The organism is Streptomyces cyaneofuscatus (assembly GCF_000718135.1).
In the GTDB taxonomy this organism is placed as follows: domain Bacteria; phylum Actinomycetota; class Actinomycetes; order Streptomycetales; family Streptomycetaceae; genus Streptomyces; species Streptomyces cyaneofuscatus.
In genome coordinates this window covers 55,216-110,573 of the sequence record NZ_JOEM01000004.1, presented here as the reverse complement: position 1 = coordinate 110,573, position 55,358 = coordinate 55,216, and the positions used below count along the sequence as shown (strand labels likewise).

62 protein-coding genes and 1 pseudogene (2 of these 63 only partly in view) are annotated in these 55,358 nt (G+C 70.1%); 34 read left to right on the top strand and 29 right to left on the bottom strand.

What is annotated here, in order from left to right; genetic code table 11:
* The 3 genes from IF17_RS0107760 to IF17_RS1000000137070 all read right to left on the bottom strand — a co-directional run.
* Nucleotides 1-820, bottom strand: the 5' portion of a protein-coding gene (locus tag IF17_RS0107760; protein ID WP_342342158.1) for a phage portal protein. 719 nt of this gene lie to the left of the window's left edge; the window shows 820 of its 1,539 coding nt (coding positions 1-820); it begins with the start codon at nt 818-820; its stop codon lies beyond the left edge, outside the window.
* Entirely contained in the window at nt 732-2,000 is a 1,269-nt protein-coding gene (locus IF17_RS01000000136200) for a PBSX family phage terminase large subunit (protein ID WP_342342154.1), read from the bottom strand. The genes IF17_RS0107760 and IF17_RS01000000136200 overlap by 89 nt, the downstream gene beginning before the upstream one ends.
* A 130-nt stretch (nt 2,001-2,130) precedes the next feature.
* A complete protein-coding gene (locus tag IF17_RS1000000137070; RefSeq protein WP_051883918.1) occupies nt 2,131-2,649 on the bottom strand; it encodes a hypothetical protein in 519 nt (172 codons plus the stop codon).
* A 97-nt stretch (nt 2,650-2,746) separates the two neighbouring features.
* Here IF17_RS1000000137070 and IF17_RS1000000137065 point away from each other — a divergent pair, with 97 nt between their 5' ends.
* Nucleotides 2,747-3,400 carry a TRADD-N-associated membrane domain-containing protein gene (locus IF17_RS1000000137065; RefSeq protein WP_051883917.1) on the top strand — a complete coding sequence of 218 codons (654 nt, stop codon included), beginning with the start codon at nt 2,747-2,749 and terminating at the stop codon, nt 3,398-3,400.
* On the opposite strand, the gene IF17_RS0107740 is transcribed toward IF17_RS1000000137065, so the two are convergent.
* The 15 genes from IF17_RS0107740 to IF17_RS0107665 form a co-directional block, all read right to left on the bottom strand.
* Nucleotides 3,389-3,604 (bottom strand): helix-turn-helix domain-containing protein, encoded by a 216-nt coding sequence (locus IF17_RS0107740; protein ID WP_030563508.1) that lies wholly within the window; start codon nt 3,602-3,604, stop codon nt 3,389-3,391. The genes IF17_RS1000000137065 and IF17_RS0107740 overlap by 12 nt on opposite strands.
* Before the next feature lie 135 nt (nt 3,605-3,739).
* Complete coding sequence (locus tag IF17_RS0107735; RefSeq protein WP_244890436.1) at nt 3,740-4,348, bottom strand: hypothetical protein; 609 nt, start codon at nt 4,346-4,348, stop codon at nt 3,740-3,742.
* 73 nt (nt 4,349-4,421) lie between these two features.
* Entirely contained in the window at nt 4,422-5,096 is a 675-nt protein-coding gene (locus IF17_RS0107730; RefSeq protein ID WP_030563504.1) for a hypothetical protein, read from the bottom strand.
* Nucleotides 5,097-5,157: 61 nt separating this feature from the next.
* A complete protein-coding gene (locus IF17_RS0107725; protein ID WP_157851134.1) occupies nt 5,158-5,697 on the bottom strand; it encodes a hypothetical protein in 540 nt (179 codons plus the stop codon).
* Between the two features lie 161 nt (nt 5,698-5,858).
* A complete protein-coding gene (locus IF17_RS0107720) occupies nt 5,859-6,533 on the bottom strand; it encodes a hypothetical protein (protein ID WP_030563500.1) in 675 nt (224 codons plus the stop codon).
* A complete protein-coding gene (locus IF17_RS0107715) occupies nt 6,533-7,081 on the bottom strand; it encodes a hypothetical protein (protein WP_030563498.1) in 549 nt (182 codons plus the stop codon). Before IF17_RS0107715 ends, IF17_RS0107720 begins: the two co-directional genes overlap by 1 nt.
* The gene (locus tag IF17_RS0107710; RefSeq protein WP_030563496.1) at nt 7,078-7,476 is read right to left on the bottom strand and encodes a hypothetical protein; all 399 of its coding nucleotides are present in this window, start codon (nt 7,474-7,476) and stop codon (nt 7,078-7,080) included. Before IF17_RS0107710 ends, IF17_RS0107715 begins: the two co-directional genes overlap by 4 nt.
* Before the next feature lie 77 nt (nt 7,477-7,553).
* Nucleotides 7,554-8,324, bottom strand: a complete 771-nt coding sequence (locus IF17_RS01000000136195; protein ID WP_063830220.1) for a DUF2637 domain-containing protein — start codon at nt 8,322-8,324, stop codon at nt 7,554-7,556.
* A gap of 168 nt (nt 8,325-8,492) precedes the next feature.
* Nucleotides 8,493-9,152, bottom strand: a complete 660-nt coding sequence (locus tag IF17_RS0107700; protein WP_030563492.1) for a hypothetical protein — start codon at nt 9,150-9,152, stop codon at nt 8,493-8,495.
* Nucleotides 9,149-9,340, bottom strand: coding sequence for a hypothetical protein (locus IF17_RS0107695; protein ID WP_030563490.1), 192 nt, complete (start codon nt 9,338-9,340; stop codon nt 9,149-9,151). Before IF17_RS0107695 ends, IF17_RS0107700 begins: the two co-directional genes overlap by 4 nt.
* Nucleotides 9,328-10,821 carry a DNA cytosine methyltransferase gene (locus tag IF17_RS0107690; RefSeq protein WP_032771793.1) on the bottom strand — a complete coding sequence of 498 codons (1,494 nt, stop codon included), beginning with the start codon at nt 10,819-10,821 and terminating at the stop codon, nt 9,328-9,330. The genes IF17_RS0107695 and IF17_RS0107690 overlap by 13 nt, the downstream gene beginning before the upstream one ends.
* Nucleotides 10,822-10,909: 88 nt before the next feature.
* Entirely contained in the window at nt 10,910-11,302 is a 393-nt protein-coding gene (locus tag IF17_RS0107680) for a hypothetical protein (RefSeq protein WP_030563486.1), read from the bottom strand.
* Complete coding sequence (locus IF17_RS0107675) at nt 11,299-11,529, bottom strand: hypothetical protein (RefSeq protein WP_030563484.1); 231 nt, start codon at nt 11,527-11,529, stop codon at nt 11,299-11,301. The genes IF17_RS0107680 and IF17_RS0107675 overlap by 4 nt, the downstream gene beginning before the upstream one ends.
* Complete coding sequence (locus tag IF17_RS0107670; RefSeq protein ID WP_030563481.1) at nt 11,520-11,762, bottom strand: sugar-binding transcriptional regulator; 243 nt, start codon at nt 11,760-11,762, stop codon at nt 11,520-11,522. The genes IF17_RS0107675 and IF17_RS0107670 overlap by 10 nt, the downstream gene beginning before the upstream one ends.
* On the bottom strand, nt 11,759-12,634 hold the full coding sequence (locus IF17_RS0107665; RefSeq protein ID WP_030563479.1) for a BRO family protein: 876 nt from the start codon (nt 12,632-12,634) through the stop codon (nt 11,759-11,761). The genes IF17_RS0107670 and IF17_RS0107665 overlap by 4 nt, the downstream gene beginning before the upstream one ends.
* A gap of 423 nt (nt 12,635-13,057) precedes the next feature.
* Here IF17_RS0107665 and IF17_RS0107660 point away from each other — a divergent pair, with 423 nt between their 5' ends.
* The 9 genes from IF17_RS0107660 (at nt 13,058) to IF17_RS0107620 (ending at nt 17,820) form a co-directional block, all read left to right on the top strand.
* Nucleotides 13,058-14,248, top strand: a complete 1,191-nt coding sequence (locus tag IF17_RS0107660) for a hypothetical protein (RefSeq protein WP_157851133.1) — start codon at nt 13,058-13,060, stop codon at nt 14,246-14,248.
* A 40-nt stretch (nt 14,249-14,288) separates the two neighbouring features.
* Nucleotides 14,289-14,627 (top strand): DUF6221 family protein, encoded by a 339-nt coding sequence (locus IF17_RS0107655; RefSeq protein WP_051883915.1) that lies wholly within the window; start codon nt 14,289-14,291, stop codon nt 14,625-14,627.
* Nucleotides 14,628-14,671: 44 nt separating this feature from the next.
* Nucleotides 14,672-14,917: a hypothetical protein gene (locus IF17_RS0107650; RefSeq protein WP_030563473.1), complete on the top strand. Its 246-nt coding sequence runs from the start codon at nt 14,672-14,674 to the stop codon at nt 14,915-14,917.
* Nucleotides 14,918-15,069: 152 nt separating this feature from the next.
* Nucleotides 15,070-15,219: a hypothetical protein gene (locus IF17_RS1000000138910; RefSeq protein ID WP_157851132.1), complete on the top strand. Its 150-nt coding sequence runs from the start codon at nt 15,070-15,072 to the stop codon at nt 15,217-15,219.
* Nucleotides 15,219-15,458 carry a hypothetical protein gene (locus tag IF17_RS0107640; protein WP_030563471.1) on the top strand — a complete coding sequence of 80 codons (240 nt, stop codon included), beginning with the start codon at nt 15,219-15,221 and terminating at the stop codon, nt 15,456-15,458. The genes IF17_RS1000000138910 and IF17_RS0107640 overlap by 1 nt, the downstream gene beginning before the upstream one ends.
* Entirely contained in the window at nt 15,458-15,631 is a 174-nt protein-coding gene (locus IF17_RS1000000138905; RefSeq protein WP_157851131.1) for a hypothetical protein, read from the top strand. The genes IF17_RS0107640 and IF17_RS1000000138905 overlap by 1 nt, the downstream gene beginning before the upstream one ends.
* Nucleotides 15,628-15,903 (top strand): hypothetical protein, encoded by a 276-nt coding sequence (locus tag IF17_RS0107630; protein ID WP_030563469.1) that lies wholly within the window; start codon nt 15,628-15,630, stop codon nt 15,901-15,903. The genes IF17_RS1000000138905 and IF17_RS0107630 overlap by 4 nt, the downstream gene beginning before the upstream one ends.
* 61 nt (nt 15,904-15,964) lie before the next feature.
* Complete coding sequence (locus IF17_RS0107625; protein ID WP_030563467.1) at nt 15,965-16,846, top strand: abortive infection family protein; 882 nt, start codon at nt 15,965-15,967, stop codon at nt 16,844-16,846.
* Nucleotides 16,847-16,848: 2 nt separating this feature from the next.
* Nucleotides 16,849-17,820, top strand: a complete 972-nt coding sequence (locus IF17_RS0107620; RefSeq protein ID WP_157851130.1) for a DUF4238 domain-containing protein — start codon at nt 16,849-16,851, stop codon at nt 17,818-17,820.
* Here the strand turns inward: IF17_RS0107620 and IF17_RS1000000137060 are convergent, their stop codons facing one another.
* Nucleotides 17,821-19,323, bottom strand: coding sequence for a recombinase family protein (locus IF17_RS1000000137060; protein ID WP_051883914.1), 1,503 nt, complete (start codon nt 19,321-19,323; stop codon nt 17,821-17,823).
* A 35-nt stretch (nt 19,324-19,358) separates the two neighbouring features.
* On the opposite strand from IF17_RS1000000137060, the pseudogene IF17_RS0107610 reads away from it, so the two are divergent.
* A pseudogene (locus IF17_RS0107610) lies at nt 19,359-19,598 on the top strand (ComEC/Rec2 family competence protein); the annotation flags it as partial.
* Here IF17_RS0107610 and IF17_RS0107605 read toward each other — a convergent pair.
* The gene (locus IF17_RS0107605; protein WP_051883913.1) at nt 19,581-20,081 is read right to left on the bottom strand and encodes a pyridoxamine 5'-phosphate oxidase family protein; all 501 of its coding nucleotides are present in this window, start codon (nt 20,079-20,081) and stop codon (nt 19,581-19,583) included. The pseudogene IF17_RS0107610 and the gene IF17_RS0107605 sit on opposite strands and share 18 nt — an antisense overlap.
* An 81-nt stretch (nt 20,082-20,162) precedes the next feature.
* Nucleotides 20,163-20,408 (bottom strand): hypothetical protein, encoded by a 246-nt coding sequence (locus IF17_RS0107600; protein WP_030563456.1) that lies wholly within the window; start codon nt 20,406-20,408, stop codon nt 20,163-20,165.
* A gap of 83 nt (nt 20,409-20,491) precedes the next feature.
* On the opposite strand from IF17_RS0107600, the gene holA reads away from it, so the two are divergent.
* The gene (gene holA / locus IF17_RS0107595) at nt 20,492-21,478 is read left to right on the top strand and encodes a DNA polymerase III subunit delta (protein WP_018511533.1); all 987 of its coding nucleotides are present in this window, start codon (nt 20,492-20,494) and stop codon (nt 21,476-21,478) included.
* 338 nt (nt 21,479-21,816) lie between these two features.
* Here holA and rpsT read toward each other — a convergent pair whose 3' ends face one another.
* Nucleotides 21,817-22,083: a 30S ribosomal protein S20 gene (rpsT, locus tag IF17_RS0107590; protein ID WP_003969243.1), complete on the bottom strand. Its 267-nt coding sequence runs from the start codon at nt 22,081-22,083 to the stop codon at nt 21,817-21,819.
* 228 nt (nt 22,084-22,311) lie between these two features.
* Between rpsT and lepA the strand changes: the two genes are divergently transcribed.
* Together lepA and IF17_RS0107580 are read left to right on the top strand one after the other, a co-directional pair.
* Nucleotides 22,312-24,186, top strand: a complete 1,875-nt coding sequence (lepA, locus tag IF17_RS0107585; RefSeq protein ID WP_030563454.1) for a translation elongation factor 4 — start codon at nt 22,312-22,314, stop codon at nt 24,184-24,186.
* A 304-nt stretch (nt 24,187-24,490) separates the two neighbouring features.
* Nucleotides 24,491-26,380: an AMP-dependent synthetase/ligase gene (locus IF17_RS0107580; RefSeq protein WP_030563452.1), complete on the top strand. Its 1,890-nt coding sequence runs from the start codon at nt 24,491-24,493 to the stop codon at nt 26,378-26,380.
* A 107-nt stretch (nt 26,381-26,487) separates the two neighbouring features.
* Here the strand turns inward: IF17_RS0107580 and IF17_RS0107575 are convergent, their stop codons facing one another.
* The gene (locus tag IF17_RS0107575) at nt 26,488-27,126 is read right to left on the bottom strand and encodes a dihydrofolate reductase family protein (RefSeq protein WP_030563450.1); all 639 of its coding nucleotides are present in this window, start codon (nt 27,124-27,126) and stop codon (nt 26,488-26,490) included.
* A 418-nt stretch (nt 27,127-27,544) separates the two neighbouring features.
* Here IF17_RS0107575 and IF17_RS0107570 point away from each other — a divergent pair, with 418 nt between their 5' ends.
* Complete coding sequence (locus IF17_RS0107570; protein ID WP_030563448.1) at nt 27,545-29,527, top strand: ATP-binding SpoIIE family protein phosphatase; 1,983 nt, start codon at nt 27,545-27,547, stop codon at nt 29,525-29,527.
* A gap of 33 nt (nt 29,528-29,560) precedes the next feature.
* Nucleotides 29,561-30,802, top strand: a complete 1,242-nt coding sequence (gene hemW, locus IF17_RS0107565) for a radical SAM family heme chaperone HemW (protein ID WP_030563446.1) — start codon at nt 29,561-29,563, stop codon at nt 30,800-30,802.
* A gap of 15 nt (nt 30,803-30,817) precedes the next feature.
* Here the strand turns inward: hemW and IF17_RS0107560 are convergent, their stop codons facing one another.
* Complete coding sequence (locus tag IF17_RS0107560; RefSeq protein ID WP_030563444.1) at nt 30,818-31,639, bottom strand: DUF3097 domain-containing protein; 822 nt, start codon at nt 31,637-31,639, stop codon at nt 30,818-30,820.
* Nucleotides 31,640-31,655: 16 nt separating this feature from the next.
* Complete coding sequence (locus tag IF17_RS0107555; RefSeq protein WP_030563442.1) at nt 31,656-32,387, bottom strand: MBL fold metallo-hydrolase; 732 nt, start codon at nt 32,385-32,387, stop codon at nt 31,656-31,658.
* A gap of 178 nt (nt 32,388-32,565) precedes the next feature.
* Between IF17_RS0107555 and hrcA the strand changes: the two genes are divergently transcribed.
* The 7 genes from hrcA (at nt 32,566) to IF17_RS0107520 (ending at nt 39,075) form a co-directional block, all read left to right on the top strand.
* Complete coding sequence (hrcA, locus tag IF17_RS0107550; protein WP_030563440.1) at nt 32,566-33,582, top strand: heat-inducible transcriptional repressor HrcA; 1,017 nt, start codon at nt 32,566-32,568, stop codon at nt 33,580-33,582.
* Entirely contained in the window at nt 33,583-34,722 is a 1,140-nt protein-coding gene (gene dnaJ, locus IF17_RS0107545) for a molecular chaperone DnaJ (RefSeq protein ID WP_030563438.1), read from the top strand. It begins immediately after the preceding gene.
* A 132-nt stretch (nt 34,723-34,854) separates the two neighbouring features.
* Nucleotides 34,855-35,928 (top strand): nitronate monooxygenase, encoded by a 1,074-nt coding sequence (locus tag IF17_RS0107540; RefSeq protein ID WP_030563436.1) that lies wholly within the window; start codon nt 34,855-34,857, stop codon nt 35,926-35,928.
* Complete coding sequence (locus IF17_RS0107535; RefSeq protein WP_030563434.1) at nt 35,925-36,671, top strand: 16S rRNA (uracil(1498)-N(3))-methyltransferase; 747 nt, start codon at nt 35,925-35,927, stop codon at nt 36,669-36,671. Before IF17_RS0107540 ends, IF17_RS0107535 begins: the two co-directional genes overlap by 4 nt.
* 69 nt (nt 36,672-36,740) lie before the next feature.
* Nucleotides 36,741-37,100 carry a histidine triad nucleotide-binding protein gene (locus IF17_RS0107530; RefSeq protein ID WP_030563432.1) on the top strand — a complete coding sequence of 120 codons (360 nt, stop codon included), beginning with the start codon at nt 36,741-36,743 and terminating at the stop codon, nt 37,098-37,100.
* A gap of 37 nt (nt 37,101-37,137) precedes the next feature.
* Nucleotides 37,138-38,052, top strand: coding sequence for a ribonuclease Z (locus tag IF17_RS0107525; RefSeq protein ID WP_030563430.1), 915 nt, complete (start codon nt 37,138-37,140; stop codon nt 38,050-38,052).
* A gap of 30 nt (nt 38,053-38,082) precedes the next feature.
* On the top strand, nt 38,083-39,075 hold the full coding sequence (locus tag IF17_RS0107520; protein WP_030563427.1) for an adenosine deaminase: 993 nt from the start codon (nt 38,083-38,085) through the stop codon (nt 39,073-39,075).
* Here the strand turns inward: IF17_RS0107520 and IF17_RS0107515 are convergent.
* A complete protein-coding gene (locus tag IF17_RS0107515) occupies nt 39,039-40,388 on the bottom strand; it encodes an MFS transporter (protein ID WP_030563425.1) in 1,350 nt (449 codons plus the stop codon). The two genes, IF17_RS0107520 and IF17_RS0107515, sit on opposite strands and share 37 nt — an antisense overlap.
* A 415-nt stretch (nt 40,389-40,803) precedes the next feature.
* Between IF17_RS0107515 and IF17_RS0107510 the strand changes: the two genes are divergently transcribed.
* The 5 genes from IF17_RS0107510 (at nt 40,804) to IF17_RS0107490 (ending at nt 46,390) form a co-directional block, all read left to right on the top strand.
* Nucleotides 40,804-41,949: a carbohydrate kinase family protein gene (locus IF17_RS0107510; RefSeq protein WP_030563424.1), complete on the top strand. Its 1,146-nt coding sequence runs from the start codon at nt 40,804-40,806 to the stop codon at nt 41,947-41,949.
* Between the two features lie 141 nt (nt 41,950-42,090).
* Nucleotides 42,091-44,235, top strand: coding sequence for a PhoH family protein (locus IF17_RS0107505; protein WP_030563422.1), 2,145 nt, complete (start codon nt 42,091-42,093; stop codon nt 44,233-44,235).
* 12 nt (nt 44,236-44,247) lie between these two features.
* Nucleotides 44,248-44,745, top strand: coding sequence for an rRNA maturation RNase YbeY (ybeY, locus tag IF17_RS0107500; RefSeq protein WP_030563420.1), 498 nt, complete (start codon nt 44,248-44,250; stop codon nt 44,743-44,745).
* Nucleotides 44,742-46,037, top strand: coding sequence for a hemolysin family protein (locus tag IF17_RS0107495; RefSeq protein ID WP_018511553.1), 1,296 nt, complete (start codon nt 44,742-44,744; stop codon nt 46,035-46,037). The genes ybeY and IF17_RS0107495 overlap by 4 nt, the downstream gene beginning before the upstream one ends.
* A complete protein-coding gene (locus IF17_RS0107490) occupies nt 46,034-46,390 on the top strand; it encodes an MmcQ/YjbR family DNA-binding protein (protein WP_030563417.1) in 357 nt (118 codons plus the stop codon). Before IF17_RS0107495 ends, IF17_RS0107490 begins: the two co-directional genes overlap by 4 nt.
* A gap of 74 nt (nt 46,391-46,464) precedes the next feature.
* Here IF17_RS0107490 and IF17_RS0107485 read toward each other — a convergent pair whose 3' ends face one another.
* Nucleotides 46,465-47,868: an MFS transporter gene (locus IF17_RS0107485; protein WP_030563416.1), complete on the bottom strand. Its 1,404-nt coding sequence runs from the start codon at nt 47,866-47,868 to the stop codon at nt 46,465-46,467.
* A 115-nt stretch (nt 47,869-47,983) separates the two neighbouring features.
* On the opposite strand from IF17_RS0107485, the gene IF17_RS0107480 reads away from it, so the two are divergent.
* The 3 genes from IF17_RS0107480 (at nt 47,984) to era (ending at nt 50,344) form a co-directional block, all read left to right on the top strand.
* On the top strand, nt 47,984-48,883 hold the full coding sequence (locus IF17_RS0107480; RefSeq protein WP_030563414.1) for a helix-turn-helix transcriptional regulator: 900 nt from the start codon (nt 47,984-47,986) through the stop codon (nt 48,881-48,883).
* 38 nt (nt 48,884-48,921) lie between these two features.
* Nucleotides 48,922-49,284, top strand: a complete 363-nt coding sequence (locus tag IF17_RS0107475; RefSeq protein WP_030563412.1) for a cytidine deaminase — start codon at nt 48,922-48,924, stop codon at nt 49,282-49,284.
* A gap of 85 nt (nt 49,285-49,369) precedes the next feature.
* A complete protein-coding gene (gene era / locus IF17_RS0107470) occupies nt 49,370-50,344 on the top strand; it encodes a GTPase Era (RefSeq protein WP_030563410.1) in 975 nt (324 codons plus the stop codon).
* Nucleotides 50,345-50,387: 43 nt separating this feature from the next.
* Here the strand turns inward: era and IF17_RS0107465 are convergent, their stop codons facing one another.
* Nucleotides 50,388-50,690: a protealysin inhibitor emfourin gene (locus IF17_RS0107465; protein ID WP_030563408.1), complete on the bottom strand. Its 303-nt coding sequence runs from the start codon at nt 50,688-50,690 to the stop codon at nt 50,388-50,390.
* An 83-nt stretch (nt 50,691-50,773) separates the two neighbouring features.
* Complete coding sequence (locus IF17_RS0107460) at nt 50,774-51,853, bottom strand: M4 family metallopeptidase (RefSeq protein ID WP_030563406.1); 1,080 nt, start codon at nt 51,851-51,853, stop codon at nt 50,774-50,776.
* A 293-nt stretch (nt 51,854-52,146) separates the two neighbouring features.
* Here IF17_RS0107460 and leuA point away from each other — a divergent pair, with 293 nt between their 5' ends.
* The 3 genes from leuA to recO all read left to right on the top strand — a co-directional run.
* Nucleotides 52,147-53,943: a 2-isopropylmalate synthase gene (gene leuA / locus IF17_RS0107455; protein ID WP_030563403.1), complete on the top strand. Its 1,797-nt coding sequence runs from the start codon at nt 52,147-52,149 to the stop codon at nt 53,941-53,943.
* Between the two features lie 247 nt (nt 53,944-54,190).
* Nucleotides 54,191-54,895: a TerB family tellurite resistance protein gene (locus tag IF17_RS0107450; protein WP_030563401.1), complete on the top strand. Its 705-nt coding sequence runs from the start codon at nt 54,191-54,193 to the stop codon at nt 54,893-54,895.
* Between the two features lie 84 nt (nt 54,896-54,979).
* Nucleotides 54,980-55,358 carry the 5' portion of a DNA repair protein RecO gene (recO, locus tag IF17_RS0107445; protein WP_026241394.1) on the top strand. Its footprint extends 368 nt past the window's final position, so the window shows 379 of its 747 coding nt (coding positions 1-379); it begins with the start codon at nt 54,980-54,982; its stop codon lies off the right edge, out of view.

Below are 55,358 nucleotides of genomic sequence, written 5' to 3'. Positions count from 1 at the left end.
CGAGGGCGTCCATGAGGCCCTCGATGCCCTGGAAGTCGCTCTGCCCCCAGTACGCCGCGCTTGGGATGTGCCTCCAGGCCCGCGCCGGGCGCACGTTAGGCACATACGCGGCGGTGAGGTGGTCAGGGGCGCCCGTGTCGAGCCCGCCCTCCGCATCGACCTCGGCGGCGAGCGGGGCGGTCTGAGGATGGTCAGCGAGCGGCCGTACGGCCCCGAGGCTCGTCGCCGAGCCCTCGTACAAGCCGTGATAGATCCGGCCCTTCTCGTGGCGTTCCAGGTGCCGGAACACCCGGTTGTCGCTCCGGCCTTCGGTCTCCAGAACGGTCCAGAAGGTGACGGCGACGAGCCGGCCGTACCGGAACTCGGGGACGGCACGGTCGGCCGCCACGGTGTCGATCCAAGGGCGGTCGGACGCGTCGTCGTCCCAGACGACCCGGAGGTACGCGCCACCGAGCGCGGCGCAGATCTCTCCGGCCTCCAGGAGCGTGGGCTGAAGGCCGTTCTCCATGAGGCTGTCGAGGGCCCTCTGAGTTGCATCGCTCGCGCCTTCGGCGGCGAGGAGCTTGGGGGGCTCGGCGAAGAGCAGCTCCGAGGACGTGCGGGCGATGTCCCCGGCGAGGGGGACGTGGAGCTTGTCGCGCTTCTCGCCCTCAGGAGTGGGGTTGCCCCAGAACCAGCGGGCGACCTTCCCCATGACCCCGCCGCGGTACTGCGACGGTCGGTCGATCGCTTCACGGTAGCCACGGCCGGTGTAGCTGGCTTCGAGGCGGTCGGGGTCGCTGGAGTACCAGGCGTCCCAGTCGGCCAGGGCCGTCTGCACGCACGGGTCGGTGGGCGGCCAGACGATGTTGTTCTGCGGCAGTGGCATCAGGCCACCTCCTCGATCCGGTAGCGCCACAAGGACTCGGTGGTCTGGAGCGCGTACCGCAGGGCGTCCACGCCGTGGTCGTTGAGCTTGAGGGGCTTGTCCTCGCCAGCAGGGCGGCCTTGGAGTCCCAGGCGTAGCTCTGGATCTCTTTGATCAGTTCGGTGCACGAGCGGTGGATCAGGAGCCGTCCTGTGGCCAGCAGGGAGCTGACCGTGCGGATGCCGTCCAGGACGCTGTTGTCGGCCGGGTGAGGCGTAAGCCGGTCTCGGTGGAGCTGTTGGATGAAGCTCGCGGCGCTGGGGTCCACCACGACGAACGCCGGATGTACACCGGTCGTCAAAGCTCCCGGGGGCCTCAGCGTGGAGAGCCATCCTCGGATCTGCTCGGAGTATTCGGCGTCCGTGAGCTGGTGCATCGATGCCCGGCCGTCGTACCGCCACTCGCTCGTGACGTAGAGCCGGCCGTCTGTCCCCAGGCCCACGAGGACCGCATGCAGAGGATTTGCCGTGCCGTAGTCGACGCCCAGCGTGATCCACCGCTCGATCGCCGGGACGATGTCCACGACATGGCGGTTCGGGTCGAACATGCTGTAGACCGCGCCCTCGGCCACGCACCACTCGCCGAGGATGAACCGCCTGTAGAACAGGCCGGAGTACATCCGCTTCGTCTCTTCGACGTAGTCCGCCGTCAGGTGGATGTTGTCGTCCAGCTCGAAGGAGAAGACCTTCATCGACCGCCGGACTTCCGGGTCGTCGATGAACTTCTCCCGTAGCCAGTGGGTCGGGGCATCAGGGTTCGTCGTGGCGAAGATGCGGGCTCCGGGGGCCCTCATGCGGGTCCGGAGCATGTCCCAGAAGGTCTCGGGGAGGAGCGTGGCCTCATCAACGTATGCGCCGACGCAAGTCATTCCCCGGATCTTGTTCTCGCTCTTGACGTCGTTCGCACCGATCACGTGCACCAGGCGTCCAAAGATTCGGGCGGTGGGCGCTCCCGGGTTGTAGTCGACCTGGAGGGAGAGGTCCTCGAAGATCTCGTAGTTCATGAGCGGCTGGAGGGCGTTGCGGTACACCGCGTCCCTTGTCTTACCGATCATGACCAGCTCGCCGGAGGTGGAGGCGCGCTCCACGAACATCAGCCAGGCCCACAGGGAGGCGATGGTCTTCCCCGAGGAGACCGCGCCCTCCCAGAGGTTGATCCTCCGGTTGGCGAACGTGATGCTCAGGATCTGCTTGGGGGAGAAGCGCTCCAGCAGGAATCCGGTGCTACGAGCCGTACTCGTCGGCATCGTTGACCCCCAGGTCCCGGGCGGCTGCCGTCATGGCATCGCCCAAGGTCTGCAAGAGCCCCCGGGCGTTCTCACGGCCCTCGCTTCCCGCGTCGACCTGTGCGAGCTTCAGCGCGCTCGTGAGGGCGCTGGAGGCGGCCAGGGTGAGGTCCTTGGTCTCCTTGGCCGGAGGCTCTCGGAGGATCTCCGCCACGATCTCGCCGGTGTGACTGAAGCCCGTCAGCGTGTACGCGCTCTGGGCCCTGCCGATGGTCCGCTCCGCGAGGTCCAGAAGCTGTTCCTGGATGCGCTGGCGCCTGTCCTTCAGGTCGACCTGACGGGCGTCACTGGCGGCCCTGACGCCCTCGCGGTCGAAGGAGAGGCCGAGGTGCTGCGCGTGGTTCGTGATGGTGCCGACGGACCAGCCCATCTGACGGGCGATCCCGTTACGGCTGACGCCGTCGGCGTGGAGCTGACGCAGGGTCTCTGCGTCCTCTGCGGAGAAGGTCCGGGCCACGGCCGGCTCACCCCCTCACGTACGCGCGGTGACGGGTGACTGGTCAGGATTCGAGAACGGCTGACGTTGCCCCGGCTTCACTGGCAGCATCAGCGCCATGCAGATCGTTCAACTCCTGTTGGCCGCCGTGAGCGCCATGGGCGTTTCAGGTATCTCGTCGTGGCTCGTCGACCGTTCGATCAAGAAGGAGGTCGATCAGCTGGACATGGAGCCGGAGACGGAGTCGGATCCTTCGAGCGGAGACTCGCGTACACGGACGCTCGAAAAAGACTTCACGAAGATGCTGCGCAAGTACTACGCACACGGGCTCTCGCAGGCGCGCATCAATCAGGTGACCAGTGTCAGCTTCTCGGTCCTAGGCGGTCTTGTGCTGCTGGGAGGTGTTGGCCTTGCGATCTGGAAGGCTGAATCTACCGGCGAGTTCTACGCCGCGATCGTCACCGGCGTGGCAGGTCTCGTGATGTCCGTAGTAGCGACGCTCTTTCATCGTCGAGCCGACAAAGCGCTGGAGCATCTGACGGACCAGACCAGGAATCTCCGGGCGGACATGGCGACTGAGCGTGATGCGCGGCAAGCCGTTGCGCTCCTTGACGACGTCCAGCACCCGGCACTCAAAGCTCAGCTTCAGGCTGCACTCATTCTGAAGTTCGCGCAGGCAGAGATTCCGGCCCTGAGCGGTGTCAGCCTCAACGGTGCGACGGCGGCCACCGGGTCGGAAACGGCTGTTCCGTCGCCGACTTCACTGAACTAGAGGGCCCTGGACGAGGCGCTTGGTCCTGATCCGGGTTGTAAGTTCGGCCCTGGCCACGTCCAGGTGACGGAAGACCTTCTGGCCCCGGTGGTCGAGCCCCGTGACCGCCAGGTGGCCTCGGCGAATCCAGGAGTAGACCGTCTGAACGCTGACGCCCGTGAAGAGCGCCGCTTCCTTGACCGTCATCCAGACCTCGTCCTCCACTGACGGCCTCCCTGGGAACGCGAAAAGGCCCCGTACCTCAAGAGGAGTCGGGGCCTGCACGAGGACGCAGTGGTCCTGCTGATCGCGATTATGCGGAACGTTGTTCCGGAAAGCAAGCGTCGGTACTGACGGGCGTCACGACGCCGGACCGTCGTCGGCGTTTTCCTCACGCGGGTCGATGTTGACGGGGTCGGGGTCCTGCATCAGCTCGAAGCGTCGCCGCTGGGCCAACTCGTGCTGGATGGCCCGCTGCTGCTTCGACTCTGTCCGCTCGGAAAGGGACGGGAGAGGGTCGGAACGGATGTAGGCCGACAGGAGTTCGGTCAGCTCGTCCGTCAGCTCCGACAGCCAGCTCACCGCGAAGAAGTGCCGTACACCGGCGGCCCTGTACTTCCGCATGACGGTCAGGAGATCCCGCACGTGCGTGCGGAGTTCCCGGTCCGGGATGCGAGCCACGGCCCTCTGGATCCTCTCCATGTGACCGAACACGGTGTCCAGGTATTCCGCGCTCTCGTCGGTGCGCATCGTGGCGACTTCGCCCCTGACGGACTCCAGGAACTCTCCGAGCGTGATCAGCTCGTTCAGTGCCCTGTCCGCCGCTTCCTGGCCGATCTCCGCGAGGCGGGCCTCCCGGGCCAGCTTCCTCTGGTGGGACAGGGTGAGCCACACGCCCCCGAAGGACGCCGCACCACCCACGAGGGCACCGCCGAAACCGATCAGACCGGAGAGCACTTCAGGTTGCATGATGGTCATCATGCCGACGGGATCAACCTCATGGTGCTGATCCCGTCAACTTCTCATCAGGTCCTGACAGGCGTCACGAAGGGGTGTTCTGGGCACCATCTGCCGGGCTCGACGGGTGGGGAAGCCCCAGAAACTCCTTCAGCTCGTTGGCCCGTTCCATATCCTCGTAGTCCAGCCCGGATCGCTCGGCCTCGCTCTCCAGGGACTCCAGCTCACGGCGGGCCTCCTGGCGCTTGTAGTGCTCGATCTCCTTGGCGATGACGCTGGTCATATCCCGCTTCTCCGGGACCTTTGAGCCCCGGAAGAACAGCCCAAGGAACTTCAGCGCTTCGGACAACAGGAGGCTGGTCTCCAACTTGTACTCCGGCCAAACGGGCAGTCCCTCCCAGCGCTTGATCATGCGGACCAGCATCAAGGCCTGTCCGCGCGTCTCTTTGCACTTGTCCGGCAGCAGCATGATCGCGCTGCTGGCCTTGGTGGTCAGGGTGTCGCGCTCTCGGTTCCAGGCCGCCCGGGTCTCCCCGCTGCCGGTGCCCTGGAAGGTCTGGGCCTCCAGATGCATTTTGAGCTCGGTCAGGGTGTCGAAGCCGCGCTGGACGTTTGCTTTGGCCGCTGCCAGTGCTGCCGCCTTGTTGCTACTCCGAGTCTGGAGCCACGACCCGAAGAGGGCGAAGAGACCGCCGGCCAGGGCACCCAACAGCGCGGCGCCGAACTCCACCGACCAAAGTTTTCCAAGGAAGTCGTTCATGTCGACATCATGACGACAGCACCGACCCCTTGGGGCTGATCCCGTCAAGCCCAGAGGGCTCCTAGGGACTCTCGCGCATCTCGCGCTCCAGCATCGCGCGCTCCTCGCGAAGAGTGCGTTCGGGGAGTTCCGGATCACCACGCATGTAGGCCGAGAGCAGCTCGATGCAGTGGTCGACGGCGAACTCGCCCCGGTGCGCCTGGTGATCATCGTCCGCGTCCTCGGAGAGCAAGTCCCGAGCCACACTGAGAGCGTCTCGAAGGCGCACCCGCAGGATGTCCGCTTGCGGTATCAGCGCCGCGTTCAGTTCGGCCTCGTCGGCCTTTGCGTGGGCGGTCTCCACCCACTCTTGGCGCTCCTGCTCCGACATCCCCACCTTCCAATCCAAGGCCTGTCTTCGCAGGTCGTACAACTCCGAGAGGGCGCTGCGCGCCACCTCCCTGCCACGGGAACCTGCCTCGCTCGAACGGGTCTCTGCGCGTGCCTGCTGTGCCGTCCTCTCCTGAGAGCGCTGCTGGATCCACCCGGCCAACAGGGTGCCGCCGACACCCACGACAGTTCCCCCGAGGCCGAACAAGCCCGCCAGAGTCTCTGGTCTCATGCCACTCATCATGCCGAGGGGCGAGCCCGGATGGGGCTGATCCCGTCAAGTCCTGCTCCTTGAACTACTGGTGAGGGCAGGCATCTACCCACCAGCCGCAGCTTCCGCAGTAGGCGGGCGCGAAGCGGACGAGGAAGTTCTTCAGGCGTTTCATGGCGTGCTCAGCCCTCGATGGGCCCGATGACCTTGACGTGGGTCCGGGCGGGGTTCGTCGGGTCGGGGACCGAGATGATCCGGGCCCCGCTCGGGAAGCGGGTCACGGACAGCTCGGTGTCGTTGTTGTTGGCGTGACCAGGGACAACAACAGGTCCCAGGCCCTCGGGGGAGGGGCTGGGAGAGGGGCTCGGAAGGGGCATGTCGGCGGCCTTCACGCCCGTGCTCACGCCCCGGCCCTTCATCCGCACGTCGGAGATGGGGACTCCGGCCCTCGTAAGGACCTCCCGGACGTGGGCGGTGTCGGTGCCCAGCGCCTGGGCCACGGCGGAGAGGTGGGCGTGGGGCTCGGCGACCTTCCGGAGCGTGGCGAGGACCTCGGGGGAGTCGTCTTTCGGCTGGGCCGGCTCCGAGGATTCCTGGGGCGAAGGCACCGCGGCCTTCTCCTCGGGCTTGCCCTTCCGGTACGCGGCGACGACCCACCAGCCGGTGAGGCCGAACATCAGGAAGGGGGCGCTCTGAACGAGGCCCCAGACGAGCGCGAGGCCGCCCAGGAGGAAGACCAGGCGGATCAGGAAGTCCACCGGGGCGGAGCCCTCCTTGAGCCACCCGGCGGTCCCCCGGGCCATGTTCCAGGCGAGGGCTTTGCTCCCCCGGTACACCCGGTCGAAGAAGGTCCGCATCACATGACCCCCGTGACCTTGTCGCCGAGGGCGTTGAAGACGCTGACGACGGCAGCGGCGGCGATCCCGGAGAAGCCCGCGCTCAAGCCGAGCATGACGCCGCACGTGACGCCGCTCGTCACCTTGCCGTGGAAGACCTTCCCGCCGCTTTTCCAGATGGCGGCCAGCACGACGCCGTAGATCACCAAGGCCGCGCACCCGCCGGGGCTCAGGACCTTCTGGCCGGACCTCGTGACGCCTGGCGTAGCAGTGCCCGTGACGGCCGTCAGGGACCAGTTCCCCAGGGTGTTCCCGGCGTCCAGGAGCATGACGGCTCCGGTGCCCAGGAGACCCCCGGCGGCCGTGACGCAGAGCATCCCGAGGGCCACTGACGCAAGGAACGGAACCAAGATCTTCGGGTCTCGTCCGCCTCCTCCGCCCCCTCCGGGCGGGCCCGCCTTCGGTCCGCCTCCCCCGGTCTTCCACCAGCGGGCGAGGTGCCACGCCAGGATGCTCAGGCCGATCGTGACGGCTCCCAGGGAGACCGTGGCGGTCGTGGCAGTGTTCATCGGCCGCCACCCGTCATGACGTCCACGACGGCGGTGAAGACGGGCAGGGCGAGGAACAGCCCGAGCACGCCCGTCCAGACCAGGAAGCGGTTGAAGAACCCCTGGCGCTGGACGAGGCGGATCACGGCCACGGCCAGGACGAAGCCGCCCATGGCCCAGGCTCCGGAGGCGCTCTGCTCGCGTTGGACGTCATGGAGGGTCGCGGCCCAGATGTTCGCCGGGATCCAGGCGCACGCGATGGCGCCGAGGTTCTTGCCGACCTGGAGCCAGGAGAGGTCCCAGCGGCTGGCCGGCTCGCTCTCGGGAGTGAAGTGGAGGTGGATCTCGGGCTCGGTCCAGGCCGGACCAGAGCCGTACGGTAGGTAGTTCGGGGGGTCGGGGATCTTCTCGGACATGGCGTCCTCCGGGCATGGAGGCACGCGTGCTCCAGCCGTCGGCGAGCACAGCGCACCCGTGGGTGTGTGGGCTCGCGTCAGGCGGCGAGAGCGGAGGGCAGCGTCTTGAGGTGAGGCTCGGCGGCCTCCACCCTCTTCCGTGCCGTCCTGGCGGTGGCGTCGGACGAGGGGAGTTCGGCCTTCTCCAGTGCGTCAGTCATGAGCGCCGTCGTGGGGCGACGCTGGCCAAGGGAGTCGTACAGGCCCCGGATCACCGCGTCGATCTGCTGCGGCTGCGTCAGGGGCTCCGGGTTCTTCTCCGGCTCCTTGACGGGCTCCGGCTCCTCCGTCACGACGGGCTCCTCCACGGGGGCCTCGTCGGCCGGGACTTCCGGCTCCACCGGGGCCGTCACGGGCGGCGCTGACGGCACTGGCGGGGCCGTCAGGACCTGCTGACGCGAGGCGAGGTACTCGTGGACCTGGCGCATCAGGACGCCGAAGGCGAGCAGAGCGGCGACGGGCGGCACGGCGGCCACGACGTAGTCCAGGAAGACGGTCTTCTCACCGCTGACGGACGCGATGTTCAGGACGATCGAGCCGATCGAGCCCGCCGCCGTGAGCACGATGGCCCAGGGGTCGACGCGTCGGAGCAGCGACGCCCGGAGGATGAGGAGTTCACCGATCACGATGAACAGATCGACGGTGGCGGGCCAGGCCCAGGCCCTCTCGCCCTTCAGGCGGTGGGCGACGGCCAGATCGTGGAGCGCCTCGAACGAGAGCCAGAAGCTCACGGCGGTGAGGGCTGTCGTCAGGACGGCCGCGCTCACGGTCAGCCCGAGCTGGGCATCCGGTCGGGGACGTACAGGCATCTGCCCTGCCAGCCCAGGGGGCAGCAGGGTAAGTTCTGCGTTGGACATGGGGAGGTTAGCTCTCCTCGTGTCTGGGGCCCCCGGTTCAGATGTGAGAGTCGGGTCCGGGGGCCCACTGGACGGTCTTCGATTGTGGGAGTCACAGTACCGGCAACCCCCGTCAAGTCGTCAGGACTTGACGCTCTCCCCAGCTCGCCGCGCCTGGTCCTTCACGAGACCCTCATAGTCCCGTTCGTCGAGCCGCACGCTGGGGCACAGAGCGCACTCGGCAGCCCAGTCCCCGGGAAAGTGCCGGACCATCGTCAGACCGTCGCATGACGGGCACGTCACGCCCCTGAGCAACTCCCGTCGGGGCTGCGTCATCGTGATCCGCTGGACCTCGTGGACCAGCTCCCTCAGCTCCCCGGCGAAGTCGCCCACGAAGGGCTGTTCGCAGATCCAGGGCAGGTGGGCCGTCAGCCGGGCCGTCAGGGTCGTCACGTGCTTCTTGACGGGCGTCAGGTTGCGCTCCTCGGTCACGACCTCGGTCCAGCCGGAGAGGACCTCCAGGAAGGGCACGGAGCCCACCTGGTCCTCCGCGTCGGTGACGCCCTGACGGCTTGCCGGACCCAGGAGGTTCAGGACGTCGCCCCGACCCGGGAGAGGGGCGTGGAGACGCTTCCCGGACCGTCCGTCACTGCCCCCGCCTTGGACCCGCTGACGCGACATCGTCAGGTGGACGTACAACTCCGGGAGCCCGAGGAGGTCACCGCGGATTCCGGCACGACACCGGTCGCACGTCTTGGACTCCTGCGGGTCACCGCAGACGAAGCACTCGTAGATGTTCACGGGGTCACTCCCATCAGGTTCAGGCGGAGCAGGGCGGCGTACTCGCCCCGGGTTGCTCCTTCGGGGATCGCAGGGGTCTTGGCCAAGACGGCCGGCTCACCAGCCGTGAGGCCGAGTAGCACCCCGAGGGCCATCGGCTCCTCGGGGCACTCGTTCAGGGCGTCAGCGAGGAGAGTCAGGCCGCGCACGGTTCGAGGTCCTCGCCCGTGATGGCTTCGGTGAGCGCGCTCACGAGGACCTCGGCGGCGTTGGGGGTGACGGCGTTGCCGAGCATCCGGGTCTGCTCTCGCTTCGTGCCGAGGACCGTGTGGTCCGGCTCGAAGCTCATGGCCCTGCCGATCTCCGAGGGCTGGAGCATCCGGAAGAGGCAGTCCTCGACCTCGATCTGGGCCTGGACGAGGGCATACCGGTCGACGGTCGTCAGGGTTCCGACGGGCTCCCCGGTCGTCCGCGTACGGCTCTGGCCGTAGTACGGGACCAAGAGGCCCTCGTTCTCCCGGGTCGTCCGGGCCCGCATCGGCTCCGTGAGGGGCTTGGCGGTCTCGTTCCACGTGCCGCCCGAGGGGACGAGCATCGCGGGGAGGACCAGACCGTGATGGTTCCCCGAGGCGCACACGGTGGCCAGCGGGTCCTTCAGGTCCCGGTGCTTGGAGTTCCCGCCCCGCAGCTCGGCGATGAAGCCGGAGGGGATCAGGACGCCCGTCTCGCGCCGGGTCGTCTGGGTCCTGCCGGGCTCGTCGACCGGGCGGGCCTCCTTGCCGTCCCTGCCCTCCACGGGGACCATCAACGGCCGTGCGTACCGGGTGAGGCCGTCCTCGATCCGGGCCATGGTCTTGGCCGCCAGAGGACGCTTCCGGTCACCGATGCGCTGCCCCTCCAGGGACCAGTCGATCGCCTCGGACGCCGGGAGGGCGACGGGCTCCGTCACCAGGGCACAGCCCGGCTCGGGGCACAGGTACGTGTACTGGGCCCGGTAGCGGCCCCAGGGCTCCCCGGCCTTCTTGAAGAACTGCCGGGCCCTCACCAGGCCGTGCTGGACGCACCGGGCGAAGGGGCGGAGCCACTTCTCCCAGTTCGGCTTCCGGCCCACGGACTTGTGGATGAAGCCCACGTACATCCGGTCCCGGCTCTGCGGGGCCCACAGGGACCTCCGGCTGTGCGCGTGGGCCGAGTTGAGGAACGCGACGTGCAGGACGTAGCCGAGGGACTCCACGGTCTTCTTCCACGCCGGGAAGAGGACCCACTTCGCGAAGTCCACGACGTTCTCCACGACCCCGCCGAGGACGGGCTTGCCCCGGCGGATCATCTCCTCCAGGTACCGGGGAACGTCCCAGGCTGTGGCCCTGGAGCGGGCTCCGGCCTCCAGCGGGAGGACGTTGCCCTCCCAGTCGGGGATCTGGTCCTCCTGGTTCTTCTTGCGGCCCTGGGCGATGGAGTGGTTCGTGCACTCCGGGGAGGCCCAGAGGAGGTCCACGCGGGGGTACCGGCGGAAGTCCACCTGGGACAAGTCGGCGCACTCGTGGAGGGCGTCCGGGAAGTGGAGCTGGTGGGTCTCCACCGCCAGGCTCCAGTGGTTCGCGGCGAGACGCAGCTCAACCCCGGGGACCTTGGTCATCCCCGAGGAGGAGCCGCCACCACCGGCGAAGAAGTCGGCAGCGAGGAGGGTCAACGGGTGCTCCGCTTCCAGCGGCGAACCACCGCGATGATCAGGCCGAGCGTGATGAGCAGGGCCAGGACGTGCAGGGCGAGGGTGTGGTTCAGGTGGTCCATGTCAGCCGCGCCTTCCGGACCTGCTCGAACTCCCGGGTCACGTCGGTGAGGTGGAAGAGGGCCGTCTCCTCCAGGCCCTCGGCGGTCAGCTCACGGACCCACACGGGCTCGTGGGCGGGCTTCTCCAGGGCGAAGTCCCAGGAGCGCCCCACGACCACCAGGGCGGCCTGCTCGGTGGTCAAGAGCGGCTGGCCGCAGAGGCCGAAGCCGTGGTCCACCTCGCAGCGCCACCGCTCCATGACGGCGACCTCCCCGGGCTGGATCATGCGGCCGTTGTCCCCGGTGATGCGGAGGACGCTGTGGTCCTTCCAGACGTCCTCGGCGATCTCGGAGAGCTGGGTGGCGATCAGGTCGTTCAGGGTCACGGTGGGCGTGCTCACTTCGGGTTCTCCTGCTGGTTGAAGCGCTCGACATCGGCCCAGAAGGCGTTCAGAGCTGCGGTCTTGGCCTCGCCGAACAGCTCCTCCAGGGAGCCGTCGGGGCGCTTGTCGTAGACCCGGATCGGGCGGACGGTGACCGTCTCGATGACGGCCGGCTCGCCGGGTGCGCCCTGGTGGACGGTGACGTCCTGGAACTGCTCGGGCCCGTAGCCGACGATCAGGTCCATGACGGTCGCCGCCCCGTCTCCGGCCGCCAGACGCCGTTGTGCCTGCGGACCAGGCCAAGGCCCCGGAGGGCGCCGACGGACCGGGAGACGGTCGCCCGGCTGAAGCCCAGCTCCTCCACCAGGGAGTTGCTGTTCTGCGGCTCGGCGGCGGTGTTCAGGTGGACCCAGATCAGCCGGGCGTAGGGGGAGAGTTCGGTGTCCGTGACGACCTCACGGAGCTGCTCGGCGTTCACGCGGTCACGCCCTGACCGGCACGGCGGGCCCGCTGGGTGCGCATCTCGGCACCGAAGTCCAGGGCCGCGCCCTTGATGTCGTCCAGCGTCATCAGGCCGTCGGAGTGGCGCAGGGCCAGCAGGGACGTGATGTACAGGACACCGTCGTCCAGGGTCTTGAGCTGCTCCTTCGTCAGGAAGTCCTTGGCGGACTTCGACGGCCGCAGCTCCCCGGCCTTCTTGCCCCGGAAGTCCCGCTTGTAGCGCTCCCCGCTGACCTGCGGCTGACGCTCCCGGACGGTCTGGGCCGTCATGCCGAACAGCCCCAGGTAGATCATGTTCTGGACGTCCGCGAAGTCCCGGTCATACCCACCGGCGTCACGGACCGCCCGGATGATCGTGCGGTAGTCCTTGCGCTCCTGGAGGCGGGCCTCCAGCAGCTCGTCGATCGTCTCCTGGGCCCGGACCTTCATGGTCTGGAGCTGCTCGACCGGGGCGCTCGCGTTGACCACGAAGCCCTCGCGCTCGACCTGCTCCACGAGGTCGAAGACCTTGTCCCGGTACTCGGCGGCCTTCGGGAGGTCCGAGCGCATCAGGAGGTGGAAGACGCCCCGCTTGTACAGGACGGTCATGCGCTGAGGGCCACCGGCGGTGGGGACCAGCTCCTCGCCGAGGTACAGAGGGGTACCACCCTGAGTGGTACCCCTTCCCTGCGCCTCACGGAGACCATCCACGAACCGCTGGGTGGTCGCCTTGTAGCCGAGCCCCTGGCGGAGGTCGGCCGCCGCGATGAACGCGGTCTTGTGCTCGGTGCTGAAGCCGGTGCGGAGGACGGTGTCCGGGAAGATTTCCTGGACCGCCCGGAAGATGCTGGGGAAGTGGATCGCGCTCACGTAGCGCTCCTCGATGACTCAACACGCACGGAGGGAATCCCCGTGCGGGGAACCTCCGGTGGAGTCATGTTGTCGCCGGTGGCGACAGAAGAAATGTATCACCGAGAAGCGGCGATAAACAACTCTGAGGCGTTATGGATTCTCTGCTGAATTACTCCAACAATGCTAGGTGCCAAGGATTGTTGGGGTAATTCGGAGGTTCGCCAATGTGGTATCCGCGTGCTTATCCTGTGTCCAGACACGACGAAGCCCCCGGCGGGAACCGGGGGCAGCGTCAGAGGAATTTAAATTCCTGGTTGGTCTGGAAGGGGTCAAGACCTTCGAGACCGGCACTCCGTCACCACCAAGAGACCGGAGCACCACGTGAGCTTGTCCCCGAATTCTAGCGGTCCGGGCCCCTCGGGTCACGTCGACCTTGACGCAGTGAACCCCGCGCACCTCGTAGAGATGGCCGCCCGCTCGGTGGGCCACTCCGAGGCGCTCATGGAACTCGCCCTCGCCTGGACCGTCACCACCCGCCCGTACGTCAGCGGCACTCGTGGTCTCGCCCGGTGGTCCGGAATGGGGGACCAGGCTGTCCGTCACACCGTCGGTGCTGAGCGGGAGCTGTCGGAGTTCAAGTTCCTCTGGACCAAGACCCGTGGGGTCTCTTCGCCCACCGCCGAGGAGCGCGACTCCATGGAGATCCGGTTCCGCTCGAATACCGGCGGTCGTCACCGCAGTACCCCACCTAACTACCTCTCCTCCCCCCCTGGGGGCCTGGCCCTGAAGGAGGGAAGGGAGGAGCTTCCGGAGGGTAATGCGGTGACCACCGCCGCAATCAGCGAGAGGGCTCGGAAGGTCCTGGGCAGGGGGCTGGAGACCCTCTCGACCCTGGACACGCTGAACGGCACGAAGCAGACGGCCACCGTGCTGCGGGCCCTGGACCCCTCGCTGGACGTCTGGGCCGAAGTCCACGGTGAGGGGCCCGGCTTCGCCCTGGGCCGCAGAGCCTGGCACCTCGCGATCCTCTCCGGGCTGGAGGACGTGGTCCTCTCGTCTCAGGACATCGCCGAGCTGCTGGGCGTGGCCCAGAAGAGCGTCCGGGACCTCCTGGCCCGCATGGCCAAGGTGAACTGCCTCCTGGTCCACAAGGTCCGCCAGGGCCGCTCGTTCGTGTACGAGATCCGCTGGGCCTCGGTGGTCCGCCCGGACGGTGAGTACTGGGACGACCGCTTCACCCGGCACCAGATCCGCGACCAGAGGGCCGCTCGGGACCGGGAGGTGCAGGCGACCTCGGCCCGCCGTGGCACCCCGGCCGGATACCTCGCGCATCGCCTCTCCTCGGCCTCCCCGAAGCGGGACGCGTACCTGGAGGCCAACCCGCTCCCGGCGGACGCTGACGGGGTCTGGAGGGCCCTCGTGGAGGCCGGGGACGAGATGGCCCTGTACGAGCACCTGAAGGCGCAGGAGGCGGAGGTCGGACCGGTGCCGAGCACCCCGAAGGTCTTGGTCGCCCAGGTTGCCGAGGCCGACAATCTGAGGCGGCCGGCTCAGGAATCCTTGGAGACCGCGGTGGCCTCCAAGGAGACTCTGGCGGAGATGCGGAAGCGCGTCATCGCGTGGTCCCGCTGATGGATGATGACCTCTCAGAGTCTGGTGGCAAGGGGGAGAGATGGGGACAGTCGACGACGCCATGGTGGTGTTCCTGCGAGCCCGGTTTCGGGAGGATGAAAGAGCCGCCCTCGCGTTGAAGTCCAGCAAGAACGAAGACGTGATCCGCGTGCGAGATCGTGCTCTCGCCGACGTGGAGACGAAGCGCAGGCTCCTGGACTGGGTGCTGACGGTTCCGTGGGACATCGAGGACAAGCCCCGCCCCTTGTTGGAGAGGGCGCTCGTGGGCAGCATCAACGGCATTCCATTGACGCTGCGTAGTCCCGTGGCGTTCACACTCCTCGCGTCGTACGTCGATCACCCCGACTTCCCACCCGAGTGGAAGCGGATTGCGAGCTAGGCCGAGCCTGTGACCAGCAACCGTTCTAAGGAGTCCAAGGTCCGATGACCTGGGAAGCCCGGCAGGGGGCCCTGGAACGTCACGGGTTGGTGGAGTCGGGCGACGGCTTCACCGTGACCCTGAAGGGCTTCCAGAAGGCCGCTGAGAGGGCTCGGGGCCTCCGGGCCCAGGGCAGCAAGGAGGCGGCCCGGATGCTCGCCCTCGGCACTACCGATCCGGTCCGCTGGGAGTACGCGAAGGGCCTTCAGATCGAGACGTTCTCCAGGGAGGCGCACGAGTCGGGATTTTAAATTCCTGACCCTCTCCGGGAATCCTTGGAGAATCCCTGCTCTATCAAGAAACCCTGTAGTGTTGACCCCCGCAAGGCCCGCTCTGGACTCATCTCCGGAGCGGGCCTCGCGTCGTTTCTGGCGGTACGAGATTTTAAATTCTTGGGGGCCTCATGGCTGACTGCATCGCGTGCGAAGACGGGCGGTACGCCTGCCCCAACCCGTGCCCGTTCATCCCGCCCGGCTCGATGGCGGAGCAGGCCATGGCGGACCTCGCGGTGGAATACGAGCCGGACGTCTCCGACGTGGACGGGAGGCTCTGATGGAGTGGGAATGCAAGGCCCAGTTCCAGGCCGGAGGCGGTGACCGGGTCGGTCTCCTCGCGCTCGACAGCGGCCACTGGGGAGTCGTCTGGGCGTACGCGCCGACGCAGGGGATGCAGCTCGTCTCCTACGACCCGGAGCGGGCCCAGGAGGTCTTCCAGGCCACCCGGGACCGGTACGAGGGCCGAGAGGGCCTGAGCTTCGACAGCCGCACCGCGTGGCAGGGCGGGAGCGTCTGATGGCCGAGACGCTGTACACGGTCCACGCCTTCTCCAACGAGCAGGAGTACACCCCGAGTCGGGGAGGCGTGTACATCGTCGCGGACCTCACCCAGGCCCAGGTGGAGGACCTGAAGGCCCGAGAGGCCGAGCAGCACCCGGACCGCTGGCTGAAGGTGGAGGAGCAGTCGTGACGGGCCGGCTGCGGCTGATCGACCCGGAGGCCCCCGGCGGCTTCCGGAAGGTCTCGTACGGGCCCGTCGTCAACGGCCGCCCCCTGCGTTCTCCCGCGATGCGGAAGCTCGTCGGCAACCTGGTGACTCACCAGCTCCGTTGGGCTGAGAGGGACGCCAAGGAGGCCGCCTGGATGGAGCGGCAGATGGCCACCGCACCCCCGCTGACCATGCTCCAGACCCAGATGCTCCGCCGGGTGAAGGCGGACCTTACCCGGGCCGCACAGTGCTGAGTTGAGAACCTTTGTCGCAAAAGGCCATGACGATGTCAGGAGCTGCTCGTATCTTCAGACCATGACCGTCACCGCACGCCGGGAGCTGGTGAGTCCAGCAGTCCGCAACGCCATCCGCTCACTCGCTACGAGCCTGACCCTCCGGATCGTGTCCGAGCTGTGGGAGGACCACGGGTTCGCACCCATCCCGCCGGATGAGCTGAAGTACCAGGATTCCGGCCAGCGGCGATCCGAGTTCATGCTCTACGCGGAGGGCGTGGACTGGTCCGACCCAAACCATATTCGGCGAGTGCTTCTGGTCTTCGAGGACTTCATTCGGAAGTACGACGAGGTCACGTACGAGTGGAGGAAGGAGTCCTCCGCAACGCCTGATAAGTGGCTGGAGGACATCCGAGTGCGCTTGGAGCGCGACGGGTTCGCGCTCGACAAAGAGGGGCGGATCTCGTGGTCCAACCCGCCTGTCCTGGCCCGAGACCTCAGCAAACTGAGCGACGCCTCCGGCATCACGATCGAGCTGGAACGTATCCGGCGCGACCTGACGACCGACCCCCAGGGGGCCATCGGCGCAGCCAAGCAGCTCATCGAGGCGACGGCAAAGACGGCCCTCCAGGAGCTGAGCATCGAGGTCGACAAGAACGCGGCACTACCCGCCCTGATCAGCACCGTCCAGAAGGCGCTGAAGCTCGACGCCGCATCCGCTCCCGAAGGGCCGGACGGGAGCAAGGCCGTGAAGAAGATCCTCTCCGGCTCGGTCAACATCGCCGTGGGCGTCGCGGAGCTGCGCAACCAGGGCTTCGGAAGTGGTCACGGGCAGGTGAGTGCTCCGTCAGGGTTGGGGGTTCGTCACGCCCGCCTGACCGTCAATGCAGCCGTGACCTGGTGTGAGCTGATCCTCGACACTCTGGCCGACCCGGCCGCGCCGTGGCGCAAGGCTCCGGCGTGATCATGGGAAGCACCAAGAAGGGCCTCAAGCGGAACAATCACACCGTGCCCAGGTCCTACCTAGAACGTTTCGCCGGGGAGCACATGCAGGTGTCCCGTCTTCGGCTTGAGGACGGCGTCTGTAAGCGCGAGCCCATCAAACGGTCCACCGTGATCCGGGACTTCTACTTGATGGAAACCGCGGCCGGCCAGTGGTCGGATGCTGCGGAAGATGCGTTCGGGCTGATCGAAAACGATGGTATCCAGGCGATCCGGGAAGTCGCCGACGAGGGCCGCTGGCCCTTGCCCTCTGAGCATCGCGCCGCTCTCGCGGCGTGGGTGGCGCTTCAGTACGTAAGGGTTCCGGCCATTCGGCAGGGCGGTGACGAGGTCGCGGACTTCATGCTCAAGCTGAGTGTGGCGGTCAATGGCAAACCGCGCATCCGCCAAGTGCTCACGGAGCGGCTGGGGAGACCTCCGACCGCAGAGGAGGTCGACGAGAGCTGGGCGAGGCTCACGGACTTCGACTCGTACAAGGTAAAGCAGCACCCGAACAGGCACTTGAAGCTCATCAGCGATCTGGGCCCTAAAGCGGCTGGCCACTTCTACGCCTGCGCTTGGTGGATCTGCCGAATTCAGGATCAAGCACTGCTCACGGCGGACTGCCCTGTGGTGCTAGTCCCGAGAGCTGGATCCGAGGACGACGGTGTCGGTCTCGCGACAGCTCAGATGTTTCTGGTTCCTCTGGACCGCCGTGTGGGACTCGTGATTCAGAACGTTCCTGGGCCAGACCGTGAGCTTACGGCGAGTGCCGAGATTGCCCAGACGTTCAACCAGCAGCTCGTGTTGAACGCCCACCGCAGCGTGTTCCACCACCCGGACGACCAGCCGCTTGAAGGGCTTCACATCCCTGGAGTCAGGGTCAACGAGATCTCTGTCGGAGGTGATCCCAGAGACTTCCTTTCGCCTGATGGGTGGCGGGGCGGCCAGTCGTGATCATTTCCAGAAGACCTCGACCCGGTCCGGGCTCCAGACGTTGAAGGGCCGGGTCGCGGGGTGGATCAGGATCTCCCTGATCAGGCCCCGGTACGTCGACTGCTTCCGGGCGACGGAGTAGTCCTTCCACGCCTCCCGCAGCTCGGCCGCGCTGATCTCGTGGAGGTTGGCCTTCACCGCGTACTGGGCGATCTCCTGACGGGCCCAGGCCATCCGGCCGTTCAGGGTGTCGATCGCCTCCCGGATCTCCCTGGCCGGGCGGTCGCCGTCCAGGAGTTCGTCCCCCAGCTCCTTCTTCCGCTTCTCCCAGCGGGCGAGCTTGGCCTCCAGCGCGGGGCGGGGGTCGTCCGGGTCTTCACCTGCCGCCGCCTCGACCTCCTCCAGGCGCTTGAAGAGGAGCTTCTCCATCAGCGGTTCCAGGTCGGGGATCTGGATGGTCCGGCCACCGCACCCGCCCCCGTCCTTCTTGCACGTATAGATGGGCATGTCCTTGTCCCCGCGCTGCCCGGTGCTCATCCGGTGGTGCTTCTTCCCTTCCTCCTTGCAGGAGCAGGGCTCGCCCACGACATGCCGGACCTTGCACGTGCACTTCACGAGGCCGGAGAGCGGGTACTTCAGGGCCGGGGTGTCGCGCTCCCCGAACTCCGCCTTGAACTCCTCGGACCGCTCCGCGAGGAGAGCCCGGATCGAGTCGCTGTCCTCGGGCTCGATGATCTTCGGCCAGACGGCCTGACCGTAGATCTCGCCCTTGTGCTCCTTGCGGCCCGAGATCCGGCCGGACATCAGCAGGAACCGCATGGCCTGGTACGACCAGGCCCCGCCGGTGGACGTCTTGATACCCGCCTCGTTGGCCTCGGCCACCAGGGTTCCGAGCTTCTCGCCCTCCTGGACGCGGCGGGCCCACTTCTTGATGTGGGCGGCCTCCTTCTCGTTGAGGATCTCGCCCAGGATCTTCCGGCGTGAGCCCTCGCCGTCGAAGAGCCGGGTGTAACCGAAGGGCCGGTGGCCGGAGTTGTGGATCTTCCCGGCCTCGACCAGCTCCTGGATCTTGCGGAGGATGCGCTCCTGCTTGTGCTCGACCTCGTACTTCGCGATGGCCCCGAGCATCCTGGCGACGAGCCGGCCCGTGGGGGTGCTCAGATCGAGGTCGCCCGCCTTGACGGTCGCGATTTCGGTCTTGTGCTCCTCCACGATGATGATCAGGTCCTCCAGCTCTGCGGGCTGGCGGTACACGCGGTCTGGGTGCCAGGACACGATGGCGTCGATGTGGCCCGACTCGATGTCGGCCAGCATCCGCAGGTAGTCCTTGCGCTTCTTCCGGCGGTCGGCGGCCGTCACGTCGTTGTCGACGTACACCTCCACGACCTTCCAGCCGAGGGAGGCGGCGAGGAGTCGGCAGTCGTCCTCCTGGCGCTTGACGCCAAGTCCCCCGCCCTCGCGGTCATCTGAGATGCGGACGTAGATCCCGACGCGGCGAACTCGATCTCTGGCGGAGGTCTTCATGCCGTCAAGGCTAGGGGAGTTGATGTGCTCCAAGGAAGGTGTGGCACCACGGCTCGGGCTTCCAGGACGCGGGGCTGCTGGACGGCGTACGGCCGAGGCTGGCGCTCATCTCCTGCGGCGCGGACAACCCGTACGGCCACCCGGCACCCCGTACGGTCGAGGCGCTCAGGGCCGCCGGGGCGCGGGTCCTGCGGACCGACACCGACGGCGCCATCGCGGTGACGGGGGCGGGCAAGGAGCTGCGGGCGGTGGGCCGTTCAGGAGGGGAGGGCTGACGGGTCTGCGATGGAGAGGGAGGAGGGCGGGACCAGCCAGGTACCGGCGCGCATCAGGTCGCGGTCGGCCAGCTCGTTCACCTCCCGCCAGGCCCGGACGGTGTGCGGAGTGATGCGCAGGTACACCCACGGGGAGTTCTTCCGCGGGTCCCATGTGAGCTTCGCCGCGAACGCGTCCCCGGAGGCGGTGGGGAGGTCCGTCCCCTCGATGATCTCGGCCTCTCCCTCGATGAGCACCACGTCACGGGTGGGGCCGAGGGTGACCCTGATCATGCCGGTGGGGGTCACGTTGACCGCCGTCGGGTTGGTCCTCCGCGTCGCCATCAGCAAGGTGCCCCCGTGCCAGACGAACGACAGCGGCACCAGACAGGGGGTGCCGTCCGGGGAGGCGGTCGCCACCCAGGCGTCCACCTCGTCACGGAGGCGGTCGAGGGTGTCCCGCAGGCGCTGTTCGGGGCTGCGCGGAGGGTGTGTGGTGGTCATGGCCGTCACGCTAACCGCCGTCCGGTGCGGTGCGCGTCGGCCGCCGGACCTAGGCCTTTCGCCCCGTGCGGGCCCGGGGCGTCACGGTTTCTCCAGCCACCCCTCGTACTCCGCCGCGAACGCGTCGAGCGCGGCCGGGTCCAGGCGTCCGGCCGGATCCTCCACGACCACCAGCCACTGGGCGTCCTCGGCGTCGTCCTCGCCGGCCAGGGCGTCGCGTACGAGCTGGGGTTCCTCGGCGACCCCGAAACGGTCCGCCAGCTCCCCGGCCACCTCCTCCGCGGCGTCGCGGTCGGGCAGCACCAGTACATGTCTCGCATCGCTCACCCGGACATTCTCCGGTACGGGCACCTGTGGCCGGCGCCCTGGGGCGGCCGGGCTGTCAGTGGGTCATGGGATGCTGGATCGCGATGGCCACCAGGAAGAATTCCACCGACGATCCGCTCGCCCCCCTCACCCTCGCCGTGGGCCAGGAGGACCTCCTCCTGGACCGTGCGGTGCAGCAGGTGGTGGCGGCGGCCCGCGCTGCCGACGCCGATACGGATGTCCGTGATCTGGCGTCCGACCAGTTGCAGCCCGGCACGCTCGCCGAGCTCACCAGCCCCTCGCTCTTCGCCGAGCGCAAGGTCGTAATCGTGCGCAACGCGCAGGACCTCGCGGCCGACACGGTCAAGGACGTCAAGGCGTATCTCGGGGCGCCGGTCGAGGAGATCACCCTCGTCCTGCTGCACGCGGGCGGAGCCAAGGGCAAGGGGCTGCTGGACGCGGCGCGCAAGGCCGGGGCCCGGGAGGTCGCCTGCCCGAAGACCACCAAGCCGGCCGAGCGGCTCTCCTTCGTACGGTCGGAGTTCCGGACCCACGGGCGGTCCGCGACGCCGGAGGCGTGCCAGGCGCTGGTCGACTCCATCGGCAGCGATCTGCGGGAGCTGGCCAGTGCGGTGTCGCAGCTGATCGCGGATGTCGAGGGGACGATCGACGAGGCGGTCGTCGGGCGCTACTACACGGGGCGGGCGGAGGCGTCGTCGTTCACCGTCGCCGACCGGGCGGTCGAGGGGCGGGCGGCGGAGGCGCTGGAGGCGTTGCGGTGGTCGCTGTCGACCGGGGTCGCGCCCGTGCTGATCACCAGTGCGCTGGCGCAGGGGGTGCGGGCGATCGGGAAGCTGTCCTCCGCGCGGGGCGGGCGGCCGGCGGATCTCGCCCGCGAGCTGGGGATGCCGCCGTGGAAGATCGACCGGGTGCGGCAGCAGATGCGGGGGTGGACGCCGGACGGGGTGGCCTCGGCCCTGCGGGCCGTGGCGGCTGCGGATGCGGGGGTGAAGGGTGGGGGGGACGATCCTGAGTACGCCCTGGAGAAGGCCGTTGTCGCGGTGGCGCGGGCTGCGAGGGCGGGGCGGTAGCCCTCACGTTTCACTGCTGGGCGCGGGGCCCTGTCGTGACCGGTTCCGTCCTCAAACGCCGGACGGGCTGGACAGAAATACCCCGGACGGGCTGGACAGAAATACCCCGGACGGGCTGGAAGGAAATACCCCGGACGGGCTGGAAGCGAACGCACGGAAGCCCCGCAGCGCTGATCTGGGGAGATCGGCGCCCGGGGCTTCCGGGTCACGCTCTTGGTGCGTCGCACCCGCGTGGCGAACGCAGGTTCGGTGTGCGGCGCGGGGTGCCGGTCAGGGGCGGGAGAGAGGGCCCGTCGAGTCCGTTCCGGCGGTCACATCAGTGAGCTTCGGGAAGAAGCTCAGGCCTGCAGGGAGGCAACCTTGGACGCCAGCGCCGACTTCTTGTTGGCGGCGGCGTTCTTGTGGATGACACCCTTCGAGACAGCCTTGTCGAGCTGACGGGAGGCGTCGCGGACGGCCGTGGTGGCCTTCTCGACGTCACCGGCAACGACGGCCTCGCGGGCCTTGCGGATCGCGGTCTTGAGCGACGACTTGACGGCCTTGTTGCGCAGGCGCGCCTTCTCGTTGGTCTTGTTCCGCTTGATCTGGGACTTGATGTTCGCCACGAATAGAGCCTTTTCAGGTTCGTTGGATCTTCCAGGTGAGCCACGCCGCTCGTGAGAGCCACGAGGCACAGCTGTCCACGTTAGCAGTCACCCTCCGACCGGCCCAAACCGGTCGCCGTCCCGCAGGCGTGGGACGATGGAGCCTACGTATCGATCCGACCGACGATCCGACCGACCCGACATCGACCCGAGACACGGCGTTCGGCGTCTCAAGAATCAGGACCCTGCGTGCCCGCGACTCCTTCCAACGTGCCCGAGCCGAGCCGTACCGACCCGGCGCTGATCCGCAATTTCTGCATCATCGCGCATATCGACCACGGCAAGTCGACCCTTGCCGACCGGATGCTTCAGCTGACCGGAGTGGTCGACCAGCGGCAGATGCGTGCTCAGTACCTCGACCGGATGGACATCGAGCGCGAGCGCGGCATCACCATCAAGTCCCAGGCGGTCCGGCTGCCCTGGGCGCCCAACACGGGCGAGGACACCGGGACCACCCACGTCCTCAACATGATCGACACCCCGGGCCACGTGGACTTCACCTACGAGGTCTCGCGTTCGCTCGCGGCCTGCGAGGGCACGGTCCTGCTGGTCGACGCCGCGCAGGGCATCGAGGCCCAGACGCTGGCCAACCTCTATCTGGCGATGGAGAACGACCTCACCATCGTCCCGGTGCTCAACAAGATCGACCTGCCCGCCGCGCAGCCGGAGAAGTTCTCCGAGGAGCTGGCCAACCTCATCGGCTGCCAGCCGGAGGACGTGCTGAAGGTCTCCGCCAAGACCGGTGTCGGCGTGGACGCGCTGCTCGACCGGGTCGTGCGGGACGTGCCCGCCCCGGTCGGCGTCGCGGACGCCCCCGCCCGCGCGATGATCTTCGACTCGGTCTACGACTCGTACCGCGGTGTCGTGACGTACGTCCGTGTCATCGACGGACAGCTCAACAAGCGCGAGCGCATCCGCATGATGTCGACCGGCGCCACCCACGAGCTGCTGGAGATCGGGGTGTCCTCCCCGGAGATGACCCCGGCCGACGGCATCGGCGTGGGCGAGGTCGGCTACATCATCACCGGCGTGAAGGACGTGCGGCAGTCCAAGGTCGGTGACACGATCACCTCCCTGCACAACGGGGCGACCGAGGCGCTGGGCGGCTACAAGGACCCCAAGCCGATGGTGTTCTCGGGGCTCTACCCGCTGGACGGATCGGACTACCCGGACCTGCGCGAGGCGCTGGACAAGCTCCAGCTCAACGACGCCGCCCTGGTCTACGAGCCGGAGACCTCCGCCGCGCTCGGCTTCGGCTTCCGCGTCGGCTTCCTCGGCCTGCTCCACCTGGACGTGGTCCGTGAGCGGCTGGAGCGCGAGTTCGGCCTCGACCTCATCGCCACCGCGCCCAACGTGGTCTACCGGGTCGAGATGGAGGACGGCAGCGAGCACGTCGTCACCAACCCGAGCGAGTTCCCCGAAGGCAAGATCGACAAGGTGCACGAGCCGGTCGTCCGCGCCACGGTGCTGGCCCCCAGCGAGTTCATCGGCGCGATCATGGAGCTCTGCCAGGGCCGGCGCGGCACCCTGCTCGGCATGGACTACCTCTCCGAGGACCGGGTCGAGATCCGCTACACCCTGCCCCTCGCCGAGATCGTCTTCGACTTCTTCGACCAGCTGAAGTCCAAGACCCGCGGTTACGCCTCCCTCGACTACGAGCCCACCGGCGAGCAGTCGGCCCAGCTCGTCAAGGTCGACATCCTGCTGCACGGCGACAAGGTGGACGCGTTCTCCGCGGTCACCCACAAGGACAAGGCGTACGCGTACGGCGTCCGGCTCGTCGCCAAGCTGCAGAAGCTCATCCCGCGGCAGAACTTCGAGGTGCCGATCCAGGCGGCCATCGGCGCCCGGGTCATCGCCCGTGAGACGGTCCGCGCCATCCGCAAGGACGTCCTCGCCAAGTGCTACGGCGGTGACATCTCCCGTAAGCGGAAGCTGCTGGAGAAGCAGAAGGAGGGCAAGAAGCGGATGAAGATGGTCGGCAACGTGGAGGTCCCGCAGGACGCCTTCATCTCGGTGCTGTCGACCGACGAGTCCGCCGGGGAGAGCAAGGGCAAGAAGTAGCCTCCGCGCCGACGCCCGCCGACGATCAGGCCGACGCTCGCCGATGAGTCGTCCGAAGGGCCCTCACACCGCAGTAACGTGCGATGTGAGGGCCCTTTCGTTATGAAAGCGGCGGCTCGTTGCCTCTTACGTGGCGGACGCGTGCGCTCTACTCTGATCACGCATCGATGGTTACTCGCCAGTTAAACAAGCCGAACAAGCAGGTTGCGCAGCAGGACAGCAGCACAGGACAGCGGCGCTCAGTCGCAGTAGTCGCAGTATCAAAGAAGCCGGTCGTAGCAATGCCGCAGGCCCGGAGGACGTCGTGAGCGACACACAGACCTTGATCGATAACCGGCCGCCCTCCGTGGCGGCCCTCTTCATCGACCGCGTGGCGGCGACCCCGGACGGGGAGGCGTACCGCTATCCGGTGCCGTCGGCCTCGGGCGAGGGTCCCGACGACTGGAAGTCGCTGAGCTGGGGACAGGCCGCGAAGCGGGTCTACGCGATCGCCGCCGGGCTGATCGCGCTCGGCGTGCAGCCCGAGGAGCGGGTCGCCCTCTCCTCCGCCACCCGGGTCGAGTGGATCCTCATCGACCTCGGTGTGATGTGCGCGGGCGCCGCGACCACCACGGTCTACCCCTCGACGAACGCGGAGGAGTCCGCGTTCATCCTGGCCGACTCCGAGAGCCGCATCCTCATCGCGGAGGACGCCGAGCAGCTGGCCAAGGCCCGTGAGCGCCGCACCGAGCTGCCCGACCTCGCCCATGTCGTCGTCATCGACCCGGCCGGCGTCGAGCCCGCCGAGGGCGACCCCGAGGGCTGGATCATCACCCTCGACGACCTGGAGGCCCGGGGCGACGAGCTCCTCGCCAAGACCCCGGACGCGGTCACCGACCGGGTCTCCGCCATCACGGCCGACCAGCTCGCCACCCTCATCTACACCTCCGGCACCACCGGCCGCCCCAAGGGCGTACGGCTGCCGCACGACAACTGGTCGTACATGGCCAAGGCCACCGTGGCGACCGGCCTGATCACCGCCGAGGACGTGCAGTACCTCTGGCTGCCGCTCGCCCACGTCTTCGGCAAGGTCCTCACCTCGGGCCAGATCGAGGTCGGCCACGTCACCGCGATCGACGGCCGCATCGACAAGATCATCGAGAACCTGCCGGTGGTCCAGCCGACCTACATGGCGGCCGTCCCCCGGATCTTCGAGAAGGTCTACAACGGGGTCGCCTCCAAGGCCCGCGCGGGCGGCGGCGCCAAGTACAAGATCTTCCAGTGGGCGGCCGGCGTGGGCCGTGAGTACGCCAAGGTCTCCCAGGACAACTTCCGCCGTACCGGCAAGGCATCCGTCCCCTTCGCGCTCGGCGCCAAGCACAAGGTCGCCGACGCGCTGGTCTTCTCCAAGATCCGTGACGCCTTCGGCGGCCGGCTGCGCGCCTGCATCTCCGGCTCCGCCGCCCTCGCCCCCGACATCGGCTACTTCTTCGCGGGCGCCGGCGTGCACATCCTGGAGGGCTACGGCCTCACCGAGAGCAGCGCCGCCTCCTTCGTCAACCCGGGCGAGGCCTACCGCACCGGCACCGTCGGCAAGCCGCTCCCCGGCACCGAGGTGCGCATCGCGGACGACGGCGAGATCCTGCTGCGCGGCCCCGGCATCATGCAGGGCTACCACAAGCTGCCCGAGAAGACCGAAGAGGTCCTGGAGTCGGACGGCTGGTTCCACACCGGGGACATCGGCGAACTGTCGGCCGACGGCTACCTGCGTATCACCGACCGCAAGAAGGACCTGATCAAGACGTCGGGCGGCAAATACGTCGCCCCGGCCGAGGTCGAGGGCCAGTTCAAGGCGGTCTGCCCGTTCGTCTCCAACATCCTGGTGCACGGCGCGGACCGTAACTTCTGCATCGCGCTCATCGCCCTCGACGGCCCCACCATCCTGAACTGGGCCGCCGAGAACGGCCTGGAGGGCAAGGAGTACGCGGAGGTGGTCGCCGCCCCGCAGACCGTCGAGCTCATCGACGGGTACGTACAGCGTCTCAACGAGGGCCTCCAGCGCTGGCAGACCATCAAGAAGTTCCGCCTCCTGCCGCGCGACCTGGACGTCGAGCACGGCGAGCTGACCCCGAGCCTCAAGCTGAAGCGGCCCGTCGTCGAGCGGGAGTACCAGGGGCTCATCGACGAGATGTACGCGGGATCGCGCGAGGCGTAGCGCGAGGGGCCGAAGCGCCTTGTGTACGCGGACGGGGCGGCCGGACACCGACGGGTGTCCGGCCGCCCCGTCCGCCGTGCGGGTCCTGTGTGGACCGGCCGGGAACGCTAGCTTCCGGCGCCATGGTCCGGTGCGCTCATGTCCCCCGTCGCGGGAGTGCCGTCGGCCAGCCCGTACCGCAGGTACACCGTGCCCTTCGGGCCGGCTGCCGGCGGGGCGAGGAGGGTGAGGTTGGTGGGCACCTCGCCTCCGTCGAACACCTTCTTCCCGACGCCGAGCACGATGGGGTGCAGCCAGAGGTCGAGACGGTCGAACAGCTTCTCGCGCAGGAGGGTCTGCACGAGGTCCAGGCTCCCGACGACTTTCACGTGTTCGTGCCGGTCACGGATCTCGCGCACCGAGGCGGCCAGGTCCGGGCCGAGCAGCGTCGACCCGGCCCACGCGAGGTCGGGCCCGCCGCGGGAGGCCACGTACTTCGGGACGCTGTTGAAGAGCGTGGCGATCTCGTCGTCCTCGCCGCCCTCCTGGTGAGGCCAGTAGGCGGCGAAGATGTCGTACGTCCGCCGGCCGAGCAGGAGGGCGTCCGTGCCCTCGTACGCTCCACCGACCTGCGCCCCGGTGATCCGGTCCAGCAGGGGCGCCTGCCAGCCGCCGAACGGGAACCCCGCCGGGTCCTCGTCGGGTCCGCCGGGCGCCTGCCCGACGAGGTCGAGGGTCGCGAACAGCTCGATGTGGATGAGGCCCATGGCGTGCTCCTGGTGAGTCGGTCGTCTCTCCAGGGGTAGACCCGCGGACGCCCGCAGGCTCATCGCCGCGACGGAATCCGGTCTCACCGCTCCCGGCCTGGCCGTCTGCCGGCCCCTGGTTCAGGCAGTGGGTGCGTCCTGGGCCGCGAGGCCGCGAGCTGTTCGGCCAGTTCCATGCAGGTCACCCCGGTCGTCGCCGGCGGTCCCCGTGTCCGCCGTGAGGACGTCCCGGATGTGCCGTTACGGCAGATGCAAACCCGTACACCCTCTCGCGCCGCCACAGGGGTCCGCTGCCGGGCGTTTTCCGAAGCCTTGGGTTCGAACTGCTCGATTTTCTGCCCACTTCGGTAACTCGGTGCTTATGGGCGCGTCCGGTCTGTCACTCTGTCGGAATCATCGGACCCGGAGGAGCCGCACCGTGGCACCCATCCCCTTGCAGCGGGACCAGCGGGACACCGTGCAGAGCCCCGGCGCCTCCCGTGCCGGGTACGCGCACGGCCCGCGCCTGGCCAGCCGCACCAGCCTGCCCGGAATACCGCTCGCCCCGTCCGCCGCCCGCCGGTTCGTGCGGGCGGCGCTCGCGGAGTGGACCGGGCTCGGGGTGCCCGCCGCCGTGGGCTTCAGCGACCGGCTCGCCGACGACGCCGTGACCGTCACCAACGAGCTGGTCACCAACGCCGTCGTGCACGCCGGGACCACGGTCGACCTGGTCCTCCGGCTGGAGGAGGAGGGCGGCGACGAGCCCTCGGCCGCCCTGGTCCTGGAGGTCACCGACCACCACCCGGCCCGCCCGGTCGGCGCCGACGAGCCCGGGGAGCCCGGCCGTACGCGTACGGAGACCGAGGAACCCGCGGGCCTCCCCGACCCCGCCGAGTACGGCCGGGGCCTCCAGCTCGTCGCCACCCTCGCCGAGTCCTGGGGCATCACCTACCGCACCGGCCTCAAGACCGTCTGGGCCCGCCTCCCCGTCGACGACTGGAGCGGCCCGGCCGCTCCGCCCGACCAGGACTCCCTCCGGCGCGGCCTGCGTGCCGCCGAGATCCTCGCCCCCGCCGCCCGGCGCACCGAACGCGACGACGCGGTCTGGGACAGCCGGGGCGCCCCCGCCTTCCTGGCCGAGGCGTCCGACCTGCTCGCCGGGCAGCTCGACGAGGACCTGGTGGCCGCCATAGCGGGCCAGCTGCTGGTGCCCCGGCTCGCCGACTGGTGCGCGATCTGGCTGGAGGCCGAGGGCGGGGGACCGGGGGCCGAACCCCGGCTGGCCCGGGTCTGGCACAGCGACGAGACCGGTACGGAGCCCCTGCGCACCGCCCTGGAGCGGGAGCCGCTGCGCCTCCCGGCCGGCGTCGGCTCCGGCCCCGTATCCGTCCCCGTGCCATGGCCCGCGCACCCCGCGGAAGAGCACCCGCCCGCGGATGGGGCTCCGCAGCCCGGCGCTCGCGACGGCGCCGCCCTCGCCTTCCGGATCACGGCGGCCGGCCGGGCGCTCGGCACCGTGCTCGTCGGCCGGGAGGGCGTCGCCCAGGTGCCGGACGCCGTCGCCTCGCTCATCGAGGACTTCGTACGCCGTCTCGGCCTCGCCGTCGGCGCCGCCCGCGCCTATACCCGGCAGGCCACCATCAGCCGGATCCTCCAGCGCGGCCTGCTCCCCAGCAAGGTCGCGGAGATCCCCGGCGTCACCAGCGCCCTCGTATACGAACCGAGCGACGACGGCGTCGTGGGAGGTGACTTCTACGACATCTTCCCGTGCCCCGGCGACCGCTGGTGCTTCGTCCTCGGCGACGTCCAGGGCTCAGGACCCGAGGCCGCCGTCGTTACCGGCCTCGCCCGCCCCTGGCTCCGCCTGCTCTCCCGTGAGGGCTTCGGCGTCGGCGAGGTCCTGGACCGGCTCAACCGCCTCCTCCTGGACGACGCCATGGAGGCCGCCGAGGCCGCCGCCCTGATGGTCGCCGCCGCCGGGGGCCAGCAGCTCCACGACGGCTCCCAGTCCCGCTTCCTCTCCCTGCTGTACGGGGAGGTCGTCCCGCTCCCCGGCGGCGGCGTCCGCTGCACGGTGGCCAGCGCGGGCCACCCGCTGCCGCTGCTGCTGCGCCCCGACGGCTCCGTACGCCCGGCGGCCGAGCCGCAGGTCCTGCTCGGGGTTGTGGAGGACGTGGCGTACGAGAGCCAGGTCTTCGACCTCGCGCCCGGGGACACCCTCCTCTGCGTCACGGACGGGGTGACCGAGCGGCGGTCGGGCCCGCTGATGTTCGACGACGGGGACGGGCTGGCCCGGGTGCTGGCCGGGTGCGCCGGGCTGCCCGCCGACGCGACGGCCGAGCGGATCCGGCGAGCGGTCCACGAGTTCGCCGAGCAGCCGCCGGACGACGACGTGGCCCTGCTGGTGCTCCACGCGGACTGAGGCCGGTCGGGGAAGCCTCCGGCGCGAGCGACAATGGTCGGTATGCCTTCCGTACTGCCCGATGGTGAGCCCGTACCCGACGACGGGGCGCTGCCCCGCCATGCCCTGGAAGGCGCGGCCGACCGCCCGCTCGGCTTCTACCTGCACGTCCCGTACTGCGCCACCCGCTGCGGCTACTGCGACTTCAACACCTACACCGCCACCGAGCTGCGCGGCTCCGGTGGCGCTCTGGCCTCCCGCGACAACTACGCCGCCCACCTGATCGAGGAGGTCCGCCAGGCCCGCAAGGTCCTCGGCGACGACCCCCGCCCGGTCCGTACGGTCTTCGTCGGCGGCGGGACCCCGACCCTGCTCCCTGCCGCCGATCTCGTGACGATGCTGGCATCGATCAAGGAGGAGTTCGGCCTCGCGGAGGACGCCGAGATCACCACCGAGGCGAACCCGGAGTCCGTCGACCCGGCCTACCTCACCGCCCTGCGCGAAGGCGGCTTCAACCGGGTCTCCTTCGGCATGCAGAGCGCCAAGCAGCACGTCCTGAAGATCCTGGACCGCACGCACACCCCCGGCCGCCCCGAGGCCTGCGTCGCCGAGGCCCGGGCGGCGGGCTTCGACCACGTCAACCTGGACCTGATCTACGGCACCCCCGGCGAGTCCGACGACGACTGGCGGTCCACCCTGGACGCGGCGATCGGCGCGGGCCCTGACCACATCTCCGCCTACGCGCTCATCGTCGAGGAGGGCACCCAGCTCGCCCGCCGCATCCGGCGCGGAGAGATCCCCATGACCGACGACGACGCCCACGCCGACCGCTACCTGATCGCTGACGAGGCCTTCGCCGCCGCCGGGTTCGACTGGTACGAGGTCTCCAACTGGGCCACCACCGAGGCCGGCCGCTGCCTCCACAACGAGCTGTACTGGCGCGGCGCCGACTGGTGGGGCGCGGGCCCCGGCGCCCACAGCCATGTCGGCGGCGTCCGCTGGTGGAACGTGAAGCACCCGGGCGCGTACGCCCAGGCGCTCTCCGAGGGCCGCTCACCGGGCGCCGGGCGGGAGATCCTCGCCGAGGAGGACCGCCGGGTCGAGCGCATCCTGCTGGAGCTCCGGCTCCGTGAGGGCTGCCCGCTGGACCTGCTCAAACCCGACGGCCTCGCCGCCTCCCGCCGCGCACTGACCGACGGACTGCTCGACCCGGTCCCGTACGAGGAGGGCCGCGCGGTCCTCACCCTGCGCGGGCGGCTCCTGGCCGACGCGGTGGTGCGGGACCTTGTGGACTGAGACCGGGTCCTGGGATCAGTCCGGGACAGCGGTCACGAAGTCGATCAGCTCTTCGACCCTCCCCAGCAGTTGCGGCTCCAGGTCCTTGTAGCTGTGCACCTTGGACAGGATGTGCTGCCAGGCAGCCCCGGTGTTCTCCGGCCACCCCAGCGCCCGGCACACCCCGGTCTTCCAGTCCTGGCCGCGCGGCACCACCGGCCACGCTTCGATCCCCACCGAAGACGGCTTCACCGCCTCCCACACGTCGATGTACGGGTGCCCCACCACCAGCACATCCGGGTCCGAGACCTGCGCCGCGATCCGGGACTCCTTGGAGCCGGTCACCAGGTGGTCCACCAGCACCCCGAGCCGGGCGTCCGGCCCCGGGGAGAACGCGCCCACGATGGCCGGGAGGTCGTCGATGCCCTCCAGGTACTCCACGACCACGCCCTCGATGCGCAGGTCGTCGCCCCAGACCCGCTCCACCAGCTCCGCGTCGTGCCGGCCCTCCACATAGATCCGCCCCGCCCGCGCCACCCGGGCCCGCGCACCGGGCACCGCCACCGAACCGGAGGCCGTACGGGAGGGGCGCACCGGACCGCCGGGCCCCGGGCGCACCAGGGTGACCACCTTGCCCTCCAGCAGGAAGGCGCGCGGCTCCATCGGGAAGACCCGGTGCTTGCCGAACCGGTCCTCCAGGGTCACCGTCGGACCCTGGGCCGTCTTCTCGCAGCGGATCACCGCCCCGCAGAAACCGGTGGCGACCTCCTCCACGACCAGATCGGGTTCGGCGGGGACCTCGGGCACGGGGGCGGACCTCTTCCACGGCGGGGTCAGGTCCGGCTGATAGCTGCGCATGCGCAGACGATAATCCTCACCCCGCCCCGAACCGCTCCGCCAGCGCCGCCCGCTGCTCCCGGACGAACGCCGCGTCCACCACCGCCCCGTGCCCCGGTACGTACACCGCGCCCTCGCCGCCCAGTTCGAGCAGCCGGTCCAGCGCGGCGGGCCAGCGCGAGGGGATCGCGTCCCGGCCCGCCTGCGGTTCGCCCGACTCCTCCACCAGGTCCCCGCAGAGCACCACCGCAGGCTCGCCCTCCGTGCCCGGGACCAGCACCGCGAGGTCATGGCCGCTGTGGCCCGGGCCCACGTTGGCCAGCAGCACCTGACGGCCGCCGCCCAGGTCGAGGGTCCACTCGCCGGTCACCTCGTGGTGCGGCACCACCAGCGTGTCCACCGCCCGGTGCGCCTCGTCCTCCGCGAGGCCGTGGTGGACGGCCGAGGCGCCCAGCTCGTCCGCCGAGCGCTTCAGCAGCGCGGTGATCCCCACCGCCCCGTACACCTGCGCCCCCGCGAACGCCGCCGTCCCCAGCACATGATCGAAGTGCGGGTGGCTCAGTGCGATATGCGTCACCCTCCGGCCGAGCAGCGCCTCGGCCTGCCTGCGCAGCTCCACGCCCTCGCGCAGGGTCGAGCCGGTGTCGTACAGGAGCACACCGTCGGCCCCGGCGACCAGCGCGGCCGTGGCATCCCAGCCCGGCAGGCGCCGCCGCCCGATACCGTGACCCAACCGCTCCCAGCCGAAGTCTTCCCACAACACGTCCATGGGGCGACGCTATCGGCAACGTCCCGCACCGCTCAGCGGCGGCGTGGCCGGTCGCCCTTGCCCCCGCCCCACCTCACCCCCGTACACTGACCGGTGGGTAGCTGGCACTCGTACGCACCGAGTGCCAGACGGATACCGGAGTGAAGACACCGGAGAACGACAGCTGGAGGTGTGCGCCATGCTCAGCGAACGCAGACTCGAAGTGCTGCGCGCCATCGTCCAGGACTATGTCGGCACCGAGGAGCCCGTCGGCTCCAAGGCGCTCACGGAGCGGCACCAGCTGGGGGTCTCCCCGGCCACGGTCCGCAACGACATGGCGGTGCTGGAGGACGAGGGCTTCATCGCACAGCCGCACACGAGCGCGGGGCGCATCCCGACCGACAAGGGGTACCGCCTCTTCGTCGACAAGCTCGCCGGCGTGAAGCCGCTCTCCTCGCCCGAGCGCCGGGCCATCCAGAACTTCCTCGACGGCGCGGTCGACCTCGACGACGTGGTCGGCCGAACGGTGCGGCTGCTCGCGCAGCTGACCCGGCAGGTCGCGGTCGTGCAGTACCCCTCGCTGACCCGCTCGACGGTGCGGCACGTGGAACTGCTCTCGCTGGCCCCCGCCCGGCTGATGCTCGTCCTGATCACGGACACCGGCCGGGTCGAACAGCGTATGATCGACTGCCCCGCGCCCTTCGGCGAGGCATCGCTCGCGGATCTGCGGGCCCGGCTCAACAGCCGGGTCGTCGGACGCCGCTTCGCGGATGTCCCCCGGCTGGTGCGGGAGCTGCCGGAATCCTTCGACAGCGAAGACCGGGGAACGGTTTCCACGGTCCTTTCCACCCTCCTCGAAACCCTGGTCGAGGAGACGGAGGAGCGGCTGATGATCGGCGGCACCTCCAACCTCACCCGCTTCGGGCACGACTTCCCTGTGATGATCCGGCCGGTGCTGGAAGCACTGGAGGAGCAGGTCGTCCTGCTGAAGCTGCTCGGTGAGGCCACGGACTCAGCCATGACCGTACGGATCGGGCACGAGAACGCCCACGAGGGCCTCACGTCCACGTCCGTCGTCGCGGTCGGCTACGGTTCGGGCGACGAGGCAGTCGCCAAACTCGGCGTGGTCGGACCGACCCGCATGGACTACCCCGGAACGATGGGAGCGGTACGCGCAGTGGCACGTTACGTCGGACAGATCCTGGCGGAGTCGTAAGTGGCCACGGACTACTACGCCGTACTCGGCGTGCGCCGCGACGCATCTCAGGACGAGATCAAGAAGGCATTCCGTCGGCTCGCACGCGAGCTGCACCCGGATGTCAACCCGGATCCGAAGACCCAGGAGCGGTTCAAGGAGATCAACGCCGCTTACGAGGTGCTCTCGGACCCGCAGAAGAAGCAGGTCTACGACCTCGGCGGCGACCCGCTCTCCGCCAATGGCGGGGGCGGCGGCGCGGGCGGTTTCGGAGCCGGCGGCTTCGGCAACTTCTCCGACATCATGGACGCGTTCTTCGGAACGGCCTCGCAGCGCGGACCCCGCTCGCGCACCCGGCGCGGCCAGGACGCCATGATCCGCCTGGAGATCGACCTCGCCGAGGCGGCCTTCGGCACCACCAAGGACATCCAGGTCGACACGGCGGTCGTCTGCAACACCTGCAGCGGCGAGGGTGCGGCCCCCGGCACCTCCGCCCAGACCTGCGACATGTGCCGCGGCCGTGGCGAGGTCTCGCAGGTCACCCGGTCCTTCCTGGGCCAGGTCATGACCTCGCGGCCCTGCCCGCAGTGCCAGGGCTTCGGTACGGTCGTGCCGACGCCGTGCCCGGAGTGCGCCGGTGACGGCCGTATCCGCTCGCGCCGCACGCTCACCGTCAAGATCCCGGCGGGCGTCGACAACGGCACCCGCATCCAGCTCGCCGGTGAGGGCGAGGTCGGCCCCGGCGGCGGCCCGCCCGGCGACCTGTACGTCGAGATCCACGAGCTGCCGCACTCCGTCTTCCAGCGGCGCGGCGACGACCTCCACTGCACGGTCACCATCCCGATGACCGCGGCCGCCCTCGGCACGAAGTGTCCGCTGGAGACCCTGGACGGCGTCGAGGAGATCGACATCCGGCCCGGCACCCAGTCCGGCCAGTCCGTCCCGCTGCACGGGCGGGGCATCACCCACCTGCGCGGCGGCGGCCGGGGCGACCTCATCGTGCACGTCGAGGTCATGACCCCCTCCAAGCTCGACGCGGAACAGGAGCGGCTCCTGCGGGAGCTCTCCAAGCTGCGCGGCGAGGAGCGGCCCCTGGGCCAGTTTCAGCCAGGTCAGCAGGGGCTCTTCTCCCGGCTGAAGGACGCCTTCAACGGCCGCTGAAGCGTTTTCCGCCTTTCACCGCACCGCCCACCGGTCACCGACCGGTGGGCGGTGCGGTGTTCGGCGGGAGAACCGGTCATGTCCCTCGCTGGCTGATTCGGCCCTGTGCGGCGGACATGGCACGATGCGGTCATGTCCTCCGCGTTGACCGATCTCTGCCGGTATCCGATCGTGCAGGCCCCCATGGCGGGCGGCGCTTCCGGACCCCAGCTCGCCGCGGCCGTCGCCGACGCGGGCGGACTCGGGTTCCTCGCCGCCGGGTACAAGACGGCGGACGGCATGTACAACGAGATCAAACAGCTGCGCCGGCTCACCGGCGGGCCGTTCGGCGTGAACCTCTTCATGCCGCAGCCCGCGCTCGCCGACCCCAGCGCCGTCGAGGTCTACCGCCACCAGCTGGCCGGTGAGGCCGCCTGGTACGAGACCCCGCTCGGCGACCCCGACAGCAGCGGCGACGACGGGTACGAGGCGAAGGTCGCCATCCTGCTGGACGACCCCGTCCCGGCGGTCTCCTTCACCTTCGGCTGCCCCACCCGCGACACGCTGGACGCCTTCGCCAAGGTGGGGACGTACACCATCGTGACGGTCACCTCCGCCGAGGAGGCCCAGGCGGCCCAGTGGGCGGGCGCCGACGCCGTCTGCGCCCAGGGCGTCGAGGCGGGCGGCCACCAGTCCACCCACCGCGACGACCCGCAGGCCGACCACACCGGCACCGGGCTGCTGAGCCTGGTCACCCAGGTCCGCGAGACCGTGCAGATCCCGATCGTCGCCACCGGCGGTCTGATGCGCGGCTCGCAGATCGCCGCCGTCCTCGCGGCGGGCGCGGACGCCGCCCAGCTCGGCACCGCCTTCCTGATCTGCCCCGAGTCGGGCGCCCACCTGCTCCACAAGCAGGCCCTGACCAACCCGCTCTTCGTCCGCACCGAGCTGACCCGCGCCTTCTCCGGGCGCCCCGCGCGCGGCCTGGTCAACCGGTTCGTCCGCGAACACGGCCCGTACGCCCCCGCCGCCTACCCCCAGGTCCACTACCTGACCACCGGGCTGCGCCAGGCCGCGGCGAAGGCGGGGGACGCGCAGGGGATGGCCCTGTGGGCGGGGCAGGGCCACCGGATGGCCCGCGAACTGCCCGTCGGCGAGCTGATCGAACTGCTCATCGACGAACTGGAGGCCGCCCGGGCGGCCCTGAGCATGAGGAGTCCCCGGTGACCGCACCGGTCTTCGTCGTCGAACAGATGCCCACCGGGCCGGAGTTCGTCCTGGACGGACCCGAAGGACGGCACGCCGTGTCGGTCAAGCGGCTCCAGCCCGGCGAGGACGTCGTCCTCACCGACGGGCTCGGCCACTGGGCGGACGGCACCGTCCGCGCCGCCGAGGGCAAGGACCGGCTGACGGTCACTCTCCGCGCAGCCGTGCAGGAGGAGCCGGAGCCCACGCCCCGGATCACCGTCGTCCAGGCGCTCCCCAAGGGCGACCGGGGCGAACTGGCCGTCGAGACCATGACCGAGACCGGCGTCGACGCGATCGTGCCCTGGCAGGCCGCCCGCTGCATCACCCAGTGGAAGGGCGAGCGAGGCGCCAAGGCCCTGACGAAGTGGCGCAGTACGGCACGGGAGGCGGGCAAGCAGTCCCGCCGGGTGCGCTTCCCCGAGGTGACCGAGGCCATGACGACCAAGCAGGTCGCCGCTCTGCTGGCCGATGCCGACTTCGCCGGGGTCCTGCACGAGGACCGCGACCACGACAGCACCCCCCTCGCCACCGCCGAACTCCCCGCCACCGGCACGATCGTGCTCGTCGTCGGCCCCGAGGGCGGCGTCTCCCCGCAGGAACTGGCCGCCTTCGCCGAGGCGGGCGCCCGCCCGTACCGGCTGGGCCGCAGCGTGCTGCGTACGTCCACGGCGGGGACGGCCGCGACCGCGCTGCTGCTGGGGCGCACGGGCCGCTGGGGATGAACGGGGGCCGACGGGCCGGGGATAGCATGCCCGTGTACTGATCACCAGCGAACGAGGAGGCCCGGCGCCATGGCGGGAGAGCCGCAGACCGACTGCCTGTTCTGCAAGATCGTCTCGGGAGACATCCCGGCGACCATCGTCCGCGAGAGCGACACGACCGTCGCCTTCCGCGACATCAACCCGCAGGCCCCGACCCACGTCCTGGTCATCCCCAAGGTCCACTACCCGGACGCCGCCTCGCTCGCCGCCGCCGAACCCCAGATCGCCGCCGACGTGCTGCGCGAGGCCGGAGCGGTCGCCGCCGACGAGAAGGTGGACTCCACCGGCTACCGGATCATCCTCAACACCGGCTCCGGCGCCGGCCAGACCGTCTTCCACGCCCACGCCCACGTCCTGGGCGGCCGCGGCCTCCAGTGGCCCCCCGGATAGCCCTTCCCGCACAGCAGCAGCGCAGGAGCGTTTCCCCATGTCCGTACGCGAGCTGGTGGTGCTCGGCACCGCCAGCCAGGTCCCCACCCGGCACCGCAACCACAACGGCTATCTGCTGCACTGGGACGGCGAGGGCATCCTCTTCGATCCCGGCGAGGGCACCCAGCGCCAGATGCTCCGGGCCGGGGTCGCCGCGCACGACATCGACCGGATCTGCGTCACCCACTTCCACGGCGACCACTCCCTCGGGCTCGCCGGGGTGATCCAGCGCATCAACCTCGACCAGGTCCCGCACCCCGTCACCGCCCACTACCCGGCGAGCGGGCAGCACTTCTTCGACCGGCTGCGGTACGCCACCGCCTACCGCGAGACCGTCCGGCTCACCGAGACCCCGGTCGCCGGAACCGGCGGGGTCCTCGCCACCACGCCCTCGTACACGCTGGACAGCCACAAGCTCTCGCACCCCGTCGAGTCGTACGGCTACCGCCTCACCGAGCCCGACAGCCGCCGCATGCTGCCCGCCCTCCTCGAGGAACACGGGATCGCCGGGCCGGACGTCGGCCGCCTCCAGCGTGCGGGCGCACTCGGCGGCGTCACCCTGGAGCAGGTCTCCGAGCACCGGCGCGGGCAGCGGTTCGCGTTCGTCATGGACACCCGGCTCTGCGACGGGGTGTACGCGCTCGCCGAGGGGTGCGACATGCTCGTCATCGAGTCGACCTTCCTCGACGAGGACGAGAAGCTCGCCACCGACCACGGCCACCTGACCGCAGGACAGGCCGCTCGGGTGGCGAAGGAGTCCGGCGTACGCCATCTGGTGCTGACCCACTTCTCGCAGCGCTACAGCGACCCCGAACTCTTCGAGACCCAGGCGCGGGCCGCCGGGTTCGACGGCGAACTCACCGTCGCGCAGGACCTGATCAGAGTCCCGCTCCCACCCCGGCACCACCACTGACCCCACCAGCACCACCGTTTGCGAGACACCGTGCACCTCCCCAAGGCAGAACTCCACCTCCACATCGAAGGCACCCTCGAACCCGAGCTCGCCTTCGCCCTCGCCGAACGCAACGGGGTGACCCTGCCGTACGCCACCACCGAAGAGCTGCGCAGGGCCTACCAGTTCGAGGACCTCCAGTCCTTCCTGGACCTCTACTACGCGCTCATGGCCGTGCTGCGGACGGAGGAGGACTTCACCGAACTCGCCGACGCCTACCTCGCCCGCGCCGCCACCCAAGGCGTCCGGCACGCCGAGATCTTCTTCGACCCGCAGGCCCACACCGCCCGCGGCGTCCCGATCGGCACGGTCATCGAGGGGCTGAGCCGGGCGCTGGAGCGCAGCGAGGAGATCCACGGCATCTCCACCCAGCTCATCCTCTGCTTCCTGCGCGACCTCTCCGCCGAAGCCGCCCTCGGCACCCTGGACGCGGCCCGCCCGTACCTCCACCGGATCAGCGCCGTGGGCCTGGACTCCGCCGAGGTCGGCCACCCGCCCGCCAAGTTCCGCGAGGTGTACGAGGCGGCCACCGCGCTCGGCCTGCGCAAGGTGGCGCACGCGGGGGAGGAGGGGCCGCCGTCCTACATCCGCGAGGCGCTGGACATCCTCGGCGTGGAGCGCGTCGACCACGGGCTGCGCTGCATGGAGGACCCCGAGCTGGTGGCGCGGCTGGTCGCGGACCGGGTGCCGCTGACGCTCTGCCCGCTCTCCAACGTACGGCTGCGCACGGTCGACACGCTGAAGGACCACCCGCTGCCGGAGATGATGGCGGCGGGGCTCCTCTGCACGGTCAACTCCGACGACCCCGCCTACTTCGGCGGGTACGCCGGGGACAACTTCGACGCCGTACGGGACGCGCTCGCGCTCGACCCGGAGCAGCTGCGCACCCTGGCCCGGAACTCCTTCGAGGCGGCCTTCCTCGACCACGACGAGGAGCGCAGGGCGCGCTACCTGTCCGAGGTCGAGGCGTACGCGTTCGACTGACCGGGACCGCCGTCCGGACCGGCCGTCCGGATCGCGCTGCGCACCAGCCGCCTGCGCCGTACGCGGAGTTCGGTGACGGCCTGCTCAGGTGAGCCGAGCTTCGGCACCGCACCGGACAGGCTGCCGGTGGTGGCGGCCAGCAGCGCGGCCGGGGCGCCACCACGGCGGCGGACCGAGCCGGGCACCAGCGGACGGCCACCGGTGTGCAGGGCCACGGCGGTCACGGGCGCGGCGACCAGCAGCGTGGCCGCCCCCAGGATCAGCCCCATCGCCGGGTAGCCGGCCTCCTCGGAGAGCACGCTGCCCAGCAGCGGGCCGCAGGCCACGCCCACGGAGGAGGCCGAGCCCGCCAGGACCGCCCAGCGGCCGCGTACGTCCAGGGAGGCGGCCAGACCGATCAGGTAGGAGAGGACCACCGGGTAGACGGTGTTCCACAGGATCTCGCCGGTCGCGAACGAGCCCAGGTCCCGGGCCGAGGAGCTGACCACGATGCTCCCCGCGATGACCACGGTCCCCAGCCCGATCGGCACCGCCCGGCCCACCCGGGCGCCGAGCACCCCGGCGCCCATGACGCCCAGCAGACCCGCGCCGAGGGCGGCGGCGAACACCGCGCCGACGGTCACCTCGGAGAGCCCCACCTGCACCACGCCGATGCGGCTGCTGACGCCCCAGAGCGCGTTCTGCGCCATGGACCAGACGAGCATCCCGCCTGCCAGGACGAGACCGGAACGGCGGTGCGGCAGGCGGCCGGTGATCCGCGAGGCGGACTCCTCGGGGGCCGTGGGGCCGTTCAGCCGGGTGGTCGCGGGCCAGACGAGCAGGGCGACCAGGGCGATCGCGGCGAACGGGAGCCGGTGGCCGCCGCCCAGGTGCGGGATCGTCAGATAGAGGGCGCCCGCCGTGGCGGAGACGGTGAGCAGCCCGAGCGAGGACGTCCGGTGCGGGTCGCGCTGTGCGGCGATCCCCGCCGCCGCGACCGCCGTCGCCGCCCCCGAGCCGAAGCCGCCGACCATCACGGAGGCCACCACCAGCGGCACGGACCCGGCCAGCGCCGCGGAGCCGTACCCGACGGCGGCCAGCACCAGACCGACGCGGGCCGGGGTACGGGACCCGTACCGCTCGACCCGGCCCGCCAGGGTGAACCCGGCACTCGCCGAGCTCAGCAGCAGAGCACTGCCGACCAGGCCCGCCTGCGCGGGAGTCAGCCCGAGATGGACGCTGAGGCGGCCGACGATGGTGGGGAGCAGATAGGAGGCGAGGTAGCCGGCGGTGAAGACGGCAACCAAGGGCCACGCGGCACGGCGCGACGACATGGGCGTTCCTGAAGACATGCCTGAGCAGGCAGGGGGGGAGGGGGAGAGGGTGCTGCGACGCGCGCAGGGCAGGGCAGCGCGATGCCCGGCGCACGGGAAGGGGGAGAATGCGAGGGAGTACGGGGAAATGCGGGAGATGCGATAAGTGCGGCTCTCGTCGGGCAACGTCCCCGAAGGTGCTCGCGGGGCAATTTGTATCAAGCGCTCCCGGCCGCCCGAAAGTCGCCCCGCCGTGATCTGGGTCACTTATGCGTTTATGCGCTCGGAGGCCGGGTAACAGCGCATGTTTATGCAGGTCAGGGTGGCATGTCGGCCGGGTCCTCATCGGCGGGGAGGCTCCGCCCCCGACCCCGAATCGGGCAGACTGGCCGGATCTCACACTGTCCAGATCTGCCGCACGGCCGGGGAGCGCACGGTGAGCACTGACACTCCAGGAATCGACCCGCTGCTGGCGCTGCGCGCCCCGCAGGACCCCGCCTGCGACGTCTTCCTGACGGGCACGGTCTTCCTCGACATCATCTTCACCGGCCTCGACAGCGCGCCCGTGCGCGGCACCGAGTCCTGGGCGCGCGGCATGGGCTCCAGCCCCGGCGGCGTCGCCAACATGGCGACCGCGCTCGCCCGCCTCGGCCTGCACACCTCGCTGGCCGCCGCCTTCGGCGACGACCACTACGGCGAGTACTGCTGGGACGCCCTCGAACAGGGCGAGGGCATCGACCTGTCGATGTCGCGCACCGTTCCCGGCTGGCACTCCCCGGTCACGGTCTCGATGGCGTACGAGGGCGAGCGCACGATGGTCTCCCACGGCCACGAGGCCCCGGCCCCTTCGGCCGTTCCGGGCCAGGCGGGGGCGGGCTCCACGGAGACCGCCCCCACTGCCGCCCCCAACCCCGCCTTCCCCCAGTGCCCCCCGCGCGCCCGCGCCGCGATCGCCTCGCTCGTCCCGGGCCGCAGCGAACCCTGGGTGGCCACCGCCGCCCGGCACGGCGCGCTGATCTTCGCCGATGTCGGCTGGGACGAGACCGGCCGCTGGGACCTGGACGCGCTGCCCGACCTGGCGCACTGCGAGGCGTTCCTGCCCAACGCCGAGGAGGCGATGCGCTACACCCGCACCGACTGTCCGCGCGCCGCCGCCCACGCCCTCGCGGAACGCGTCCCGCTCGCCGTGGTCACCCTGGGTGCCGAAGGCGCGTACGCCGTCGACGGGCGCACCGGGTCCGCCGCCCAGGTGCCCGCCATCGAGGTGGAGGCCCTCGACCCGACCGGCGCCGGGGACGTCTTCGTGGCCGGCTTCGTCACCGGCACCCTCGCCGACTGGCCGCTCGCCGACCGCCTCGCCTTCGCCGGGCTGACCGCCGCCCTCTCGGTCCAGGAGTTCGGCGGCTCGCTCTCCGCACCCGGCTGGGCCGAGATCGCCGCCTGGTGGCAGCGCATCCGCACCCTCGACGACCAGGACCCCACCGCCCTGGAGCGGTACGCGTTCCTGGAGGAGCTGCTCCCCACCACGGCCCGCGCCTGGCCGCTGCGGCGCGCGGTCCCCACGATCGGCTTCCGCCAGTGAGTCGGCAGAGGACTCCTCGTACACACGGCCGGTAAAAGGACTCTGCGTTGTCACTGCCAAGTCGTAGGCTTGGTGATCCAGAGGTTGTCGAGCAGCGACAGCCCTGCAACGGGAGGTATGCGCAGGCCCGAGGGCCGGCCCATGACTCAGACACCCACACAGCCGCAGGCGCGTGCCCAGATCCGGATCCCGGCCGCTCACCCCATGGTGATGCTCCTCGGATCGGGTGACTCGCTGTTGCGCGTGATCGAAGAGGCCTTCCCGGCGGCCGACATCCATGTCCGGGGCAACGAGATCAGCGCCACGGGCGAGGCGGCCGACGTCGCCCTCATCCAGCGCCTGTTCGACGAGATGATGCTCGTGCTCCGCACCGGAGCGCCGATGACGGAGGACGCAGTGGAACGGTCGATCGCCATGCTCAGGGCGGCCGGCACCGGCGAGGGAGACCCCCAGGGCGAGACACCCGCCGAGGTGCTCACCCAGAACATCCTCTCCAACCGCGGCCGCACCATCCGCCCCAAGACGCTCAACCAGAAGCGGTACGTCGACGCGATCGACCAGCACACGATCGTCTTCGGCATCGGCCCCGCGGGCACCGGCAAGACCTATCTGGCCATGGCCAAGGCAGTCCAGGCGCTCCAGGCCAAGCAGGTCAGCCGCATCATCCTGACCCGCCCCGCGGTCGAGGCGGGGGAGCGGCTCGGCTTCCTCCCGGGCACCCTCTTCGACAAGATCGACCCGTATCTGCGCCCGCTCTACGACGCCCTGCACGACATGCTCGACCCCGACTCGATCCCGCGCCTGATGGCGGCGGGCACGATCGAGGTGGCGCCGCTGGCGTACATGCGGGGCCGCGCCCAGCCGGTCTTCACCAACGTGCTGACGCCCGACGGCTGGCGGCCCATCGGCAGCCTTGAGGTGGGTGACCTTGTCATCGGCTCCAACGGCGAGCCGACCCCTGTCCTCGGCGTCTACCCGCAGGGCGAGAAGGACATCTACCGTGTCAGCGCTCAGGACGGCTCCTGGACCCTGTGCTGCGGCGAGCACCTGTGGACGGTCCGGACCGCCTCCGACCGCCGCCGCGACAAGCCGTGGCGGGTTCTGGAGACCAAGGAGATGATCGGCAATCTCCGGGCGGCGCACGCGCGTCGCTACGAGCTGCCGATGCTTACCGCGCCCGTCAGCTTCCCCGAGCGCGAGGTCCCGATGGACCCGTACGCACTGGGTCTGCTGCTGGGCGACGGCTGCCTCACCGGCTCCACCACACCGTCGTTCGCCACCGAGGACCAGGAGCTTGCCGAGGCCCTGCAAGGAGCGCTCACCGGCGTCACCCTGCGCCACAGGGGCGGGCCGGACTATGTGCTGAACCGGACCAAGGCGCCGGGCGACGTGGTGACGCTGGAGAACCCTGTCACCGCGATCCTGCGTCAGCTGGACCTTCTCGGGAGCCGGTCCCACTCGAAGTTCGTTCCGGACGACTATTTGCACAACTCCGCCGAGGTCCGCCTCGGCGTGCTCCAAGGCCTTCTCGACGCCGATGGCGGTCCGGTCACGCAGTCGGATCGCACCTGCCGTATCCAGTACTCGACCGCCTCGATCGTCCTTCGCGACGATGTGATCGCACTGGTTCAGTCGCTCGGCGGAGTCGCCTATACACGCCGCCGACCGGCGGCAGGCCGGGCGCCCGGACTTGCCAAGGGTCGGCCGGTCCACCACCGCTACGACGCCCACGTCGTCGACATCCGCCTCCCCGAAGGCATCGAGCCCTTCCGGCTCGCCCGCAAGGCAGAGAAGTACCGGGCGGCCGGCGGCGGCGGTCGTCCCATGCGATTCATCGACAGCATCGAACCGGCCGGGCGTGAAGAGGCGGTCTGCATCCAGGTGGCGGCGGAGGACTCGCTGTACGTCACCCAGGACTACCTGCTGACGCACAACACGCTCAATGACGCGTTCATCATCCTCGACGAGGCGCAGAACACCAGCGCCGAGCAGATGAAGATGTTCCTCACCCGCCTCGGCTTCGACTCCAAGATCGTCATCACCGGTGACATCACCCAGGTCGACCTGCCGAGCGGGACCAAGAGCGGGCTGCGCCAGGTCCAGGAGATCCTGGAGGGCCTGGACGACGTGCACTTCTCGCGTCTCACCTCCCAGGATGTCGTCCGGCACAAGCTCGTCGGCCGTATCGTCGACGCGTACGAGAAGTACGACAGCCGAAACGGTCAGCAGGACGGTCAGGCGGACGGCCGGGAAGACGGCCGACGCGACCGCCGTAAAGGGAAGTAGTCGCAGCGCACCATGTCGATCGACGTCAACAACGAGTCCGGAACCGAGGTCGACGAGCAGGCGATCCTCGACATCGCCCGCTACGCACTGGCCCGGATGCGGATCCACCCGCTGTCCGAGCTCTCGGTGATCGTGGTGGACACCGACGCCATGGAGCAGCTGCACATCCAGTGGATGGACCTCCCCGGTCCGACCGATGTCATGTCCTTCCCGATGGACGAGCTCCGTCCGCCGGCCAAGGACGAGGAGGAGCCCCCGCAGGGGCTCCTCGGTGACATCGTGCTCTGCCCGGAGGTCGCGAAGAGGCAGGGCGAAGAGGCACCGACGCAGCACTCCATGGACGAGGAGCTCCAGCTCCTGACCGTCCACGGAGTGCTGCACCTGCTGGGGTACGACCATGAGGTGCCCGAGGAGAAGGCCGAGATGTTCGGCCTCCAGGCCGCCATCGTGGACGGCTGGCGCGGCGAGCGCGGGCTCACCGGCGCGTCCCCGGCCCCCACCGTCTCGTGATCGCGCCCCTGATCACCGGCGCCGTCGCGCTGGTCGTCGTCGGCTGGCTGGCCGCCTGCGCCGAGGCGGGCATCGCCCGTACGTCGAGTTTCCGGGCGGACGAGGCGGTCCGGGCCGGGCGGCGCGGCAGCGCGAAGCTGGCGCAGGTCGCCGCCGACCCGGTGCGCTATCTCAACGTCGCCCTGCTGGTGCGGGTCGCCTGCGAGGTGTCGGCCGGGGTGCTCGTCACCTACGTCTGCCTCCAGAAGTTCCCGGAGACCTGGGAGGCGCTCGCCTTCGCGATGGGCGTGATGGTCCTCGTCAGCTATGTCGCCGTCGGGGTCTCCCCGCGCACCATCGGCCGCCAGCACCCGCTGAACACGGCGACGGCCTCGGCGTACGTGCTGCTGCCGCTGGCCCGGATCATGGGCCCGATCCCGCAACTGCTGATCCTCATCGGCAACGCCTTCACCCCGGGCAAGGGGTTCCGCAAGGGCCCGTTCGCCAGTGAGGCGGAGCTGCGGGCGATGGTCGACCTCGCGGAGGCGGAGTCGCTGATCGAGGACGACGAGCGCCGCATGGTGCACTCGGTCTTCGAGCTGGGCGACACCCTGGTGCGCGAGGTGATGGTGCCCCGCACCGATCTGGTCTCCATCGAGCGCTTCAAGACGATCCGCCAGGCCCTCACCCTCGCCCTGCGCTCCGGCTTCTCCCGGATCCCGGTCACCGGCGAGAACGAGGACGACATCGTCGGGATCGTCTACCTCAAGGACCTGGTCCGCAAGACCCACATCAACCGCGAGTCCGAGGCCGACCCGGTCTCCACCGCGATGCGCCCCGCCGCCTTCGTCCCCGACACCAAGAACGCCGGGGACCTGCTGCGCGAGATGCAGCGCGACCGCAGCCATGTCGCCGTCGTCATCGACGAGTACGGCGGCACGGCGGGCATCGTCACGATCGAGGACATCCTGGAGGAGATCGTCGGCGAGATCACCGACGAGTACGACCGCGAGCTGCCGCCCGTCCAGGAGCTGGAGAACGGCTGCTACCGGGTGACCGCGCGCCTCGACATCGGGGACCTCGGCGACCTCTTCGGGCTCGACGAGTACGACGACGAGGACGTGGAGACCGTCGGCGGACTGCTCGCCAAGGCGCTCGGCCGGGTCCCGATCGCCGGTGCGTCGGCCGTCGTCGACCTGCCCGACAGCCGCAAGCTCCGGCTCACCGCCGAGTCCCCGGCCGGCCGCCGGAACAAGATCGTCACGGTGCTGGTGGAGCCGCAGGAGAAGGAAGCGGAGACGGAGACGGTATGACGCCCGAGCGGCTGCGCGCCTTCTGCCTGGAGTTCAACGCGAGCGTGGAGGAGTTCCCGTTCGGCCCGGAGACCTCGGTCTTCAAGGTGCTCGGCAAGATGTTCGCCCTCACCTCGCTGGACGCGCGGCCGCTGACGGTCAACCTCAAGTGCGACCCGGACGAGGCGATCCGGCTCCGCGAGGAGCACCCGAAGGCCATCGTCCCCGGCTGGCACATGAACAAGCGCCACTGGAACACGGTGACCGTCTCCGGCATCCCGGACAAGCTGCTGCGCGAGCTGATCGAGGACTCGTACGACCTGGTCGTCGCCGGCCTCCCGAAGGCGGAGCGGCTGAAGCTGGACCGGCCGTAGGGAGCACAGGAGTTACGCGAACGGGCCCGCTCCTCCCCCGTGGGGAGCGGGCCCCTCCACGTACCGGCACGCGGTCAGCCGCGTCGCAGCCCCGCCGCCACCGCCGCGCCCGCCGCCAGCAGGACGGCCGCCGCGAGCGCCACCACCGTCCGTACGCCGTCGAACAGCCCGCCCTGCGTCGTCGCCAGCACCCCCAGCAGCGGGATGCCGACCGTCAGCCCCACCTGCTGGGTCGTGGTGACCAGCCCGGTCGCGAGGCCCTGCTCCTCGTTCGGGACGCCGGACGTCACGGTCAGGCCGTACGCGATGATCGCGCCCAGGTGGCACATGCTCGCCAGGGAGACCGCGGCCGTCGCCGGCCAGACGCCCGACTCCGTGCCGAGCCCCAGCAGCGCGCCGATGAACAGCCCCTGGCCGAGCAGCGACACCACCAGGGTCCGGCGCGCGCCGATCCGGCCGATCAGGCGGGGCGCGTACATCCCCGCCACCACCGACAGCACGCCCTGCACCCCGAAGACGAGGCCGGTGGCGAACGGGGAGAGGCCCAGGACCTCCTGGAGGTAGAGCGTCAGGACGAAGACGACGGTGGACATCATCGAGAACGTCACCAGCCCGCCCAGGTTGCCGAACGCCACCGTCCGCCGCCGCAGCATCGGCAGCGAGACCAGCGGGGCCGCCGCCCGGGACTCCACGAACACGAACGCGGCCAGCAGCCCGACGCCGAGGACCAGGGTGACCAGCACGTCCGCGCCACCGAAGCCGTGTTCCGCCGCCGTCGTCAGGGCGTAGATCAGCGCCAGCAGTCCGCCGGTGACGGCGACCGCGCCCGGTACGTCGAGCCGGGGACTCTCCGGCGTACGCGACTCCTCCAGCACCTTCGGGGCCAGCACCAGCACCACCACCGAGGCCACGGTCAGCAGGCCCATCGTGGAGCGCCAGCCCAGGGTGTCGGTGAGGACGCCGCCCGCCACCATGCCCACCGTGAAGCCGAGCGAGAGCAGCGTCCCGCTGATCCCGAGCGCCCGGTCCCGCAGCGGGCCCTCCGGGAACGTGGTGGTCAGCAGGGACATCCCGGTCGGCACGATCACCGCCGCCCCGAGCCCCTGGAGGGCCCGCCCGGCAAGGAAGGAGGCCGGGTCCCAGGCGAGGGTCGCCAGGAGGGAGGAGGCCCCGAAGAGGGTGAGCCCGGCGAGGAACAGCCGGCGCCGCCCGTACAGATCGGCGATCCGCCCGAACAGCAGCAGGAACCCGCCCGACGGCAGCGCGAACGCGGTCACCGCCCACTGGAGCCCGGACGTGGAGAGCCCCAGGTCCTTGCCCAGGACGGGCAGGGCGACATTCAGTACGGAGAAGTCGAGCGCCACCATGAACTGGGCGGCGCACAGCACGAAGAGGATGAGCCGGGCCCGTGCGGAGAGCCGGGGCGGGGCGGGCGGGGGAGCTGAGGTGACAGGGGTTCCAGGGGTTTCGATCGCCATGGGACCCACCCTCCGGCGGCCGGAATATCCGCGGGGAGCGGGAACTTATCCTGTTGCCCGCACCACCAGGCAGAGACGTGGGGATCGGGCGCCACCACGACACCAGGGGGAGTACGTGGCCACACCGGCCCGGCAGGCGACGACGGACGGGGCGAAAGCCCACCGCCTCGCCGAACTGCGCGAGTTCCTGATGAGCCGGCGGGCCCGGATCACTCCGGCCGACGCCGGCCTCCCGGACGGCGGCGCCCGCCGGCGTACGCCCGGCCTGCGCCGTGAGGAGGTCGCCGTCCTCGCGGGCGTCGGGGTCTCCTGGTACCAGTGGCTGGAGCAGGGCCGCGACATCACGGTCTCGCCGCAGGTGCTGGACTCCGTCGCCCGCGTCCTGCGCCTGAGCAGCGCCGAGCGCCGCCACCTCTACGTCCTGGCCGGGCTGAACGCGCCCCCGCTCGAGGTCGACCCGGCGCACGCCGACATGTGCGACGGGCTGGTCCGGCTGATCGACGCGTGGATGCCGTACCCGGCCCACATCATGGACCGGTACTGGAACACCGTCCTCCACAACGACGCGGCCGCCGCGGTCCTCGGCATGCGCCCCGGCATCCGGCAGAACTGCCTGATCGACTTCTTCACCGACCCGGTCTACCGCGCGCGGGCCGGAGCGAGTTGGGCGGCGCTCGCCCCGCAGGTGGTGGCCCAGTACCGGGCGGCCTGCTCGGAGTGCCCGGACGACGACGGCTTCCGGGCGGTCGTGGCGGAGGCGCGGGCGGCCAGTGCGATCTTCGCCGAACTGTGGGAGCGGCGCGACATCGTCCCCGCCGGGCAGAACCGCAAGGAGATCGAGCACCCGCTCGCCGGCCGCCTGTTCCTGGAGGCCACCCAGCTGCGGGTGCCCGCCCGGCCGGACCTCGCGATCGTGCTGCACACCCCGCTTCCGGACACCGGGACCGAGGCCAGGCTCCAGTGGCTGGCCTCGCCCGAGGGGCGGCGCGGCTCGATGTACCCGGTGCCGGGGTGACCCGCACGGGTCCCGGGACCGCTTCGTATGCTCGTGCCATGACCGACAGCACCGACACCGCCGCCCTCGACGCCGAGGACCGCAAGATCGTCACCCTGGCGCGCAGCGCCCGCGCCCGCAACGGGGTGGCCGAGGGCGCCGCCGTACGCGACGAGACCGGACGTACGTATGTGGCGGGCACCGTGGCGCTGGAGTCGCTGAAGCTGAGCGCCCTGCAGACCGCCGTCGCCATGGCCGTCGCCAGCGGCGCCACCTCGCTGGAGGCCGCCGCCGTCGTCTCCACCGCCGAGACCCCCGCCGACGAGGACCGCGCGGCCGTACGGGACCTGGGCGGACCGGAGACGCCGGTGTTCCTCGCGGGTCCGGACGGCACCCTGCGGCTGCGGGTCACGGCGGGCTGACGGGCCGGGCCCACCCCTGTTCGCGGCGGCCCTCCGGCGCGTCCGTACGGACCGCTGTACGGGAGCGCCGCCGCGATCGGGGAGAATGGTCGCCATGAGCGCTCGCCCGAACCAAGAATCCGCTGCCCAGCAGACGGAGACCACCTCCCCCCACCGGGCCGGCTTCGCCTGCTTCGTGGGCCGCCCCAACGCCGGCAAGTCCACCCTCACGAACGCTCTGGTCGGTCAGAAGGTGGCGATCACCTCCAACCGCCCCCAGACCACCCGGCACACCGTGCGCGGCATCGTGCACCGCGAGGACGCGCAGCTGATCCTGGTCGACACCCCCGGCCTCCACAAGCCGCGCACGCTCCTCGGTGAGCGGCTGAACGACGTCGTACGGACCACCTGGGCCGAGGTCGACGTCATCGGCTTCTGCCTGCCCGCCGACCAGAAGCTCGGCCCCGGCGACAAGTACATCGTCAAGGAGCTCGCGGGGATCAAGAAGACCCCCAAGATCGCCATCATCACCAAGACCGACCTGGTCGAGTCGAAGGCGCTGGCCGAACAGCTCCTCGCGGTCTCCGCGCTCGCGGACGAGCTGGGCTTCGAGTGGGCCGAGATCATCCCGGTCTCGGCGGTCAAGGACCAGCAGGTCGGCCTGCTCGCCGACCTCATCGCCCCGCTGCTCCCCGAGAGCCCGCCGCTCTACCCGGAGGGCGACCTCACCGACGAGCCGGAGATGGTCATGGTCGCGGAGCTGATCCGCGAGGCCGCGCTGGAGGGCGTACGCGACGAGCTGCCGCACTCCATCGCGGTGGTGGTCGAGGAGATGCTGCCCCGCGAGAACCGTCCGGCGGACAAGCCGCTGCTGGACATCCACGCCAACGTCTACATCGAGCGCCCGAGCCAGAAGGGCATCATCATCGGCCCGAAGGGCCAGCGGCTGAAGGACGTCGGCACGAAGTCGCGCAAGCACATCGAGGCGCTGCTCGGCACGCCCGTCTTCCTCGACCTGCATGTGAAGGTCGCGAAGGACTGGCAGCGCGACCCGAAGCAGCTGCGGAAGCTCGGCTTCTAGCCGCGCCCGGGCTTCCAGCCTCGCCTGAACGAATGCGCCGGTCTCACGCGCCCTCCTTCAGGACGCGTGAGACCAGCGTGCGCTGGGCCCCGGTCAGATCGGGGTCAGCGCAGTACACGGTGCGGTCCCCGACCGTGATCCGGTACCGGAATCCGTCCGGCACCCCGGACGGCGGCGCGTCCGGGGTGCCGGACGGGGTGCCGTCCTCGGTGGAGGACGGAGCGGCGGCGAGGACCTCCTCGGCGAGCGACTCCCACTCCGCCGCGTCCTCCCGGCCCTCGGTGTCGACCTCATGGTGGCGGGAGATGCCGGCGAAGCCGCCGGTCCTGCTGACCTGAATACGCATGGGGTCCTGTCTAGCCGGGGCCGGTCACGGGCTCAAGCCCGCCTCGCTCGGAGACGGTTACGCCCGCCTCGCTCGGTGAACGCCTACTCCGCCGTCCGCACCCCCACCTCGGACCAGGCCTTCAGGACCGCCTCCTTCTCGCCGCGCTCCCCGAAGCGGGCGCCCGCCGCCGCGACCGTCAGCCGGGCGAACTCCTCGAAGTCCGCGGTGGCCGTCAGCTCGCCGCCGGTCAGCACGTCGAACCAGATCTGCCCGGCCCGCTCCCAGGCGTTGCCGCCCAGGGCGGTGGCCAGGAGGTAGAAGGCGCGGTTGGGGATGCCGGAGTTGATGTGGACCCCGCCGTTGTCCTCCTCCGTCTCGACGTAGTCCTCCATCGACGCGGGCTGCGGGTCCTTGCCGAGCACATCGTCGTCGTACGCCGTTCCCGGAGCCTTCATCGAGCGCAGGGCGTCCCCGCTGACCCTCGGCGCCAGCAGTCCGGCGCCGATCAGCCAGTCGGCCTGCTCGGCGCTCTGGCCCAGCGAGAACTGCTTGACCAGCGAGCCGAACACGTCGGAGACCGACTCGTTGAGCGCGCCCGACTGGCCCTCGTAGCGCAGGTTGGCGGTGTACTGGGTGAGGCCGTGGGCCAGTTCGTGGGCGATGACGTCGATGGCGTAGGTGAAGTCGAGGAAGATCTCCCCGTCACCGTCGCCGAAGACCATCTGCTCGCCGTCGAAGAACGCGTTGTTGTACTCGTGGCCGTAGTGGACGGAGCCGATGAGGGGCAGGCCCTTGCCGTCGATCGAACTGCGCCCGTAGGCGGAGAGCAGCAGTTCGAAGGTGGCGCCGAGTCCCGCGTACGCGCGGTTGACGCTGGCGTCCGAGGTGGGTTTGTCGCCCTCGTCGCGGACCTTGGTGCCCGGCAGGGATGTGCCGTTCTCGCAGTCGTACAGGGTGCGGTGGGGCTTGGCGGGGACCGCGCCCGCCGTGGGGGTGGCGGGCGCGGCGGCCAGGGCTGTCAGGCGACGGCGGTCACGGCGGAGGGCGTCGGCCTCCAGGGTGCGGCGGGCCGGACCGGCGAGCCGGGCGTCGCCGGAGTGCGACAGCTTGTCGAGGACGTGGGGCGGCACGATGGTGCAGAAGACGGGGTGGGGCCCGTCACCGTTGGTTCGAGGGTGCATGTGAACGACTGTGGCACTCCGTCACCGCGCTGTCACTGGTTGCGACGATGATTGACGAAATGGAGTGATGAGTCACCGTTTCCCCCTCATCGATGCCCGGTCCCGCATACTGATACGGACCGACACCCCGGGCCACCCTCGGCTAGGCTCGTCGCATCATGCGTTTCGGGCTGCTTCTCCTTAGCTGCCGCGGCGAGGGCCTGTAGTCGTAGGCCGACCCCCTCCCCGCGGAGTCTGGTGCTGCAGCGACACCGTCGGCCGACCCCAAGTCGGACCCCGAGGAGCCCTACGTCATGACCACGCCCGTGAACCCCGCCGGTGCTGTGAACCCCGCCGAGAGCGCTGTCGGCCGCCCCACCCCCGTCACCAACGCGACGCAGCTCCAGAAGCCGTCCGGGATGCCGGCCCACAAGTACCGCGGTTACGAGGCCGTGGACATCGCCGACCGCACCTGGCCCGACAACCGGATCACCGTGGCGCCCCGCTGGCTGTCCACCGATCTGCGCGACGGCAACCAGGCGCTGATCGACCCGATGAGCCCTGCCCGCAAGCGCGAGATGTTCGACCTGCTCGTACGCATGGGCTACAAGGAGATCGAGGTCGGCTTCCCGTCCTCCGGCGAGACCGACTTCGCCTTCGTCCGCTCCATCATCGAAGAGGGCGCGATCCCCGAGGACGTGACGATCTCCGTCCTGACGCAGGCCCGCGAGGAGCTGATCGAGCGGACCGTCGAGTCGCTGGTCGGCGCGCGCCGGGCCACCGTCCACCTGTACAACGCCACCGCCCCCACCTTCCGCCGCGTGGTCTTCCGGGGGTCGAAGGAGCAGGTCAAGCAGATCGCGGTGGACGGTACGCGGCTGGTGATGGAGTACGCGGAGAAGATCCTGGGCCCCGAGACGATCTTCGGCTACCAGTACAGCCCGGAGATCTTCACCGACACCGAGCTGGACTTCGCCCTGGAGGTCTGCGAGGCGGTCTGTGACGTCTGGCAGCCCGAGGAGGGCCGCGAGATCATCCTGAACCTGCCCGCCACCGTGGAGCGCTCCACGCCCTCCACCCACGCGGACCGCTTCGAGTGGATGTCGCGCAACCTGTCCCGCCGCGAGTTCGTCTGCCTGTCGGTCCACCCGCACAACGACCGGGGTACGGCGGTGGCGGCGGCCGAGCTGGCCATCATGGCCGGTGCCGACCGCATCGAGGGCTGCCTGTTCGGCCAGGGCGAGCGCACCGGCAACGTCGACCTGGTCACCCTGGGCATGAACCTGTTCTCGCAGGGCGTGGACCCGCAGATCGACTTCTCGCAGATCGACGAGATCCGCCGCACCAGCGAGTACTGCAACCAGATGGAGATCCACCCGCGCCACCCGTACGCGGGCGACCTGGTCTACACCGCCTTCTCCGGCTCCCACCAGGACGCCATCAAGAAGGGCTTCGACGCGATGGAGAAGGACGCGGCGGCGCAGGGGAAGACGGTCGACGAGATCGAGTGGGCGGTTCCGTACCTGCCGATCGACCCGAAGGACGTCGGCCGCTCCTACGAGGCCGTCATCCGCGTCAACTCGCAGTCCGGCAAGGGCGGTATCGCGTACGTCCTGAAGAACGACCACAAGCTGGACCTGCCGCGTCGGATGCAGATCGAGTTCTCCCGGATCATTCAGGCCAAGACCGACGCCGAGGGCGGCGAGGTCACCCCGACGCAGATCTGGTCCACCTTCCAGGACGAGTACCTGCCGAACGCCGAGAACGCCTGGGGCCGTATCCAGCTGCGTTCCGGCCAGACCACCACCGACACCGACGGCACGGACACCCTGACCGTCGAGGCCACCGTGGACGGCGCGGACACCGTGCTGACCGGATCGGGCAACGGCCCGATCTCCGCGTTCTTCGAAGCGCTCCAGGCCATCGGCATCGACGCCCGGCTGCTGGACTACACCGAGCACACGATGAGCGAGGGCGCCAGCGCCCAGGCCGCCTCGTACATCGAGTGCGCGATCGACGGCAAGGTGCTGTGGGGCATCGGCATCGACGCCAACACCACCCGCGCCTCGCTCAAGGCGGTCGTCTCCGCGGTCAACCGCGCCTCGCGCTGACCCGGCCGGGCGCCCCGCTGCCCCGACCGGACGCCCCGCTGACCCGGCCGGACACCCCCTCGTACGGACGTCCGCTTTGACCCCGTACGGCAGCAGTCCACGAACCCCGACCGCCCGCTCCGGGCGGTCGGGGTTCGGCCATATCCGAGGGTTGTGACCTCCGGGCTACTGACGTCACCTCACGCATGTGGCTAACATCACGTCCAACACACGGCAGTGTTGCCGGAGCGTTACGGAGGTGTGCGACGTGCGGTCAGCCAAAGGACAACGCGCTCTGAGGCCGGTCCTCTGCGGCATCCGCACGGTCTGGGACGCCGTCGGTGACGGCGCCTTCTTCTGCCCCGGCTGCGGCGGCGACCGCAACTACCGCCGCCTGACCGGCCGCCGCCGGCTCACCGTCCTCGGCATCCCGCTGGCCGGCCGGGGCGAGACCGAGCCCGTCGTGGAGTGCGCCGCCTGCCGCGCCCGCTTCGCCCCTGACGCCCTGGACCACCCGACCACCACCCAGTTCTCCTCGATGCTCCGGGAGGCCGTCCACACCGTCACCCTGGCCGTCCTCGCGGCCGGCGGGACCACCTCCCGTACGGTGCTGGACACCGCCGTCGGGGTCGTCCGGGACGCCGGGCTCGACGACTGCACCCAGGAGCAGCTGTACACCGTGGTGGAGGTGCTCGCCGCCGACACCGGGTACGGCGGCCGGTCCGACCCGGCGGCCGACGCGTGCGGCGCGACCCTCGCCATCGAACTGCACGAGGTGCTGGCCCCGCTCGCCCCGCACCTCGCCACCGCCGGCCGCGAGTCGGTCCTCCTCCAGGGCGCCCGGATCGCGCTCGCCGACGGGGCCTACAGTCCGGCCGAGCGCGAGGTCCTGACGACGGTGGGCGGCGCCCTGAAGCTCCCGGCCGACGACACCGCCCGCCTGCTCGCCGCAGCCGCCCGCACGCCCTCCTAGGGCTCCCCAGGGCTTTCTGGAGGCCCACAGGCGCATAGGCGCACAGGCGTACGGCCCCGTCCGGCTGTGCGCGACAATGGCCCCATGAGCTTGTTCCGGGACGACGGCGTCGTGCTGCGTACGCAGAAACTGGGCGAGGCCGACCGGATCATCACGATCCTGACCCGGGGCCACGGCCGGGTCCGCGCTGTCGCCCGGGGGGTGCGCCGCACCAAGTCCAAGTTCGGCGCCCGGCTGGAACCCTTCTCCCACGTCGACGTGCAGTTCTTCGCCCGGGGCAGCGAGCTGATCGGCCGCGGGCTGCCGCTCTGCACCCAGAGCGAGACGATCGCCCCGTACGGCGGCGGGATCGTCGCCGACTACGCCCGCTACACGGCCGGCACCGCGATGCTGGAGACCGCCGAGCGGTTCACCGACCACGAGGGCGAACCGGCCGTCCAGCAGTATTTGCTCCTCGTCGGCG

Coding starts and splice junctions, on each gene's coding strand:
- IF17_RS0107625 (WP_030563467.1), top strand. CDS start 15,965: ATGACCGTCACCGCACGCCGGGAGCTGGTGAGTCCAGCAGTCCGCAAC.
- IF17_RS0107710 (WP_030563496.1), bottom strand. CDS start 7,476: ATGTCCGAGAAGATCCCCGACCCCCCGAACTACCTACCGTACGGCTCT.
- ybeY (WP_030563420.1), top strand. CDS start 44,248: ATGTCGATCGACGTCAACAACGAGTCCGGAACCGAGGTCGACGAGCAG.
- IF17_RS0107490 (WP_030563417.1), top strand. CDS start 46,034: ATGACGCCCGAGCGGCTGCGCGCCTTCTGCCTGGAGTTCAACGCGAGC.
- IF17_RS01000000136200 (WP_342342154.1), bottom strand. CDS start 2,000: ATGTTCGTGGAGCGCGCCTCCACCTCCGGCGAGCTGGTCATGATCGGT.
- leuA (WP_030563403.1), top strand. CDS start 52,147: ATGACCACGCCCGTGAACCCCGCCGGTGCTGTGAACCCCGCCGAGAGC.
- era (WP_030563410.1), top strand. CDS start 49,370: ATGGTCGCCATGAGCGCTCGCCCGAACCAAGAATCCGCTGCCCAGCAG.
- IF17_RS0107555 (WP_030563442.1), bottom strand. CDS start 32,387: ATGGACGTGTTGTGGGAAGACTTCGGCTGGGAGCGGTTGGGTCACGGT.
- hemW (WP_030563446.1), top strand. CDS start 29,561: ATGGTCGGTATGCCTTCCGTACTGCCCGATGGTGAGCCCGTACCCGAC.
- IF17_RS0107485 (WP_030563416.1), bottom strand. CDS start 47,868: ATGGCGATCGAAACCCCTGGAACCCCTGTCACCTCAGCTCCCCCGCCC.
- IF17_RS0107725 (WP_157851134.1), bottom strand. CDS start 5,697: ATGAGACCAGAGACTCTGGCGGGCTTGTTCGGCCTCGGGGGAACTGTC.
- IF17_RS0107460 (WP_030563406.1), bottom strand. CDS start 51,853: ATGCACCCTCGAACCAACGGTGACGGGCCCCACCCCGTCTTCTGCACC.
- IF17_RS0107540 (WP_030563436.1), top strand. CDS start 34,855: ATGTCCTCCGCGTTGACCGATCTCTGCCGGTATCCGATCGTGCAGGCC.
- IF17_RS0107720 (WP_030563500.1), bottom strand. CDS start 6,533: ATGCGGACCTTCTTCGACCGGGTGTACCGGGGGAGCAAAGCCCTCGCC.
- hrcA (WP_030563440.1), top strand. CDS start 32,566: ATGCTCAGCGAACGCAGACTCGAAGTGCTGCGCGCCATCGTCCAGGAC.
- IF17_RS0107735 (WP_244890436.1), bottom strand. CDS start 4,348: ATGCAACCTGAAGTGCTCTCCGGTCTGATCGGTTTCGGCGGTGCCCTC.
- IF17_RS0107525 (WP_030563430.1), top strand. CDS start 37,138: ATGTCCGTACGCGAGCTGGTGGTGCTCGGCACCGCCAGCCAGGTCCCC.
- IF17_RS0107620 (WP_157851130.1), top strand. CDS start 16,849: ATGGGAAGCACCAAGAAGGGCCTCAAGCGGAACAATCACACCGTGCCC.
- IF17_RS1000000138910 (WP_157851132.1), top strand. CDS start 15,070: ATGGCTGACTGCATCGCGTGCGAAGACGGGCGGTACGCCTGCCCCAAC.
- IF17_RS0107530 (WP_030563432.1), top strand. CDS start 36,741: ATGGCGGGAGAGCCGCAGACCGACTGCCTGTTCTGCAAGATCGTCTCG.
- IF17_RS1000000137065 (WP_051883917.1), top strand. CDS start 2,747: ATGCAGATCGTTCAACTCCTGTTGGCCGCCGTGAGCGCCATGGGCGTT.
- IF17_RS0107605 (WP_051883913.1), bottom strand. CDS start 20,081: ATGACCACCACACACCCTCCGCGCAGCCCCGAACAGCGCCTGCGGGAC.
- IF17_RS0107715 (WP_030563498.1), bottom strand. CDS start 7,081: ATGAACACTGCCACGACCGCCACGGTCTCCCTGGGAGCCGTCACGATC.
- IF17_RS0107560 (WP_030563444.1), bottom strand. CDS start 31,639: ATGCGCAGCTATCAGCCGGACCTGACCCCGCCGTGGAAGAGGTCCGCC.
- IF17_RS0107515 (WP_030563425.1), bottom strand. CDS start 40,388: ATGTCGTCGCGCCGTGCCGCGTGGCCCTTGGTTGCCGTCTTCACCGCC.
- IF17_RS1000000137060 (WP_051883914.1), bottom strand. CDS start 19,323: ATGAAGACCTCCGCCAGAGATCGAGTTCGCCGCGTCGGGATCTACGTC.
- IF17_RS0107655 (WP_051883915.1), top strand. CDS start 14,289: ATGGGGACAGTCGACGACGCCATGGTGGTGTTCCTGCGAGCCCGGTTT.
- IF17_RS0107465 (WP_030563408.1), bottom strand. CDS start 50,690: ATGCGTATTCAGGTCAGCAGGACCGGCGGCTTCGCCGGCATCTCCCGC.
- IF17_RS0107575 (WP_030563450.1), bottom strand. CDS start 27,126: ATGGGCCTCATCCACATCGAGCTGTTCGCGACCCTCGACCTCGTCGGG.
- IF17_RS0107475 (WP_030563412.1), top strand. CDS start 48,922: ATGACCGACAGCACCGACACCGCCGCCCTCGACGCCGAGGACCGCAAG.
- IF17_RS0107675 (WP_030563484.1), bottom strand. CDS start 11,529: ATGGACCTGATCGTCGGCTACGGGCCCGAGCAGTTCCAGGACGTCACC.
- IF17_RS0107730 (WP_030563504.1), bottom strand. CDS start 5,096: ATGAACGACTTCCTTGGAAAACTTTGGTCGGTGGAGTTCGGCGCCGCG.
- IF17_RS1000000138905 (WP_157851131.1), top strand. CDS start 15,458: ATGGCCGAGACGCTGTACACGGTCCACGCCTTCTCCAACGAGCAGGAG.
- holA (WP_018511533.1), top strand. CDS start 20,492: ATGGCCACCAGGAAGAATTCCACCGACGATCCGCTCGCCCCCCTCACC.
- IF17_RS01000000136195 (WP_063830220.1), bottom strand. CDS start 8,324: ATGCCTGTACGTCCCCGACCGGATGCCCAGCTCGGGCTGACCGTGAGC.
- IF17_RS0107505 (WP_030563422.1), top strand. CDS start 42,091: ATGACTCAGACACCCACACAGCCGCAGGCGCGTGCCCAGATCCGGATC.
- IF17_RS0107650 (WP_030563473.1), top strand. CDS start 14,672: ATGACCTGGGAAGCCCGGCAGGGGGCCCTGGAACGTCACGGGTTGGTG.
- IF17_RS0107640 (WP_030563471.1), top strand. CDS start 15,219: ATGGAGTGGGAATGCAAGGCCCAGTTCCAGGCCGGAGGCGGTGACCGG.